Source organism: Kitasatospora aureofaciens, from assembly GCF_019192735.1.
Classification (GTDB): domain Bacteria; phylum Actinomycetota; class Actinomycetes; order Streptomycetales; family Streptomycetaceae; genus Kitasatospora; species Kitasatospora aureofaciens_A.
This window is the reverse complement of sequence record NZ_JAHTKP010000005.1, coordinates 1-55228: the sequence shown is the minus strand read 5'-3', so window position 1 is coordinate 55228 and position 55228 is coordinate 1. Positions and strand designations below refer to the sequence as shown.

The 55228-nt window shown below is 71.4% G+C and carries 55 protein-coding genes, 2 tRNA genes, 1 other RNA gene and 5 pseudogenes (1 of these 63 cut by a window edge); 34 read left to right on the top strand and 29 right to left on the bottom strand.

Going from position 1 to position 55228, the window contains the following annotated elements; all coding sequences use genetic code 11:
* The 5 genes from KV557_RS07380 to KV557_RS07360 form a co-directional block, all read right to left on the bottom strand.
* Positions 1-895 carry the 5' portion of a MarP family serine protease gene (locus KV557_RS07380; protein ID WP_218198943.1) on the bottom strand. 290 nt of this gene lie to the left of the window's left edge, so only the first 895 of its 1185 coding nucleotides appear in the window; the start codon lies at positions 893-895; the stop codon falls past the left edge of the window.
* Between the two features lie 46 nt (positions 896-941).
* On the bottom strand, positions 942-1673 hold the full coding sequence (locus tag KV557_RS07375) for an NUDIX hydrolase (RefSeq protein WP_218198942.1): 732 nt from the start codon (positions 1671-1673) through the stop codon (positions 942-944).
* Positions 1673-2533 carry an endonuclease III gene (gene nth, locus KV557_RS07370; protein WP_218198941.1) on the bottom strand — a complete coding sequence of 287 codons (861 nt, stop codon included), beginning with the start codon at positions 2531-2533 and terminating at the stop codon, positions 1673-1675. The genes KV557_RS07375 and nth overlap by 1 nt, the downstream gene beginning before the upstream one ends.
* Before the next feature lie 80 nt (positions 2534-2613).
* Positions 2614-3042, bottom strand: coding sequence for a cell wall-active antibiotics response protein (locus tag KV557_RS07365; RefSeq protein WP_218198940.1), 429 nt, complete (start codon positions 3040-3042; stop codon positions 2614-2616).
* A gap of 132 nt (positions 3043-3174) precedes the next feature.
* The gene (locus tag KV557_RS07360; protein ID WP_218198939.1) at positions 3175-3753 is read right to left on the bottom strand and encodes a TetR/AcrR family transcriptional regulator; all 579 of its coding nucleotides are present in this window, start codon (positions 3751-3753) and stop codon (positions 3175-3177) included.
* A gap of 106 nt (positions 3754-3859) precedes the next feature.
* Between KV557_RS07360 and KV557_RS07355 the strand changes: the two genes are divergently transcribed.
* The 4 genes and pseudogenes from KV557_RS07355 (at position 3860) to KV557_RS42330 (ending at position 5579) form a co-directional block, all read left to right on the top strand.
* A complete protein-coding gene (locus tag KV557_RS07355) occupies positions 3860-4306 on the top strand; it encodes a DUF1772 domain-containing protein (RefSeq protein WP_218198938.1) in 447 nt (148 codons plus the stop codon).
* Between the two features lie 135 nt (positions 4307-4441).
* On the top strand, positions 4442-5242 hold the full coding sequence (locus KV557_RS07350; protein WP_218198937.1) for an alpha/beta fold hydrolase: 801 nt from the start codon (positions 4442-4444) through the stop codon (positions 5240-5242).
* A 71-nt stretch (positions 5243-5313) separates the two neighbouring features.
* A pseudogene (locus KV557_RS42335) lies at positions 5314-5502 on the top strand (RraA family protein); the annotation flags it as partial.
* On the top strand, positions 5448-5579 hold the full coding sequence (locus KV557_RS42330) for a hypothetical protein (protein ID WP_256177131.1): 132 nt from the start codon (positions 5448-5450) through the stop codon (positions 5577-5579). The pseudogene KV557_RS42335 and the gene KV557_RS42330, both read left to right, overlap by 55 nt.
* Positions 5580-5654: 75 nt before the next feature.
* Here KV557_RS42330 and KV557_RS07345 read toward each other — a convergent pair whose 3' ends face one another.
* Positions 5655-6239, bottom strand: coding sequence for a CGNR zinc finger domain-containing protein (locus KV557_RS07345; protein WP_218198936.1), 585 nt, complete (start codon positions 6237-6239; stop codon positions 5655-5657).
* Positions 6240-6344: 105 nt separating this feature from the next.
* Here KV557_RS07345 and KV557_RS07340 point away from each other — a divergent pair, with 105 nt between their 5' ends.
* Positions 6345-7640: an MFS transporter gene (locus KV557_RS07340; protein ID WP_218198935.1), complete on the top strand. Its 1296-nt coding sequence runs from the start codon at positions 6345-6347 to the stop codon at positions 7638-7640.
* A gap of 106 nt (positions 7641-7746) precedes the next feature.
* Here the strand turns inward: KV557_RS07340 and KV557_RS07335 are convergent, their stop codons facing one another.
* Positions 7747-8595, bottom strand: a complete 849-nt coding sequence (locus KV557_RS07335; RefSeq protein ID WP_218198934.1) for an isocitrate lyase/PEP mutase family protein — start codon at positions 8593-8595, stop codon at positions 7747-7749.
* 134 nt (positions 8596-8729) lie between these two features.
* Between KV557_RS07335 and KV557_RS07330 the strand changes: the two genes are divergently transcribed.
* Together KV557_RS07330 and KV557_RS07325 are read left to right on the top strand one after the other, a co-directional pair.
* The gene (locus tag KV557_RS07330; protein ID WP_218198933.1) at positions 8730-9782 is read left to right on the top strand and encodes a helix-turn-helix domain-containing protein; all 1053 of its coding nucleotides are present in this window, start codon (positions 8730-8732) and stop codon (positions 9780-9782) included.
* Positions 9783-9934: 152 nt separating this feature from the next.
* The gene (locus KV557_RS07325; protein ID WP_030240972.1) at positions 9935-10609 is read left to right on the top strand and encodes a Crp/Fnr family transcriptional regulator; all 675 of its coding nucleotides are present in this window, start codon (positions 9935-9937) and stop codon (positions 10607-10609) included.
* Positions 10610-10742: 133 nt separating this feature from the next.
* Here KV557_RS07325 and KV557_RS07320 read toward each other — a convergent pair whose 3' ends face one another.
* The 5 genes from KV557_RS07320 to KV557_RS07300 all read right to left on the bottom strand — a co-directional run bounded on the left by KV557_RS07320 (position 10743) and on the right by KV557_RS07300 (position 13503).
* Positions 10743-11576 (bottom strand): MBL fold metallo-hydrolase, encoded by an 834-nt coding sequence (locus KV557_RS07320; RefSeq protein ID WP_308129797.1) that lies wholly within the window; start codon positions 11574-11576, stop codon positions 10743-10745.
* On the bottom strand, positions 11573-11746 hold the full coding sequence (locus KV557_RS07315) for a hypothetical protein (RefSeq protein ID WP_218198932.1): 174 nt from the start codon (positions 11744-11746) through the stop codon (positions 11573-11575). Before KV557_RS07315 ends, KV557_RS07320 begins: the two co-directional genes overlap by 4 nt.
* 131 nt (positions 11747-11877) lie before the next feature.
* Positions 11878-12741 carry an NUDIX hydrolase gene (locus tag KV557_RS07310; RefSeq protein ID WP_218198931.1) on the bottom strand — a complete coding sequence of 288 codons (864 nt, stop codon included), beginning with the start codon at positions 12739-12741 and terminating at the stop codon, positions 11878-11880.
* Between the two features lie 62 nt (positions 12742-12803).
* Entirely contained in the window at positions 12804-13271 is a 468-nt protein-coding gene (locus KV557_RS07305; protein WP_218198930.1) for a RidA family protein, read from the bottom strand.
* Positions 13272-13344: 73 nt separating this feature from the next.
* Positions 13345-13503, bottom strand: a complete 159-nt coding sequence (locus KV557_RS07300; protein ID WP_218198929.1) for a DUF4177 domain-containing protein — start codon at positions 13501-13503, stop codon at positions 13345-13347.
* A gap of 211 nt (positions 13504-13714) precedes the next feature.
* Between KV557_RS07300 and KV557_RS07295 the strand changes: the two genes are divergently transcribed.
* Together KV557_RS07295 and KV557_RS07290 are read left to right on the top strand one after the other, a co-directional pair.
* A complete protein-coding gene (locus KV557_RS07295) occupies positions 13715-14788 on the top strand; it encodes an ArsA-related P-loop ATPase (protein ID WP_218198928.1) in 1074 nt (357 codons plus the stop codon).
* Positions 14789-14861: 73 nt separating this feature from the next.
* On the top strand, positions 14862-16046 hold the full coding sequence (locus tag KV557_RS07290) for an ArsA family ATPase (protein WP_218198927.1): 1185 nt from the start codon (positions 14862-14864) through the stop codon (positions 16044-16046).
* A 101-nt stretch (positions 16047-16147) separates the two neighbouring features.
* Here KV557_RS07290 and KV557_RS07285 read toward each other — a convergent pair whose 3' ends face one another.
* Positions 16148-16471 carry a WhiB family transcriptional regulator gene (locus KV557_RS07285; protein WP_195911063.1) on the bottom strand — a complete coding sequence of 108 codons (324 nt, stop codon included), beginning with the start codon at positions 16469-16471 and terminating at the stop codon, positions 16148-16150.
* 423 nt (positions 16472-16894) lie between these two features.
* Between KV557_RS07285 and KV557_RS07280 the strand changes: the two genes are divergently transcribed.
* Positions 16895-19264: a transglycosylase domain-containing protein gene (locus tag KV557_RS07280; protein ID WP_218198926.1), complete on the top strand. Its 2370-nt coding sequence runs from the start codon at positions 16895-16897 to the stop codon at positions 19262-19264.
* Between the two features lie 86 nt (positions 19265-19350).
* Here KV557_RS07280 and KV557_RS07275 read toward each other — a convergent pair whose 3' ends face one another.
* Positions 19351-19806 (bottom strand): GatB/YqeY domain-containing protein, encoded by a 456-nt coding sequence (locus tag KV557_RS07275; protein ID WP_218198925.1) that lies wholly within the window; start codon positions 19804-19806, stop codon positions 19351-19353.
* Positions 19807-19991: 185 nt separating this feature from the next.
* Between KV557_RS07275 and KV557_RS07270 the strand changes: the two genes are divergently transcribed.
* The 3 genes from KV557_RS07270 to KV557_RS07260 all read left to right on the top strand — a co-directional run bounded on the left by KV557_RS07270 (position 19992) and on the right by KV557_RS07260 (position 22435).
* Entirely contained in the window at positions 19992-20936 is a 945-nt protein-coding gene (locus KV557_RS07270) for a metallophosphoesterase (RefSeq protein ID WP_218198924.1), read from the top strand.
* A 100-nt stretch (positions 20937-21036) separates the two neighbouring features.
* Positions 21037-21110, top strand: a tRNA-Pro gene (locus KV557_RS07265).
* Between the two features lie 374 nt (positions 21111-21484).
* On the top strand, positions 21485-22435 hold the full coding sequence (locus KV557_RS07260; protein WP_218198923.1) for a YDG/SRA domain-containing protein: 951 nt from the start codon (positions 21485-21487) through the stop codon (positions 22433-22435).
* A gap of 52 nt (positions 22436-22487) precedes the next feature.
* Here KV557_RS07260 and KV557_RS07255 read toward each other — a convergent pair whose 3' ends face one another.
* The gene (locus tag KV557_RS07255; RefSeq protein WP_218198922.1) at positions 22488-25202 is read right to left on the bottom strand and encodes an ATP-binding protein; all 2715 of its coding nucleotides are present in this window, start codon (positions 25200-25202) and stop codon (positions 22488-22490) included.
* Positions 25203-25357: 155 nt separating this feature from the next.
* Between KV557_RS07255 and KV557_RS07250 the strand changes: the two genes are divergently transcribed.
* The 3 genes from KV557_RS07250 (at position 25358) to KV557_RS07240 (ending at position 28358) form a co-directional block, all read left to right on the top strand.
* Complete coding sequence (locus tag KV557_RS07250) at positions 25358-25735, top strand: nuclear transport factor 2 family protein (RefSeq protein ID WP_218198921.1); 378 nt, start codon at positions 25358-25360, stop codon at positions 25733-25735.
* 134 nt (positions 25736-25869) lie between these two features.
* A complete protein-coding gene (locus tag KV557_RS07245; protein WP_218198920.1) occupies positions 25870-27813 on the top strand; it encodes a S9 family peptidase in 1944 nt (647 codons plus the stop codon).
* Positions 27810-28358 carry a hypothetical protein gene (locus KV557_RS07240; RefSeq protein WP_218198919.1) on the top strand — a complete coding sequence of 183 codons (549 nt, stop codon included), beginning with the start codon at positions 27810-27812 and terminating at the stop codon, positions 28356-28358. The genes KV557_RS07245 and KV557_RS07240 overlap by 4 nt, the downstream gene beginning before the upstream one ends.
* A 74-nt stretch (positions 28359-28432) precedes the next feature.
* Here the strand turns inward: KV557_RS07240 and KV557_RS07235 are convergent, their stop codons facing one another.
* The 10 genes from KV557_RS07235 to ffs all read right to left on the bottom strand — a co-directional run bounded on the left by KV557_RS07235 (position 28433) and on the right by ffs (position 38536).
* Positions 28433-29224 (bottom strand): SURF1 family protein, encoded by a 792-nt coding sequence (locus tag KV557_RS07235; protein WP_218198918.1) that lies wholly within the window; start codon positions 29222-29224, stop codon positions 28433-28435.
* 132 nt (positions 29225-29356) lie between these two features.
* A complete protein-coding gene (locus KV557_RS07230; protein WP_218198917.1) occupies positions 29357-30694 on the bottom strand; it encodes a hypothetical protein in 1338 nt (445 codons plus the stop codon).
* Entirely contained in the window at positions 30687-31232 is a 546-nt protein-coding gene (locus tag KV557_RS07225; RefSeq protein ID WP_218198916.1) for a SigE family RNA polymerase sigma factor, read from the bottom strand. The genes KV557_RS07230 and KV557_RS07225 overlap by 8 nt, the downstream gene beginning before the upstream one ends.
* Positions 31233-31537: 305 nt before the next feature.
* Complete coding sequence (locus KV557_RS07220) at positions 31538-32593, bottom strand: aspartate-semialdehyde dehydrogenase (RefSeq protein WP_218198915.1); 1056 nt, start codon at positions 32591-32593, stop codon at positions 31538-31540.
* Positions 32590-33870, bottom strand: coding sequence for an aspartate kinase (locus KV557_RS07215; protein WP_045698202.1), 1281 nt, complete (start codon positions 33868-33870; stop codon positions 32590-32592). Before KV557_RS07215 ends, KV557_RS07220 begins: the two co-directional genes overlap by 4 nt.
* Before the next feature lie 338 nt (positions 33871-34208).
* Positions 34209-34964: a DUF5063 domain-containing protein gene (locus KV557_RS07210; RefSeq protein WP_256177068.1), complete on the bottom strand. Its 756-nt coding sequence runs from the start codon at positions 34962-34964 to the stop codon at positions 34209-34211.
* Entirely contained in the window at positions 34957-35556 is a 600-nt protein-coding gene (gene recR, locus KV557_RS07205) for a recombination mediator RecR (RefSeq protein WP_218198914.1), read from the bottom strand. The genes KV557_RS07210 and recR overlap by 8 nt, the downstream gene beginning before the upstream one ends.
* Before the next feature lie 211 nt (positions 35557-35767).
* On the bottom strand, positions 35768-36106 hold the full coding sequence (locus tag KV557_RS07200; protein ID WP_218198913.1) for a YbaB/EbfC family nucleoid-associated protein: 339 nt from the start codon (positions 36104-36106) through the stop codon (positions 35768-35770).
* A 67-nt stretch (positions 36107-36173) separates the two neighbouring features.
* Positions 36174-38372: a DNA polymerase III subunit gamma and tau gene (locus KV557_RS07195; RefSeq protein WP_218198912.1), complete on the bottom strand. Its 2199-nt coding sequence runs from the start codon at positions 38370-38372 to the stop codon at positions 36174-36176.
* 67 nt (positions 38373-38439) lie between these two features.
* An RNA gene (gene ffs / locus KV557_RS07190) (signal recognition particle sRNA small type) lies at positions 38440-38536 on the bottom strand.
* Between the two features lie 108 nt (positions 38537-38644).
* Between ffs and KV557_RS07185 the strand changes: the two genes are divergently transcribed.
* A tRNA-Ser gene (locus tag KV557_RS07185) sits at positions 38645-38729 on the top strand.
* A gap of 107 nt (positions 38730-38836) precedes the next feature.
* Here KV557_RS07185 and KV557_RS07180 read toward each other — a convergent pair.
* A complete protein-coding gene (locus KV557_RS07180; RefSeq protein WP_218198911.1) occupies positions 38837-39835 on the bottom strand; it encodes a hypothetical protein in 999 nt (332 codons plus the stop codon).
* Positions 39836-40052: 217 nt separating this feature from the next.
* Between KV557_RS07180 and KV557_RS07175 the strand changes: the two genes are divergently transcribed.
* From KV557_RS07175 to KV557_RS07165, 3 genes are all read left to right on the top strand, one after another.
* Positions 40053-41030 carry an IS4 family transposase gene (locus KV557_RS07175; protein WP_218198910.1) on the top strand — a complete coding sequence of 326 codons (978 nt, stop codon included), beginning with the start codon at positions 40053-40055 and terminating at the stop codon, positions 41028-41030.
* A gap of 562 nt (positions 41031-41592) precedes the next feature.
* On the top strand, positions 41593-42609 hold the full coding sequence (locus KV557_RS07170; protein WP_218198909.1) for a reverse transcriptase domain-containing protein: 1017 nt from the start codon (positions 41593-41595) through the stop codon (positions 42607-42609).
* On the top strand, positions 42594-43208 hold the full coding sequence (locus KV557_RS07165) for a hypothetical protein (RefSeq protein ID WP_218198908.1): 615 nt from the start codon (positions 42594-42596) through the stop codon (positions 43206-43208). Before KV557_RS07170 ends, KV557_RS07165 begins: the two co-directional genes overlap by 16 nt.
* 138 nt (positions 43209-43346) lie before the next feature.
* On the opposite strand, the pseudogene KV557_RS42325 reads toward KV557_RS07165, so the two are convergent.
* Positions 43347-43463 (bottom strand): annotated as a pseudogene (locus tag KV557_RS42325) (LLM class flavin-dependent oxidoreductase); the annotation flags it as partial.
* Between the two features lie 64 nt (positions 43464-43527).
* Between KV557_RS42325 and KV557_RS42320 the strand changes: the two are divergent.
* From KV557_RS42320 to KV557_RS44810, 8 genes and pseudogenes are all read left to right on the top strand, one after another.
* Positions 43528-43679: pseudogene (locus KV557_RS42320) on the top strand (cupin domain-containing protein); the annotation flags it as partial.
* Positions 43680-43764: 85 nt separating this feature from the next.
* Complete coding sequence (locus tag KV557_RS07160; RefSeq protein WP_218198907.1) at positions 43765-44145, top strand: helix-turn-helix domain-containing protein; 381 nt, start codon at positions 43765-43767, stop codon at positions 44143-44145.
* 48 nt (positions 44146-44193) lie between these two features.
* Positions 44194-45081 carry a LysR family transcriptional regulator gene (locus KV557_RS07155; RefSeq protein ID WP_218198906.1) on the top strand — a complete coding sequence of 296 codons (888 nt, stop codon included), beginning with the start codon at positions 44194-44196 and terminating at the stop codon, positions 45079-45081.
* Between the two features lie 190 nt (positions 45082-45271).
* Positions 45272-45652, top strand: a complete 381-nt coding sequence (locus KV557_RS07150; RefSeq protein ID WP_218198905.1) for a VOC family protein — start codon at positions 45272-45274, stop codon at positions 45650-45652.
* A 130-nt stretch (positions 45653-45782) separates the two neighbouring features.
* Entirely contained in the window at positions 45783-46367 is a 585-nt protein-coding gene (locus tag KV557_RS07145; RefSeq protein WP_218198904.1) for a dihydrofolate reductase family protein, read from the top strand.
* A gap of 377 nt (positions 46368-46744) precedes the next feature.
* Positions 46745-47413, top strand: coding sequence for a DUF4097 family beta strand repeat-containing protein (locus KV557_RS07140; protein WP_218198903.1), 669 nt, complete (start codon positions 46745-46747; stop codon positions 47411-47413).
* A gap of 32 nt (positions 47414-47445) precedes the next feature.
* A pseudogene (locus KV557_RS44815) lies at positions 47446-48418 on the top strand (ATP-binding cassette domain-containing protein).
* The gene (locus KV557_RS44810; protein WP_218198902.1) at positions 48415-49200 is read left to right on the top strand and encodes an ABC transporter permease; all 786 of its coding nucleotides are present in this window, start codon (positions 48415-48417) and stop codon (positions 49198-49200) included. The pseudogene KV557_RS44815 and the gene KV557_RS44810 overlap by 4 nt, the downstream one beginning before the upstream one ends.
* 57 nt (positions 49201-49257) lie before the next feature.
* Here the strand turns inward: KV557_RS44810 and KV557_RS07125 are convergent, their stop codons facing one another.
* Both KV557_RS07125 and KV557_RS07120 read right to left on the bottom strand, forming a co-directional pair.
* Complete coding sequence (locus KV557_RS07125; protein WP_218198901.1) at positions 49258-50148, bottom strand: LysR family transcriptional regulator; 891 nt, start codon at positions 50146-50148, stop codon at positions 49258-49260.
* A 174-nt stretch (positions 50149-50322) separates the two neighbouring features.
* A complete protein-coding gene (locus tag KV557_RS07120) occupies positions 50323-51078 on the bottom strand; it encodes a GbsR/MarR family transcriptional regulator (protein WP_218199135.1) in 756 nt (251 codons plus the stop codon).
* Positions 51079-51308: 230 nt separating this feature from the next.
* On the opposite strand from KV557_RS07120, the gene KV557_RS07115 reads away from it, so the two are divergent.
* From KV557_RS07115 to KV557_RS07090, 6 genes and pseudogenes are all read left to right on the top strand, one after another.
* Entirely contained in the window at positions 51309-51974 is a 666-nt protein-coding gene (locus KV557_RS07115) for a DUF4097 family beta strand repeat-containing protein (RefSeq protein ID WP_218198900.1), read from the top strand.
* A gap of 117 nt (positions 51975-52091) precedes the next feature.
* Positions 52092-52895 (top strand): alpha/beta fold hydrolase, encoded by an 804-nt coding sequence (locus KV557_RS07110; protein ID WP_218198899.1) that lies wholly within the window; start codon positions 52092-52094, stop codon positions 52893-52895.
* 86 nt (positions 52896-52981) lie between these two features.
* Entirely contained in the window at positions 52982-53281 is a 300-nt protein-coding gene (locus tag KV557_RS07105) for a hypothetical protein (protein ID WP_218198898.1), read from the top strand.
* Positions 53282-53379: 98 nt separating this feature from the next.
* Entirely contained in the window at positions 53380-53892 is a 513-nt protein-coding gene (locus tag KV557_RS07100) for a cupin domain-containing protein (RefSeq protein ID WP_256177065.1), read from the top strand.
* The gene (locus KV557_RS07095; RefSeq protein ID WP_218198897.1) at positions 53889-54290 is read left to right on the top strand and encodes a VOC family protein; all 402 of its coding nucleotides are present in this window, start codon (positions 53889-53891) and stop codon (positions 54288-54290) included. The genes KV557_RS07100 and KV557_RS07095 overlap by 4 nt, the downstream gene beginning before the upstream one ends.
* A 726-nt stretch (positions 54291-55016) precedes the next feature.
* A pseudogene (locus KV557_RS07090) lies at positions 55017-55228 on the top strand (serine/threonine-protein phosphatase); the annotation flags it as partial.

Sequence of the window (55228 nt, the reverse complement as noted above, 5' to 3'; positions counted from 1 at the left end):
AGGCGCCGTTCTCCGGGAAGCCGGCCACGATCGCGCTGTCGTTGGTCTTCGCCTCCCCGGCGAAGGACAGCGGAGGCGCGTTCAGCTTGGGCACGTCCAGGATCGCGATATCGCGCTGCCAGTCGTAGCGGACCACCGTCGCGTCGTAGAGCTGGCCGACGCCGCCGATCTGCACGGTCGGCTCGTCGACCCCGCCGACGACGTGGGCGTTGGTCATCACCCGGTGCGGGGCGAAGACGAAGCCGCTGCCCTCCAGGGTCTTGCCGCAGGAGGTGGCGGTGCCGACCACCTTGACCAGGCTCTGCTTCGCCTTCGCCACCGCCGGGCTGGCGGCCAGCGCGGGGTCGGGGGTGTCGACCTGGGTGATCGGCTCGTGCTCGAAGGGATTGAAGACCTGCGGGAAGCCGTTGCGGGCAAGCACCTTGGAGAAGTCCGAGAACCAGTTCGGCGCGTCGTCGGGCAGCGCGTTCTGGACGCCGCCGAGGATCGCCGAGGAGCGGACCTGCTTGGAGACCGTCGGCAGTGACGTTCCGGCGAGCGCGGAGCCGATCAGCCAGGCCACCAGCAGCATCGAGATCACGTTGACGACCGCCCCGCCGGCCGCGTCCAGCACCCGAGCCGGACGGCGGTCGATGTGGCCGCGCAGCTTCCAGCCGAAGTGCGTGGTGATCGCCTGGCCGATCGCGGCGAACACGATCACCACCACCACGGCCACCACCGAGGCCATGGTGCCCGGGCTCAGGTGGTCGAGCAGCAGCGGCAGCAGCTGGACGGCCAGCAGGCCGCCGCCGAGAAAGCCGACCACCGACAGGACGCCCACCACGAAGCCCTGCCGGTAGCCCGACACGGCGAATCCGACGGCAGCGAGGATCAGCAGCACATCCAGGACGTTCACCCGGACACCCTCCCACGACCGGCGGCGCCGCCGCGCGGACGGGCCCTCACGAGGGACCGGCGTCGCCGCCCAGCAGCGCGCGGGACCGGTCGGTGTCGCCCTGCACCAGGGCCAGCGCCTCGTCCGACAGATCGACGATCCGGGACGGGTCCCAGGGCCGCTCCAGGCCGCTGTGGTGCAGCACCCGGTCGATCACCCCCGCTGTGAAGCCCCAGACCAGCCGCCCGGCCACCGCGAAGGCCGGGCCCAGATGACCGGACGGATGCCGCAGCCGGACCCGGTTCGCCGGATCGGCCAGGTCCGCGATCGTCACCCGGAACACCGCGCCGGTCTCGCCCTGGTCCACCGGCCGGACCGGCGACTCCTCACGCCACCAGCCGAGCACCGGGGTCACCACGAACCGGCTCACCGGGATGTAGAGGGCCGGCAGTTCGGCGAACACCTGCACCCCGGCCGGATCCAGGCCGGTCTCCTCCCAGGCCTCGCGCAGCGCCGCGGCGATCGGGCCCGGCCCGGCCGGGTCGCCGTCCTCCGGGTCCAGCGCGCCGCCGGGGAATGAGGACTGCCCGGCGTGCGAGCGCAGCGAGCGGGCCCGCTCGGTCAGCAGCAGGTCCGGGCCGTCCGGGCCCTCGCCGAAGAGCATCAGCACGGCGGCGGCCCGGCTGTCCTCGACCGGCGGGAGGAAACGGCTCAGCTGCTCCGGCAGCACCCGCTCGGCGGCATCCCGGACGGGCTCCAGCCACTCCGGCAGGCCGTCCCGCTCGATCGCCCTGGGCATCACTCGCCCACCGCCAGGTCCGCGACCCGCCCCTGGTGGGCGGCGGCGTCGGCGCGGGCGGCGGCCTCGCCGGGGAAGTCCCCCGGGGGCTTCAGCCGCTGGCCGGGCTGACCGCCCAGCTCGTACTTGAGCAGCTTCTTCGCCTTCTCCGGATCGGTCTCGCCCTCGCCGTACGACGGGCAGAGCGGCGCGATCGGGCAGGCCCCGCAAGCGGGCTTCTGGGAGTGGCAGATCCGGCGGCCGTGGAAGACCACCCGGTGCGACAGCATCGTCCACTCGGACTTCGGGAAGATCTCGGCGACGGCCGCCTCGACCTTCACCGGGTCCTCCTCGGCGGTCCAGCCGAAGCGCCGGGCCAGCCGCCCGAAGTGGGTGTCCACGGTGATCCCGGGGACGCCGAAGGCGTTGCCGAGGACGACGTTCGCGGTCTTGCGGCCGACGCCGGGCAGGGTCACCAGGTCGTCGAGGCGGCCCGGGACCTCGCCGCCGAACTCGTCGCGCAGCGCGATCGACAGGCCGATCAGCGACTTCGCCTTGTTCCGGAAGAACCCGGTCGGGCGGATGATCTCCTCCAGCTCCTCCGGGTTCGCCGCCGCCATGTCCTCCGGCGTCGGGTACGTCGCGAACAGCGCCGGCGTCGTCTGGTTCACCCGCAGGTCCGTCGTCTGCGCCGACAGCACCGTCGCCACCAGCAGCTGGAACGGGTTCTCGAAGTCCAGCTCCGGATGCGCGTACGGATACAGCTCCGCCAGCTCCCGGTTGATCCTCCGCGCCCGCCGCACCATCGCCAGCCGCGACTCCGGCTTCCTCGGTTTCACCGCCGGCTTGGCCGCGGTCTTCCGGACCTTGCTCTCTGCCATGGACGAAGGCTACGCCGGACAGCCGAACCCGTGCGCCGCATTGGCCACGTCCGCAGCGCCCGGCGGGGGCGCGGCAGGGGTTACCGGCCCTGGCGGACCTTGACGCCGCCGACGAGCGAGTAGGAGCGGACCTTGACCACCGGGCCGCCGGGCTCGCCGGCGATGCCCTTGCTGCGGCCGCCGAGCAGGGAGAACCCGCTGACCTCGACCGTGGTGCCGGCCGGGACCGTCAGGTCGACACCGCCGAACACCGAGAACGCGTCCACCTCGGCCGAAGCGCCCTCGGGGTAGGCCAGCTCCGCGCCGCCCACCAGGGCCGCCTTGACCAGGTGCGTCGGACCGGCCGGGAGCTCGGCGTCGGTGTGGTCGAGCTTGGCCCCGCCGACCGCGGCGACGTGCACCGTGCGCTCGCGGGCCTCGAACTCGCCCTGGTGCTTGAGGCCGCCCAGCAGGGCCAGGCTCCACTCGGTGCGGCGGGCCGGGGTCGAGGTGCTCTTCGTGATCTCCATGGCCACAACATTACGAGCGGGCGCTGAGGCCTCGTCAGTGTCCTTGCGCACCTGTCCGACATGACATCCGTCATGGTCAGCGGGGGTGCCGGGGGAACACGGTCGCCGAGGCGGGGACCCGGGAGTCGGGCGTCAGCCCCCGGCGAAGCGGTCCACCAGGACGGTGAGCCGCTGCGCCGCCGCCTCGCGGGGCAGGCGGCCGGAGCGGGTGAGCGAGACCAGCCCGTGCAGGGCCGACCAGAACACTTCCACGAAGACGGCCGGATCGGCGTCCCCCGCGACTTCCCCGAGCGTCTCGACCAGCGTCCCGAAGGCCTCGCGCAGCGGCGCCGGGGTCGCCTCGACGGCGAACGGCAGGCCGGTGTCGAGGAGGAACATCGCGTCGTACAGCGCGGGGTTGCGCCCGGCGAAGTCGACGTACGCCCCGGCGAGCGCCGCCACCGCCGCCCGGCCAGCCGGACCGTCGGCCACCGCTCGCCGGATCGCCGCCGTCAGCTCGGCGAAGCCCTCCAGTGCGACGGCCCCGACGATCTCGCGCTTGCCCTCGCGGAAGTGCCCGTAGATCACGGGCTGGCTGTACTCGATGCGCTCGGCGAGCCGGCGTGTGGTGACGGCGTCCCAGCCCTGGGACTCGGCGAGTTCGCGGGCTGTCGCGACGATCAGCTGGTGGCGGTGGGCCCGTTCGCGTTCCTTGCGTTCCTGTACCGACATGACTGGATTCTAGCACTGCTAGACATTCGAGCAGAGGCCGGTCTAGCATCACACCAGAATCTAGCGGCGCTAGAACTGCGATGCGCCGGAAGCCTCGGGAGGGAACATGCAGAACGCACTCGCCGTCGTCACCGTCGTGGTCGTCGGCCTGCTGGTGGGCGTGGAGTTCGCGGTGGCGGCCTTCGTCAACCCGATCGTCGACGGGCTGCCGCACAACGGCGGCCTCGCGGCCCGCACCGCGGGGGCCCGGCTCCTCGGCCGGGTCATGCCGTTCTGGTACATCGGCTCGGTCGTGCTCGGAGTGGTCTGGTCGGCGGTGGCGTGGGGCGGCGCGGGGGCGGGGCTGGTCGCCACGGCCGCCGGGCTGCTCGTTCTCAGCGTGGTGATGTCGGTCGCCCTGCTCGTCCCGATCAACTCCCGGGTGGCCCGGTGGACCACCGAGAGCGTCCCGGCGGACTGGCGGCAGCAGCTGGGCCGCTGGGACCGGTTCCACTACGTGCGCGTCGCGGTCATCGTCACGGCGTTCGTCCTGCTGGTCGTCGCCCTGGTGTGACGGCCCGGGAAGCCCCGCGCAGAAAACCCGAAAAGATTTCTGCCCGAGAGCGATGAGTTCTGCGGCGGTGCCCGGTCTACCCCTGCGAAAGCACGCGAGAAACGCGCAAGAAGCAGACCCCCGAAGGGAACCCCCATGAACACCGTTGTCTCCGCCGACGGCACCGCGATCGCCTACTCCGTCACCGGCTCCGGCCCGGCCGTCGTCTTCGTCGACGGCGCGCTCTGCCACCGGGCGTTCGGGCCCGGCACGGCGGTGGCCGAGCAGCTGGCGGCGCACCACACCGCCTACACCTACGACCGCCGCGGGCGCGGGGCGAGCGGGGACACCGCGCCGTTCGCCGTCGAGCGCGAGATCGAGGACCTGGCGGCCGTCATCGAGGCCGCCGGTGGCTCGGCCCGCGTGATCGGGGTCTCCTCCGGCGCGGCGCTCGCGCTGCGGGCCGCCGCGAGCGGGGTCGGGATCAGCCACATCGCCGTCTACGAGCCGCCGTTCAGCACCGAGGACGGGCAGCGCGAGCGGTTCACCGCGTACCTGGAGGACCTGGATGCGGCGCTCGCCGAGGGTCGGCGCAGCGACGCCGCCGCCCGGTTCATGACCTTCGTCGGCATGCCGGCCGGGATGGTGGACCAGATGCGCGGCGCGCCGGTGTGGCCGGCCTTCGAGGCCGTGGCGCCGACGCTCGCCTACGACGCCGCCGCCCTGGGGGCGAAGACGGGCGGGTCCGTCCCGGTCGAGGTCCTCGCCGAGGTGGCCGTGCCCGCGCTCGTGCTCGACGGCGGCGCCAGCCCGGAGCTGCTGCGCGCGCCGGCCCGCGAGGTCGCCGCGGCCGTCCCGGGCGCCGAGTACCGGACGCTGGCGGACCAGACGCACGAGGTGGCCGCCGACGTCCTGGCGCCGGTGCTGGCCGAGTTCTTCGCCCGGCCGACCGTCTGAAGCTCACCACGCGGGCCGGTCCGATATTGCGCCGACAGCACCGACCGACCAGTCGAACAACGCGGCAGACCATGGACCACGACTTCACGGACATTCCCACCACCACCCTGGCCGACCTCCTCGGCCGCGCCCAGGTGATGGACATCGGCATCCGTCCGCTGTGGGCGGGCCCGCCCCGGGTGGCCGGTCCGGCCTTCACCATGCAGTGCCCGCCCGGCGACAACCTGATGCTGCACCGAAGCCGGCCAAGGAGGCCGCCGAGACGCTCGACGAGTGGGAGGCGGCGCACCGCGCCAAGATCGAGAAGGCTCTGGGCGAGCTGGGCTCCACCGGCTGACCGACGCTCAATGGCCATGCGCCCCGGATGGATTGATCCTCCGGGGCGCACTGTCATTTCTGCGTGGCGTCGCTTCTACGCCGACTGCTCGCGCTGCCGGTGGTAGTGGCGGGCGGCCCGGGCGCGGTTGCCGCAGCCGGGACCGCACCACTCGCGGCGCGGGTGGTCCTTGACGAAGAACTGGACGCAGCCCGGCCCGTGACAGGCCCGCAGGTCGGCGGCGAGCGGACCGCCGAGCAGGTCGGCGGTGCCGTGGGCGAGGGCGGCGAGCGCGGCCGGGAGGGGATCGCGGTCGGTCCGCTGGGTGACGGCGTACCCGGCCCCGGCGGGCGTCAGGACCGGCCAGCGCGGGGCGGCGGCGGACGCCTCGTTGATCCGCTCGACCTCGGCGGCGGGGGCCGGCTCGCCGTCGACGTACGCGCGCAGGACGGCCCGGACCGCGTCGCGCAGAGCCCGGAACGCCGTCAGGTCGGGTGCGCCGACGGCCACCTCCGGGGCACCAGTGTTGGCCGCCAGCCAGGCGGCGAGTTCGTCCGGGGTCCCGAGCGTCTCCCGGACCTTTCCCCGGACGGCGACGAGCGTGTTCGCGAACGCAACGGCGAGCGGCAGGGCGGACCCGGACGAGCCCGCCGCAGCCCTCTGAGCGGTGACGGTAACCATGACCTAATGGTAGCCACCCCTTGCAACCATCAAGTCCAGCTGCCATGATTCTAGCGGTTGATCACGCGACAACCATTAGAAACGACTCGGGGGGAGCACCACCGGATGACTGCGACACTGATCGGGCCCGACCCGCAGACCCGCTCGGCCGAGCAGCCGACGGCCCCGCTGCGGCACAACCGGGACTTCCTCAAGTTCTGGTCCGGCGAAACGCTCTCGCTGCTCGGCACCCAGGTCACCACCCTGGCCCTGCCCCTCACCGCCGTCATCGCCTTCAACGCCACCCCGGAGCAGGTCGGGCTGCTGCGCTTCCTGCAGCTCGTCCCGTACCTCGGCCTCGCCCTGCTCTTCGGCGTCCTGGTCGACCGGATGCGGCGCAAGCGCGTCATGCTGCTGGCCAACGGCGCCCGGATGGTGCTCATCGGCCTGATCCCGCTGCTCGCCGCGACCCACCACCTGACGCTGCCGGTGCTGCTGACGCTCGCCTGCGCGATCGGCGTCTTCTCGGTCCTGTTCGACGTCAGCTGGATGTCCTTCGTCCCCACCCTGGTGAAGGACCCGAAGCACTACGTCGAGGCCAACCAGAAGCTCGGCGTCACCTCGTCCACGGCGGACGTCGCCGGCCCCGGCCTGGCGGGCGTGCTGGTCGGCGCCCTGAGCGCGCCGGTCACGCTGGTGGTGGACGCCTTCTCTTACCTGGTCTCGCTGGTGACGCTGCTGTGGATCCGCACGCCGGAGCCGCGCCCCGAGCCGCCCGCGCAAGGGCGCCACCTGGGGCGGGAGCTGGCCGAGGGGCTGCGCTGGGTCTTCGGCGACCGCATCCTGCGCCCGCTCGCCCTGGTCGGGCCGTTCTGCAACTTCTCCATGATCTCGGTGTGGACGATGTTCGTCCTGTACGCGGTGCGCGACCAGGGGCTGACGCCCACCGAGATCGGCGTCGTGTTCTCCGCCTCCTCGGTCGGCGGCCTGGTCGGCGCGGCGCTCTCCGGACGGGTCGTCAAGCGGTTCCGGCTCGGCGCGGTCTACGCGGTGTCGATGGCGGCGATCTTCGCGGGCCCGCTGCTGATCCCGTTCGCGGACGGCCCCAAGGCAGTGCGGATGGCTCTGTTCGTCGGCTCGTTCTTCGTCAGCTACCTGGGCCTCGGCGTGGCCGGCGTGGTGATGGTCAGCCTGCGGCAGACGCTGACGCCGCCGGCGCTGATGGGCCGGATGAACGCGGCGTTCCGGACCCTGCTGTTCGGCGGCGGCTCGCTGGGCGGCCTGCTCGGCGGCGTCATCGGCGGGGCGATGGGGCTGCGCCAGGGGCTCGCCGCGATCGCCGTCGGCTCGGCCCTGATGCTCGTCCCGCTGGCCCTCTCCCCGGTCAGCCGGCTGCGCGAACTGCCGCCGCCGGCTGCCTGATCCCCGGACCACCGGGGTTGATCGGCCCGCTCGGGGGAGGGGCCGATCAACCCCGGTCCAGCACGTTCAGGCCCGGTCCAGCGCGCTCAGTCGCGGCACGACGCATTCAGCCCCGGTACAGCGCGTTCAGCTCGCCGAACCCGAGCGAGCCGTCCAGCTCCGCCAGCGTCCCGGCGCCCAGCAGCTCGGCGGCGGCCCGACGGGCGGCGGTGTACGCGAGCTGGGCGAGGCCGGTGCCGACGCTGACCCGCCGCACCCCCGTAGCGGCGAGTTCGGCGACGGTCGGACCGCCCGCGACGGCCATCGCATTCACCGGCAGCGGGGAGCGCTCGCACAGCTCGGCCAGCGCGCCGAGGTCCAGCAGCCCGGGGACGAACAGGCCGTCGGCGCCCGCCTCCGCGTAGGCCTCGGCCCGGACCAGCACGTCGTCGAGGCCGCCCAGCCCGAACAGGAAGACGTCCGTCCGGGCGTTGACCACCAGCTCCGGCAGACCGGCCCCGACCGCCGCCGTCCGGGCCGCCCGCAGCCGCGCGGCCTGCTCGGCCACCGGGAACAGCGGGCCGCCGACGGCCGTCGAGTCCTCCAGGTTCACGCCGACCGCACCCGCCCCGACCAGCGCCGTGACGGTCGCGGCGACATCGGCGGGCAGCGGGCCGTAGCCGCCCTCGGCGTCGACGGTGACCGGCACGTCCACCGCCGCGACGATCCGGCGGGCCGCCTCGGCCATCTCCGCACGGCCCAGCCGCTGGCCGTCGCCGTGCCCGAGCGACCAGGAGACGCCGCCGCTGGTGGTGGCGATCGCCGGGGCGCCGGCCGAGGCGATCACGGCGGCGCTGCCCGCGTCCCAGGCGTTGGGCAGGACGAGCACGCCCTCCGCGCCGAGCTCCCGCAGCTTCAGCGCCCGCTCGCGCAACGCGGGGGTGGCAGTGTGGGTGGACGCAGTGTTAGTGGACATGCGGGGGTCACCGGCTTTCGTACGGATCGGTTGCGGCGCTTCCTCGGGTGCGGCGCGTCCCGGGCATCGTGCGGCCCGGCCCTGACGGCCCGCCAGTGATTAAGCTGAGGCCGAATCTTCCGGGAGGGGCCCGCATGCAGACGGCACTGACGTTCTCCGCCAACGACATCGCACAGACCCGATTCGCCGTCTCCCCCATGCAGGAGGTGGTGACCAGCCTCCGCGCCCTCGCCCACTCCCCCGTCCCCGCGCTGCACCGCCGCTGGGACGGGCAGGTCCGCGCCCGGCTCGCCGCCGCCGGGCTGGACCGCGGCCGGCTGGCCGCGATGGTCCCGCCCACCGGCCACCTGCCCGACTTCCTCAACCCCACCCCGGCGGGCGCCGCCCCCACCCTCGCCGAGGAACTGGCCGCGATCACCGCCGCCGGCACCACCCAGGTCCGGGCCGACCTCGACATCGTGGCCGCCGAGGCCGGCGGCCGGCTGCCCGCCGCCCTGGAGCCGCTCCACCGCGACCCGCCCGGCCGTCTCCCGCAGCTCGCCGCCGAGATCGAGGCGTACTGGGAGATCGCGCTCGCCCCCTACTGGGCCCGGATCCGCGCGCTGCTGGAGGCGGACGTGTTCCACCGCTCCCGGCAGGCCGCCGAGCACGGCACCGCCCGGGTGCTGGACGACCTGCACGAGACGGTCCGCTGGGACGGCACGGCGCTGCTCCTGGAACGGCGGCACTGCGCCGTCACCCGGCTGCACGCCGGGGCGGGGCTGCTGCTCATGCCGTCCGCCTTCGCCTGGCCCCGGGTACTGACCCGTGTGCTGCCGCCCGACCCGCCGCAGCTGATCTACCCGGCGCGCGGCGTGGCCACCCTGTGGGAGCCCCGCCGCCCCAGGACCTGCTCGGACGCGCTGTCCGCCGTCCTCGGCAAGTCCCGGGCCCGGCTGCTGGCCGAGTTGGAGGCGCCGGCCTCGACCACCGAGCTGGCCCGCCGCACCGGCCTGTCCGTCGCAGGTGTCTCGCAGCACCTCACCGCGCTGCGCGCCGCGGGCCTGACCAGCGCCCACCGGGCTGGACACACCGTCCTCTACGCCCGGACAGCTGTGGCCGAATCCCTGCTCGACCCAACCGAATCCGCGTTCGACCCTGCGGGCCCCGCGACGCGACCCGGCGGACGCCCCTTCGATACGGCATAGCCCGTCGGTACGAATGGCCCCGCGCGGCACACCTCGGCCTACCCCCTCCTCATATGATCGGAGCGACATGCGCCATGCTTGGTGATGCAGGACACTGAACGGAACTTGCGCCGGACGGCCCACCCGCCGAACGGCCGAGAAGGAGGAAGCACGTGGACGACGTTCTGCGGCGCGCCGCACTCTTCGCGGCACTCGACGACGAACAGGCCGGCGAGCTGCGCGCTTCCATGACCGAGGTCACCCTCGCCCGTGGTGAGTCGCTGTTCCACGAGGGCGACCCGGGCGACCGGCTGTACGTCGTCGCCGAGGGCAAGGTCAAGCTGCACCGCGCCTCGCCGGACGGACGCGAGAACATGCTCGCCGTCCTCGGCCCCAGCGAGATGATCGGCGAACTGTCGCTGTTCGACCCGGGCCCGCGCACCGCGACCGCCAGCGCGCTGACCGAGGTCAAGCTGCTCGGCCTCGGCCACGGCGACCTCCAGCCCTGGCTGCACGCCCGCCCCGAGGTCTCCATCGCGCTGCTGCGGGCCATCGCCCGCCGCCTGCGCCGCACCAACGACGTGATGTCCGACCTGGTCTTCTCCGACGTGCCCGGGCGCGTCGCCAAGGCCCTGCTGGACCTCTCGCGCCGCTTCGGCGTGCAGTCCGAGGAGGGCATCCACGTCGCCCACGACCTCACCCAGGAAGAGCTGGCCCAGCTGGTCGGCGCCTCCCGCGAGACGGTCAACAAGGCGCTCGCCGACTTCGCCGGCCGCGGCTGGCTGAAGCTGGAGGCGCGTGCGGTGGTCCTGATGGACGTCGAGCGGCTGTCGCGCCGCTCGCGCTGACGCCCGAAGGCTGCGAAGGGCCCGTCCGCTCGGACGGGCCCTTCGGCGTTCTGGCGGGCCCTTCGACGCTTTCCCGGGCCGCTCGGCCTCCCGGGCGGCTCAGCCTCCCCGGCAGCCCAGCCTCCCGGGCGGCTCAGCCGAGATCGGGGATCAGCCCGTGCTCCTCCAGGTACTCCAGCTGGGCCCGGACGGACAGCTCAGCGGCCGGCCAGAGCGAGCGGTCGACGTCCGCGTAGACCCGGGCCACCACCTCGGGCGCGGTCCGGCAGCCCGCCTCGACCGCCGTCTCCACCTGGGCGAGCCGGGTGGCCCGGTGGGCGAGGTAGTAGTCGACGGCGCCCAGTGCGTCCGCGAGCACCGGCCCGTGGCCGGGCAGCACGGTCCGCACGCCGCGCTCGGAGGCCATGGTGTGCAGGCGGCGCAGCGAGTCCAGGTAGTCGCCGAGCCGTCCGTCGGGGTGGGCGACCATCGTGGTGCCGCGGCCGAGGACGGTGTCACCGGTCAGGATCGCACCGTCGGCGGGCAGGTGGAAGGTCAGCGAGTCCGAGGTGTGGCCGGGGGTGCCGACCACCCGCAGGTCCAGGCCGCCGACGTCCAGGCGCTGGCCGTTGACCAGGCCCTCGGAGCCGAGCCGCTGCGCCGGGTCCAGGGCGCGGACCTCGGTGCCGGTGAGCTCGGCGAAGCGGGCCGCGCCCTCGGAGTGGTCGGCGTGGCCGTGGGTGAGCAGGGTGAGCGCGACGCGCTTGCCCTGCTGCTCCGCGAGGTCGATCACCCGGCGCAGGTGGCCCTCGTGCAGCGGGCCCGGGTCGATCACCACCGCGAGGTCCGAGCCGGGCTCGGAGAGCAGCCAGGTGTTGGTCCCGTCCAGCGTCATCGGCGACGGGTTCGGCGCCAGCACGCAGAGTGCCCGGGCGGTGGCCTCGCCGCCGACGGCGACGGCGGGGTCACCCGGGAGGAGTCCGCTCACCGGCCGCCCTCGCCGTCGCGGTGCAGGGCGCGCAGCGGGAGGGCCCGGACGAGGGCCCGCTGGGCCAGCTCGACGAACGGGACCGGGCTGTCGCAGGCAGCGGTGCGGGGGATGAGGCGGCGGGCGGGCATCTCGGGTGCCGTCCGGCGAGCCACGTCATTGTGGGTCATCGGGCGTCGGTCCTTTCTCGTCGGTTGCGCTGGTCTCGTCGGTTGCGCTGGTCTCGTCGGTTGCGCTGGTCTCGTCGGTTGCGCTGGTCTCGTCGGTTGCGCTGGTCTCGTCGGTTGCGCCGGGATTCGGGTCAGTCTTCGGGGAAGTCCCCGTCGATGGTCAGCTCGTCATACCCGGGCCATCGAACGGTCATGCGGTCTCCGCGGACCTCGGCCCGGCCCAGGACCGGGTCCAGCGAGCGCCGGCCGGCGGCGGCCACGGCCTCGGCGGCGGTCCGCACCGGCGACAGCTCGCGCAGCACCGTGACGGTCGGCGGCAGCATGCCGAACCGGCCCTCGTCGTAGCCGCGGACCGCCTCGGCGGGCGTCATCCAGGCCACCCGGTCCGCCTCGCCGACCTCCAGGGCGGCGCGCTGGCCGGACGGCAGGGCGGCGACGAAGAACCAGGTGTCGTACCGGCGCTCCTCGAACTCCGGGGTGATCCAGCGGGCCCAGCCGCCCAGCAGGTCGCTGCGCAGCACCAGGCCGTGCGCGCGGAGGAAGTCGGCGAGGGACAGCTCGTGCGCCTCCAGGGCGGCACGCTCGGCGCTCCAGTCGCGCGGCTCGGCGACGCTGTGCGCGTCCGGGCCGGCCAGCAGCACGCCGGCCTCCTCGAAGGTCTCGCGGACGGCCGCGCAGACCACCGCCTGCGCAGTCCGGGCGTCCACGCCGAGCCGCCGCGCCCACTCCTCCGGGCCCGGTCCGGCCCAGGCCAGCTCGGCCTCGGCGTCCCGCGGGTCCACCCCGCCGCCCGGGTAGGCGTACATGCCGGCGGCGAAGGCCATCGAGGTGCGCCGGCGCAGCAGGTAGGCCTCCGGCCCGGCGGCGGCGTCGCGCAGCAGCACGACCGTCGCGGCGCGCTTGGGCACCGGCGGGGTCAGCACGCCGGAGTCGACCGCCCGGATCCGGGCAGGCCAGCCGGGCGGCATCGGGAGCGTCGTTGCTCGATGGTCCATGCCCGGATGCTAAGCGCACGAAGGCGGGGTTGGACAGGCCCAACCCCGCCTCGTGATCACGGTCAGGCGGTCTTGACCCGCACCTGCAGCTCGACCTCGACCGGGGCGTCCAGCGGCAGCACCGCGACGCCGACCGCGCTGCGGGCGTGCACACCGGCCTCGCCCAGCACCTGGCCGAGCAGCTCGCTGGCGCCGTTGATCACGCCCGGCTGGCCGGTGAAGTCGGGGGCGGAGGCGACGAAGCCGACGACCTTCACGACCCGCTCGATCAGGTCGAGGTCGCCGATCACCGACTTGATCGCGGCCAGCGCGTTCAGCGCGCAGGTCTGCGCGAGGACCTTGGCCTCCTCCGGGGACACCTCGGCGCCGACCTTGCCGGTGCTCGGCAGCTTGCCGCCGACGACCGGGAGCTGGCCGGAGGTGAACACGAACTCGCCCGAGCGCAGGGCCGGCACGTACGCGGCGACCGGGGCGGCCACCGGCGGCAGGCTCAGGCCCAGGTCGGCAAGCTTCGACTCAACCTTGCTCATGCCGACGCCTCGCTTCGCTCGGCGCGTGCTTCGCAAGACGCGCTGTACATGATGGTTCGCTCACTACGCTCGTTCACGCGTTCTTCTCCCGCTTGAAGTAGGCCACCAGCTGCTCCGGGTTCGGACCCGGCACGACCTGGATGAGCTCCCAGCCGTCCTCGCCGAAGTTGTCCAGGATCTGCTTGGTGGCGTGCACGAGCAGGGGCGCCGTCATGTATTCCCACTTGGTCATGGCCAGACTCTAGACGAGCCGCCCCGGCGATCGGCGCCGCCGGCGGACCGGCGTGTGAGGTGGCCCACAAAGGGGGCATGATTCAGGCCCGGTCCCCCCGGTGCTCCGGGCATCCGGCCCGCTCCCTGGTTACTCTCGCGAGAGGGCAACCGGAGAACGGGGCCGGCCGACGGAGCGGCCCCCGGCCCTCGGAGACGGACGGAGACGGAGCGTGGCACGCACCCCCGGCCAGGCGGCCCGGCGCGACCCCGACTGGGAGGGCGTCCGGCTGCACGTGGTCAGCGGCAAGGGCGGCACCGGGAAGACCACGCTGGCCGCCGCGCTGGCGCTGGCCCTCGCCGCCGAGGGCGGGCGGGTGCTGCTGATCGAGGTGGAGGGCCGGCAGAGCATCGCCGAACTGTTCGGGATCGCCGCGCTGCCGTACGAGGAGCGCCGGATCGCCTCGGTCTCCCGGACCCAGCTGGGCCTGCCGGCCGGCTCGACGGGCGGTGGCGAGGTCTTCGCCCTGGCCATCGACACCGAGCTGGCGCTGCTTGAGTACCTGGAGATGTTCTACAAACTCGGCCGGGCCGGGAAGGCGCTCCAGAAGGTCGGCTTCGTCGACTTCGCCACCACGATTGCGCCCGGCGTCCGGGACGTCCTGCTCACCGGCAAGGCCTGCGAGGCCTCCCGGCGCAAGGGCCCGGACGGCCGCCGCAGCTACGACGCGGTGGTGATGGACGCACCGCCGACCGGCCGGATCACCCGCTTCCTCAACGTCAACTCCGAGGTGGCCGGACTGGCCCGGATCGGGCCGATACATACCCAGGCGCAGGCCGTGATGCGGGTGCTGAAGTCGCCGGAGACCGCGGTGCACCTGGTCACCCTGCTGGAGGAGATGCCGGTGCAGGAGACGGTCGACGGCTTCGCCGAGCTGCGCGAGGCCGGGCTCCCGGTCGGCGGAGTGATGATCAACATGGTCCGGCCGCCGCTGCTGGACGCCGCCGCGGTCGCCGCAGTGGACGGGAACCACCGCGAGGACGTCGCCCTGGCCCTCGGCGAGGCCGGGCTCGGGGGGCGCTCGCGCAAGCCGGAGACCGTCCGGGCCGCGGTGGACCCGCTGCTCGACCCGCTGCTGGAACAGGCCAGGGAGCACGCCGAGCGGGTCGAGCTGGAGCGCGAGCAGCGGGCCGACCTCCAGCAGCTGAAGCTCCCCACCTACGAACTCCCGCTGCTGGGCGAGGGCGTGGACCTCGGGGGGCTGTACCGGCTGGCGGGCGAACTCAAGCGGCAGGGGGCATCGTGAACGAGCGAAGCGAGCGAACCATCAAGAGGTGCGCATTGTGCGAAGCGGCTGCCGAGCGCCGCGAGGTGGGCGCATGAGCACGGGTGGAACGAACCGCAACGGCGTACGGAGCACGGGCAGCAGACTCGCCGTCGACGCGCTGATCGACGACCCGAAGACCAGGATCATCGTCTGCTGCGGCTCGGGCGGGGTCGGCAAGACCACCACCGCCGCGGCGATCGGGCTGCGCGCCGCCGAACGCGGGCGCAAGGTCGTCGTGCTGACCATCGACCCGGCCCGCCGGCTCGCCCAGTCCATGGGCCTGACCGAGCTCGACAACACCCCGCGGGTGGTCAAGGGGGTCACCGGCGACGGCGAACTCCAGGCCATGATGCTCGACATGAAGCGGACCTTCGACGAGGTCGTGCTCGCCCACGCCGAACCCGAACGGGCCAAGGCGATCATGGAGAACCCGTTCTACCAGTCCCTGTCGGCCGGCTTCGCGGGCACGCAGGAGTACATGGCGATGGAGAAGCTCGGCCAGCTGCGCGCGGCCGAGGAGTGGGACCTGATCGTCGTCGACACCCCGCCGTCCCGCTCCGCACTGGACTTCCTGGACGCGCCCAACCGCCTCGGGTCCTTCCTCGACGGCAAGGTGATCCGGATCCTGACCGCCCCGGCCAAGGTCGGCGGGCGCAGCGCGATGAAGTTCCTCAACGTCGGCATGGGCCTGCTCACCGGCACCCTCGGCAAGATCTTCGGCACCCAGCTGCTCACCGACGTGCAGACCTTCGTCAGCGCGATGGACTCGATGTTCGGCGGCTTCCGCGAGCGCGCCGACCGCACGTACCAGCTGCTCAAGGCGCCGGGCACGGCGTTCCTGGTGGTGGCCGCGCCGGAGCGGGACGCGCTGCGCGAGGCGGCGTACTTCGTCGACCGGCTGGCCGCGGACCGGATGCCGTTGGCCGGGCTGGTGCTCAACCGGGTGCACGGCTCGGGGGCCCCGCAGCTCACCGCGGAGCGTGCTCTGGCGGCGGCCGAGGCGCTGGAGGAGAACGGCTCGGAGCGCTCCTCGCCCGAGGCCGAGCTGCTCGCGGCCGGGCTGCTGCGGCTGCACGCCGAGCGGATGCAGATCATGGGGAGGGAGCGCCGCACCCGCGACCGCTTCGTCTCCGTGTACCCGGACGTGCCGATCGTGGAGGTCGCCGCGCTGCCGGGCGACGTGCACGACCTGGACGGGCTGCGGGCCATCGGGGAACGGCTGAGCGGCGTCGCGTAGGCGCGGGCCCGGGCCGGTGGGGCGGCCCGGAGGTGGTGCTTGGTGCCTCTGGTACGTGGTGCCCGGTGCTGGTACCGACCTTCCGGTACCGACGTTCCGGGTCAGCCCGCCTGGGCGTAGTCCGTCAGTATCACGCCGGTCGCGAGGGACTCCTCGTACTCCGTCCGGGCGGTCTCCAGCAGCTTCCGCCAGGAGATCACCGTCGGCCGGCGGCGCAGCAGCGCCCGGCGCTCGCGCTCCGTCATCCCGCCCCAGACCCCGAACTCCACCCGGTTGTCCAGCGCGTCCGCCAGGCACTCCGTACGGACGGGGCAACCGCTGCACACCGCCTTGGCGCGGTTCTGCGCCGCCCCCTGGACGAACAGTTCGTCCGGATCACTCGTGCGGCAGGCGGCCTGCGCACTCCAGTCGTCAACCCAGCCCATCCCGGCGCCGTCCTCTCCCGTATCGAGGCTCCCCCACGGCGGCAACGGCATATTCACCGTTGCCAGTTGAGGACGTTACGGAAGAACGACAGCTTGCAACAGCCCCTTCGGGCTCAATCTCGAATGACCCGATTGGACTATGGGTATCGGTCAGCTCACTCGTTGGAGTGATCGCAGGTCGCAAGCCTTGCCAAACGCGCGACACCCACTCTCGCCACGCGCGCCATCACTGAGTGCTACCGTTCACACGGGTACAGCAGGCCACAGCTGCCTCAAAACCCGCTCAAGAGTGGGCAATTCGGGCAAGTCTCCGCACTCACAAGAGTGAGTGATGTTGACGCACCGAAGCTGTCGCAAGCTTGTGACAAGCCTAGGCGAACACCTGCCCCTATGTGCGGGATTCCGGGACGTAGGGTTCTCCTCATGGCACCGAAGCGCCCCCAGGCATCCCAGCCCCCAGGCAACACCGGAGCTCCGCGCGGCCGGCGCCGCGGGTCACCGCTGGACTTCGCGGGACACGGAGTGAAGTTCCTGGGCGTCAGCGTGCTCTCCGGAGTTCTGCTGGCAGGCCTCGCCCTGCCCGCCGTCGGCGCCATCGGGCTGACCGCCAAGGACACGGCGGAGAGCTTCCAGAACATCCCCGACGACTTCAAGACACCTCCGCTCACCCAGGCCACCCAGATCTTCGACGCCAAGGGCGGCCTGATCGCCAAGGTCTACGAGCGCGACCGCACCGTCCTCACCGCCGACCAGATGTCGCCCTTCATGCGACACGCCCAGGTCGACATCGAGGACGCCCGCTTCTACGAGCACGGCGCCGTCGACCTGAAGGGCGTCCTCCGCGCCGTCGGCAAGAACGCCGAGAGCGGCACCACCGCGCAGGGCGCGTCGACGCTGACCCAGCAGTACGTGAAGAACGTCAACGTCGAGAAGGCCGGTGACGACCAGGCCGCCGTCCTGGAGGCTCAGCGCAAGACCCTGGGACGCAAGATCCAGGAGCTCAAGGTCGCGATCAAGCTGGAGGAGGATCTGACGAAGGACCAGATCCTCACCAACTACCTCAACATCACCTTCTACGGCCACCAGGCCTACGGGGTCGAGGCCGCCTCCCAGCGCTACTTCAGCAAGAGCAACAAGGACCTGACCATCGCCGAGGCCGCCACCCTGGCCGGCATGGTGCAGAACCCGTCGCAGTACGACCCGGTGCGCTACCCCGACAACACGGTCAAACGCCGCAACGTCGTCATCGACAAGATGGTCGAGAACAAGCACATCACGGCGGACCAGGCGAAGGAGGCGAAGGCAGCCCCGCTGGGCCTGAAGTACAAGGACCCGCAGAACGGCTGCATCACCGCCCAGGCCGGCATGGGCTTCTTCTGCGACTACGTGCGCCACGTGATCAAGCAGGACCCGGTGTTCGGCAAGAACGCCGCGGACCGCAAGAAGCTGTGGGACACCGGCGGCCTGAACATCTACACCACGCTGGACCCGGACAAGCAGGCCGCCGCCCAGGCCGCCGTCACCAACCCCAAGAAGGTCCTGGTGACCGACCCGGTGTCGGCCGCCGCGACCATGATGCAGCCCGGCAGCGGCAAGATCCTGGCGATGGCCCAGACCCGCCCGTACGGCCTGGACCCGAACAAGAACCAGACCGTCGTCAACCTGAACGTCGACTCCGTGATGGGCGGCGGCAACGGCTTCCAGACCGGTTCGACCTTCAAGCCGATCCTGGCCGCGGCGGCCCTGGAGTCGGGCATGTCGCCGACCCAGGCGTTCCCGTCCGAAAACAAGATCGACTACCCGAACATGTCCACCTGCTCGGGCACCTGGAAGAACATCGCGTCGCCCGGTAACCCCAAGGCCACGGTGAAGAACGAGTCGACCAGCGAGGTCGGCCCGTACGAGCTCAAGCAGGCCATGGCCCTGTCCGTCAACACGTACTTCGTGGAGATGGAGCAGCAGGTCGGCCTCTGCGCGATCAAGCAGATGGCCAACAAGCTGGGCGTCACCCAGTCCGCCAAGGGCGACCCCTTCCAGGAGGTCCCCTCGATGGTCCTCGGCACCCTGGAGCTGAGCCCGCTCACCATGGCGAACGTCTACGCGACCTTCGCCGCCCGAGGCAAGTACTGCACCCCGATCGCGATCAACAAGATCACCACGGTCGACGGCAAGGACGTCAAGGTCCCGCAGTCCCAGTGCAGCCAGGCCTTCTCCGAGCAGACCGCGGACGCGCTCAACACCGTCCTGCTCAACGTGACCGAGAAGGGCACCGCAGCCGCCCTCAAGCTCGACGACGGCCGGCAGATCGCCGGTAAGACCGGTACCACCGACGAGAAGAAGGCCGCCTGGTTCAGCGGCTACACCCCGTCCCTCGCCACCTCGGTCTGGCTGGGCGGCCCGGCCGGCGGCGTGAAGATGAAGAACATCAAGATCGGCGACACGTACTACGACAACGACGGCGTCTTCGGCGCCACCGGCCCCGGCCCGATCTGGCAGATGGCGATGAACCAGGCGCTCAAGGGCGCCCCCCAGGAGCAGATCCAGACCATCAACATCCCGGACCCGCAGCCCAAGCCCGACCCGAACGCCACGACGCCCGCGAGCCCGCCGGCCGGCGACCCGAACACCCCGGCGGCCGGCAACCCGCCGCCGGCCGGGAACCCCGGCGGCACCCCGGGCGGGGGCAACCCCGGCGGCGGGATGATCGGCGGCGGGTTCACCTTCCCGCCGGGCGTCATCGGCGGCAACGGCGGCAAGCACGGCGGCGGTGGCAACGGCGGCAACAACGGCTGAGCCTGCTGCAACGGAGGGCGCCTCCCGAGATGATCTCGGGAGGCGCCCTTTTCTGTGCCCTGGGGCCTCGGTTTCAGTGAGGCCGATCAGCCCGCCAGGGCCGCCTTCACGACGGCGGCGACGCGGCCGCCCTCGGCCAGACCCTCCACCTTCGGCTTCACCAGCTTCATGACGGCACCCATGGCCTGCGGACCGGTCGCCCCGCTCTCCGCGACGGCGGCCGCCACGATCGCGGCCAGTTCCTCGTCCGAGAGCTGCTTGGGCAGGTACCCGGCCAGTACCTCGCCCTCCGCCCGCTCCCGCTCGGCCTGGTCGGCCCGACCCCCGCGGTCGAACGCCTCGGCGGCCTCCCGGCGCTTCTTCGCCTCGCGGCCGAGGACCTTGAGCACCTCGTCGTCGGAGAGCTCGCGCTTCTCCTTGCCCGCCACCTCCTCGCTGGTGACGGCGGCGAGTGTGAGCCGGATGGTGGACGAGCGCAGCTCGTCCCGGTTCCTGATGGCAGCCGTGAGGTCCTCCTGCAGCTGCTCCTTGAGCGTCGTCATGGCCCGAGTCTCCCACCTGCGGCGTTCGGGTGCCCGGCATTAACGGGCGCGGGGCTTCCGGCGCCGCCGTGGGGTTCCGGCGCCGCCGTGAGGTTCCGGCGCCGCCGTGAGGTTCCGGCGCGGCCGTGTCCGCGACCGGCCGCCGGACGTTCACCAGCTGATCCGCCGTCTGAGAGCATGGAACGATGCGACCGCTGTACTCCGTCCCCCTCGGAATCGCCGCCACCGGCGCCGCCTGCCTCGCCTACTCCGCCGGGTACGAGGTCCGTTCCTTCCGGCTCCGCCGGGTCGAGGTCCCCGTCCTGCCCCGGGGCGCCCGGCCCATCCGGGTACTGCAGGTCTCCGACATCCACATGGTGAGCGGCCAGGGCAAGAAGCAGCGCTGGCTGAAGAGCCTCGCGGGCCTGCGCCCCGACCTCGTCGTCAACACCGGCGACAACCTCTCCGACCCGCTCGGCGTCCCCGCCACCCTGGACGCCCTCGGGCCGCTGATGGAGTTCCCCGGCGTCTACGTCTTCGGGTCCAACGACTACTACGGCCCCGCCCCTAAGAACCCGGCCCGCTACCTCCAGGCCATGCGCAGCGGCGTCCACGGCATGAACAACCCCGACGGCACCGCCCGCCGCGGCATCACCGGCGCCGTCCACAACCCCTGGGAGAAGCTCCGCGACGGCTTCGACGCGGCCGGCTGGCTCGACCTCACCAACACCCGCGGCCGGCTCACCGTCGCCGGCCTCGACCTCGAGTTCACCGGCCTCGACGACCCGCACATCCGCCGCGACCGCTACACCGCCGTCGCCGGCGGCCCCTCCGCCGACGCCGACCTCTCCCTCGCCGTCGTCCACGCGCCCTACCTGCGCGTCCTCGACGCCTTCACCGCCGACCGCTACCCGCTGATCCTCGCCGGCCACACCCATGGCGGCCAGCTCTGCGTCCCCTTCTACGGCGCCCTGGTCACCAACTGCGACCTCGACGCCAAGCGGGTCAAGGGCCTCTCCACCCACACCGCCGGCGGCCGCCGCGCCTACCTCCACGTCTCCGCCGGCTGCGGCACCAACCGCTACACCCCCGTCCGCTTCGCCTGCCCCCCCGAAGCCACCCTCCTCACCCTCGCCCCCACCCCCCGCTGACCTGCACCGGACGCCCGCCGGGAATCGGATTTCGTGTCTCGGCGAGCGTCCGGTAGAGTTCTACTCGTTGCGACGGAGACAGAGCAACAAACCGCAAGACCGGGGTGTGGCGCAGCTTGGTAGCGCGCTTCGTTCGGGACGAAGAGGCCGTGGGTTCAAATCCCGCCACCCCGACCCAGTAACACCAGCTCAGGGCCGGTGTCCCGCAAGGGACACCGGCCCTGACTGGTTTCTCCCGGCTCCCCTGGAGAGCTCTGAGAGAAACCTTGCGCGGCAGTGGTCCTCGAACCTCTGCTGACCGGCCTTCAGATGGTGGAACCCTGTCCTGCCGGTGCGCGTTTCGCGATACAAGGATCGCCGAGCAGATCAGTTAGGGCCCGTGGCAGAGCCGACTCGGGTGGATGCCATCTGTGGCTCAACGACCGCGACCCGTGGGGGCAGACAGGAGCGCGGCTTCTACGCGCTCGCGGCGGCTGCCCCTGCGGCTCGGAACCGTGTGATCAACGTACTGGTGAGCCGTTTTCTTTGACACTGAGAGGCCAGTAGCTTTGCTGAACGATACTGACCGGGCTACTCCTGCCTTTGATGGCTTTGGAGCTGTCCCTGGGATCGAGGTCGGCCGCGTCTTTGCGAGTCGACGGGCTCTGTACGACGCAGTGGTGCACCGGCAGCTCCAGGCAGGGATCTGCGGCACCGAGAAGCTCGGAGCTCAATCCATCGTCGTGTCCGGCGGCTATGAGGACGATAGGGACCTTGGTGACGAAATCATCTACACCGGGCAGGGCGGTCGTTCTGAGTCAGGCCAACAGGTAAGGGACCAGGCACTTACTCTTGGTAACGCCGCCCTGGCTACCAGCCTGACCACTGGCACTCCCGTGCGAGTGATCCGCGGGTCCAAGGGAGACTCCCAGTACTCGCCGACGGCTGGGTTCCGTTACGACGGGCTCTTCCGCGTTGAAGATTGCTGGCACGACCACGGCCAGTCTGGGTATCTGGTCTGGCGGTACCGGCTCGCGAAGCTTTCCACCGACGAGCTACCTAATAACAAGCCGCAACCTCGGCAGCTCGCTGGGCAAGAGGTCCCGACGCGCCTGGAACAAACGGTCCAGCGGATCGTCCGGAGCACCAAGGTTGCGAACTACGTCAAGCAGGCCCACGACTTCACCTGCCAGGTATGTGGAACCCGGCTCACCACCCCGACGGGTGCCTACGCAGAAGCGGCTCACATCCGTGCGCTGGGAAGGCCGCATAACGGCCCTGATCTCGCGGTCAACGTCCTTTGCCTCTGCCCCAACCATCACACGCTGTTCGACTTCGGCATGCTGACCATCGCGGACGACCTGACGATCACCGACCGCGCCACAGGTGCCAATCTCGGGCGTTTGCGCGAGGCTCGCGGTCATCAGATCGACGAAGCACATCTGGCCTATCACCGGGAGCACCATTCCCAGGGCTGGAAGCACGCTCTAGGCGATGGAGCCAGCGACGCCGAGGACTAAACAGAACGGGCCCTGTCGGAGAGATCCGGCGGGGCCCTTGGCGTGGTGGGGGTCAGAGGAGGGTGGGGAGGTCGGTGCGGGAGGTGATGTGGAGTTTGGGGTAGGCCTTGTAGAGGTGGTGGGCGACGGTGCGGGGGCTCAGGAAGAGCTGGGCGGCGATGTCGCGGTTGGTGAGGCCTTGGGCGGCGAGGCGGGCGATTTGGAGTTCTTGGGGGGTGAGGGTGGCGAAGGGGGAGTCGGAGGGGGACGGGGTGGGGGCGGTGGTGCCGGTGGCGGTGAGTTCGGTGCGGGCGCGGGTGGCCCAGGGGTGAGCGGCGAGGCGTTCGAAGGTTTCGAGGGCGGCGCGCAGGTGGGGGCGGGCGTCGGTGCGGCGGCGGGCGCGGCGGAGCCACTCGCCGTAGAGGAGGGCGGTGCGGGCCTGTTCGAAGGGGCGGTGGGTGCCCTCGTGCAGGTCGAGGGCGGCGCGATAGGCGGATTCGGCGAGTTCGTCGGGGCCGAGGAGGGCCTGGCAGCGGAGGCGGAGGGCGTGGGCCCAGGGGCGGTCGGCGGCGGCGGTCCAGCGGGCGAAGCGTTCGTAGGGGGCGGCGGCTCGGTCGGGGGTGCCGAGGCGGACGGCGGCCTCGACGAGGTCGGGGACGGCCCGGGTGGCGCTGACGTGGTGCCGGTAGCGGCCGGTGGTGAGGGTGTGCAGGCGGTCGGCGGCGTCGGCGGCGCGGCCGTGGCCGAGGTCGAGCAGGGCGAGCGCCCAGTGGGCCCAGGGTTCGCCGGAGGCGGGGGCAGCGGTCTGCGGGCCGGTGGTGGTGAGGGCGGCGGTGGCGAGTTCGGTGCAGGTGTCGGTGGTGCCGGCGAGGGCGGCCAAATAAGCAAGTAGGGCGGTGAGTTGGCTGACCCACTGGTGCTGGCCGGTGTCCCGGGCGAGGGCGAGGGCCTCGGTGGCGGTGATCTCGGCGTCGCGGTGCCGGCCGTGGAAGAGCTCGGCTTCGGCGAGGAAGAACTGCAGGGTGGGCAGCACGCCGACGGCGCCCTTGGCGCGGGCCTCGGCGACAAGTTCGCCGCCGAGTTCGGCGGTCTCGTCGTCCCGGCCGAGGACGAGGGCGGCGCCGCACAGCTGGACGAGGTCGGCGGGGGTCTCGGCGCCGGCCTTGCGGGCGGCGTCGGCGGTGGCGCGGGCCGTGGGCAGCGGCGGCGCGGGCCGGCCGAGGGCCGGGAAGACGGCGGCCGGCAGGTGGCGGGCGAGCGGGGTGAGCGGGTCGTCCTCGGCGAGCGGGAGGGCGGCGAGGCGGTCGAGGACGGCGATCGTCGGCTCTTCGCCCACGTACCAGGCGGCGTGGAAGGCCTGGAACAGCATGCGGGCGGCGTGCGGCGGTTCGATGGCGCTGCCGACGGCGTCGAGCAGCAGGCGGTAGGCGGTCGGGTAGGAGCCGCGCCAGAAGTGCGCGATGGCCCGGACGTGGTCGAGCAGGGCGTGCGCGAGGGCGCTGTCGGTGCGGGCGGCGGCCTGGTCGGCGAGTGCCTCGGCGTGCGCCAACTTGCCTTCTTCGGTGGCGGCTTCGGCGGCGAGGACGAGGCGGCGGGTGGCGCCGTCGCGGTCGGGGGTGAGCCGGGCGGCCCGCTCGTAGGCCGCGGCGGCGCCGCCGTGGGCGCCGCGGGATTCGGCGCGGACGGCGGTGCGTTCCAGCGCGTCGGCGAGGTCGGCGTCGGGGGTGGTGGCGGCGAGGGCGAGGTGCCAGGTGCGGCGGTCTCCGTCGGTCAGCGCCTCGCCGACGGCCCGGTGGGCGGTCAGGCGCTGGAGGTGTGGTGCGCGCTGGAGAATGGCGGCGCGGAGGAGCGGGTGGCGGAAGGCGAGCCGGCGGTCGGGGGCGACCGTCACCAGGCCCGACTCCTCGGCGGGGGCGAGGTGTTCGGCGGTGACGCCGAGGGCCAGGGCGGCGGGGAGGATGACGTCCAGCTCGCCGTTCTCCTCGGTGGCGGCGAGCAGCAGCAGCGTCTGGGTGGCGGCGGGCAGGCCGGTGACCTGGCCGTGGAAGGCGATCAGGAGGCGGCTGGTGAGCGGGAGGCTGCCCGGTGACTGCGTCTCCAGCCCGACGGTGACGGGGAGTTCGGTGAGGGCGAGCGGGTTACCGGCCGCTTCGGTGAGCAGCCGGTCCCGGACGGAGGCGGGCAGGTCGGGGCCTGCGCGGTGGGTCAGCAGGCGGTCGGCGTCGGCTTCGGCCAGGCCGGTCAAATGCAGTTCGGGGAGGCCGAGTTGCTGGTCCGGTGAGGTGCCGCCGGTGCGGGCGGCGAGCAGCAGGGCGACCCCTTCGGCCTGGAGCCGGCGGGCGGCGAGCAGCAGCGCGTCCAGCGAGGCGTGGTCCAGCCACTGCACGTCGTCGACGATGCACAACAGCGGTTGATCTGCGGCCAGTTCGGCAAGGAGCCCGAGGGTGGCAAGCCCGACGAGCAGCCGACCGGTGGGCGCAGGCGTCGAGGCGAGGCCGAACGCCGCCTCCAGCGACCGCCGTTGCGGGTCCGGCAGGGCGGACATTCGGTCCAGACCTGGCGCGAGCAGCAAACTCAGCCCGGCGAAGGGGAGTTCGGCCTCGTACTCGACGCCGGCCGCCCGGATCACCCGGAACCCCTCCCCCGCCGCCGCGACCGCGTGGTCGAGCAGCGCGGTTTTGCCGATCCCGGGCTCGCCCCGGAGCAGCAGCACCCCGCTGCGGCCGTTCCGCGCCCCGTCCAACAGCCCGTCCACGACGGCCTGCTCGCGTTCCCTCCCGTACAGCATGCCTCGACCCTACCTACACAGCCCCCGGCGCGACCGGCGAACCGTACGTACCCCCCTACCGATACGTGACGGATTCGCCCGCGCCCGCCCGTCCCTACGGTTGTGAGCAACGGGAACGACCCGCCCAACCACCCGCCAGCACACGGGAGAAGACGATGATCGAGATCACCACCGCCACCCTTCAGCAGCTCGCCGAGCGCTACCTCGCGGTCTGGAACGAGACCGACCCGGCCGCCCGCCGCAAGCTGGTCGACGAGGCGTGGGCCGAGGACGGCCGCTACACCGACCCGCTGGCCGCGGTCACCGGCCGGGACGCGATCGACGCGCTGATCGGCGCCGCCCAGGCGCAGTTCCCGGGGATGGAGTTCACCCTCGGCCCGGTGGACGCGCACCACGACATCGCCCGCTTCACCTGGAACCTCGGTCCGGCCGGCGCCGAGCCGATCGTCATCGGCTTCGACGTGCTGGTGGCGGGCCCGGACGGCCGGATCGCCTCGGTGCACGGCTTCCTGGACCTCGTCCCGGGCGCCTGAGCCCAGCCCGGGCGCCTGAGCCCACCGCGGACGAGGGTCCCGGACCCCCGACGAGGGGCGGAACGGAACGGACGGGCGGGCCTGCGCCCACCCGCCCGTTCCGTTCCGTCCCCCCGATCGGGTTGGATGGTCGGATGAGCGAGGAGAAGAGCGCCGTACCGGCGTGGGAGCAGCGGTTCCGGGCAGCGCGGGTGTCTCTGCCCGACTGGGCCGAGGACGCCCCCGACCGGGCGCTGTACGTGTCCAACGCAACCGGCACCTACGAGGTCTACGCCTGGGACCGCGCCACCGGCACCCACCGGCAGGTCACCGACCGGCCGAACGGCACCACCGACGCCGAACTGTCCCCCGGCGGCGACTCGGTGTGGTGGTTCGACGACCACGACGGCGACGAGTTCGGCGTCTGGCGCCGCCAGCCGTTCGCCGGAGGGCCCGACGAGGCGGCCGTGCCCGGCCTCGCCCCCTCCTACTCGGCCGGCCTGGCCCTCGGCCGCGACGGCACCGTGGTCGTCGGCCGCTCCACCGACGAGGACGGCACCACCCTGCACCTGCGCCGCCCCGGCGCCGCCGAGGCCGTCGAGATCTACCGGCACGACGAGTACGGCGGCGTCGGCGACCTCAGCTACGACAGCACCCTGCTCGCCATCGACCACACCGAGCACGGCGACGCGATGCACTCCGCGATCCGGGTCGTCCGCCTCTCCGGTGGTGCGACCGGCGAGAACGGCGCGGACGGGGTGACCGGCGCGGCCGTCGAGACCGTCGAGATCGTCGCCGAGCTCGACGAGGTGACCGGCCGGGACGAGCCGCGCGGCGTCGCCTGCCTCGGCTTCGCCCCGGTCGAGGGCGACCCCCGCCTGCTCGTCGCCCACCAGCGCACCGGTCGCTGGGAGCCGATGATCTGGGACGTGGCCACCGGCGCCGAGACCGCCCTCCCGCTGCGCGACGAGCAGGGCCGCGAACTGCCCGGCGACGTCTCCGCGCAGTGGCGCCCCGGCGCCAAGGCGCTGCTGGTCGAGCACGAGTACGAGGCCCGCAGCGAGCTGTTCTCGTACTCCCTCGCCGACGGCCGGCTGACTCGCCTCGACACTCCGCGCGGCACCGTCGGCGGCGCCACGGCCCGCCCGGACGGCACCGTCGAGTACCTCTGGTCCTCGGCCGCCGAGCCGTCCGCCGTCCGCTCCACCGCCGGAACGGTCGTCCTGCGGGCGCCCGGCGCGGTGCCGCCCGGCTCCGTCCCCGTCGAGGACGTCTGGGTGGACGGGCCCGGCGGGCGCGTCCACGCCCTCGTGCAGCGGCCCGCCGGGGCCGGCGAAGGCCCCTTCCCCACCGTGTTCGAGATCCACGGCGGCCCCACCCACCACGACAGCGACTCCTTCGCCGCCGGCCCGGCCGCCTGGCTCGACCACGGCTTCGCGGTGGTCCGGGTCAACTACCGCGGCTCCACCGGCTACGGCCAGGTCTGGACGGACGCCCTGCGCGAGCGCGTCGGCCTGATCGAGCTGGAGGACATCGCCGCCGTCCGGGAATGGGCGGTCGCGAGCGGCCTCGCCGACCCGCGGCGACTGGTGCTCACCGGCGGCAGCTGGGGCGGCTACCTCACCCTCCTCGGCCTCGGCGTGCAGCCCGAGAGCTGGGCGCTGGGCGTCGCCGCCGTGCCCGTCGCGGACTATCACACCGCGTACGCGGACGAGATGGAGGCGCTCAAGTCGCTCGACCGGACGCTCTTCGGCGGCACCCCGGAGGAGGTCCCGGAGCGCTTCACCGCCTCCTCGCCGCTCACGTACGTCGAGCGGGTACGGGTGCCGGTCTACATCAGCGCCGGGGTCAACGACCCGCGCTGCCCGATCCGGCAGATCGAGAACTACGTCGAGCGGCTGGAGCAGCTCGGCAAGCCGCATGAGGTCTACCGGTACGACGCCGGGCACGGGTCGCTGGTCGTGGAGGAGCGGATCAGGCAGCTGCGGCTGGAGATCGACTTCGTCCGGCGGCACCTGAGCGCGCAGCTGGACGCGCGCCTGGACGTGCAGTCGGACGCGCGGCCGGACGGCCTCGGCGGGGACGGGGAGTCGGCGTGAGGCGTCGGGTGACGCTGGCGGGGGTGGGGGTGGCCGGGGCGCTGGTGCTCACCGGCTGCTCCGGCGGGCACCGCAACGAGGCGGAGTGCCCGCCCCCGGCGGGGCCGCGGGTGTCGAGCCCCTCGACCCCGGCCACAGCCCCGGCCACGGCCATAGCCACAGCCACAGCCACTGCTGCCGCTACGGCCACGCGCGCGAGTGCGGGCTTCGGGCCGGTGGCGGTCGTACAGGCGGTCTACCAGCCGCAGGGCGGGGGCGACGTGGTCCACCTCGCGAAGGGCGGGTCCGGCGGGTCGAAGGGCGGCGGCGGGTCCAAAGGGTCCGGCAGCGGGTCGAAGGGGTCCAAGAGGACGAAGACCGGGCGGACCTTGCACCACCACATCGACCACCAGGACTCGGAGGACGAGATCGGCGGCCACGGCCGGTGCCACGACGGTCCAACTCCGGAGCCGTCCCCGACACCGACCTGGACGTCGACGCAGACGACCCCGGCCGTGCCGTCCAAGCCGGCCGTGCCGGGCGCGCCCGCGAAGCCGACCCGCTGACGGCGGTCGGAGGTCAGGCGGTCAGACGTCAGAAGGTCAGAAGGTCAGAAGGTCAGACGTCAGGCCGTCGGACGTCAGTCGAGGACCGGGTCCAGTCCGAGGGCCCGGTCCTGCTCGGCCTCCGACTCGCGGCTGACCAGGCGGAACCACATGAAGACGACGAAGCCCGCGAAGACGAACCACTCCAGGGTGTAGCCCAGGTTCTGGAACGCGCGCAGGGTGAGCCCGTCACCGCCCTGCGGCTGGACCGTCGGCACCGGGGTGAGCCCGGCCGGCACCGCGTCGGCGGCGACCCAGCCGTCGTACCAGCCGTCGTACGACAGCACGTTGAGCAGCGCCGCCCGGTTGATCGTGCCGAGCTGGCCGGCCGGGAGACCGCCCGCCACGGCGCCGTTGCTGCCGCTCGTCTCCCCGGCCTGCAGCCGGCCGGTGACGGTCACCTCACCGCCGGGCGGCACGGCCGCGGTGGAGGCGCCCTCGGCGGGCACGCCGGGCGCCCAGCCGCGCACCACGGCGACGGCGTGGCCGTCGGCGGTGCGGAGCGGGGTGAGCACGTAGTAGCCCTGCTTGCCGTCCAACGTGCGGTTGGGGACAAGTAGTTGGTGCGCCTGGTCGTAACTTCCGGTCACCGTGACGGGCTTGCCGACGGTGTCGGTGGTCACCTGCGGGCCGGCCGGGGTGAGCAGGGCGTCGATCGGCCTCGGCTCACTCGTATCGGTGACCGACCGGCCGGTCTCCCGGTGCGAGGAGACCCGGTCCTCGAACCGGCCGAGCTGCCAGGAGCCCAGCCAGAGACACACCGCGATGGCCACGACGGCCAGCGCGGTGCCGCTCAGCCAGCGCGGAGTGAGGAGGAACCGGTACACACCCCCCACGGTAACCACTCTTCACACGGCCCCTGACCACAGGGGGGCTGGCACCGCCGTCGAGGACAGTCCGGGCAGGCAGCGGCGGGGCGGCCGGGGCGCCGGTATCCCTGCCCGAGCCCTCTCCCCCGCCTAACCTGCCGAAGGCGTCCCCGACGGCTGCTGCGTCGGCGCGTTCACCGCCTGCAGGCCTCCCCGGTACACCGTCCCCGCGCAGGCGCCCGGAAGGACCGCCATGGCGGCCGACGGGCTGCCGGGGGCCGGGGTGTAGGCGATGGTGGCGCTGGGCGGGTTGGGGGCAGTGGGGTTCGGGGTCGGGGTGGCGGTGGGGCTGGGGGCCGAAGTGGGGCCGGCGGTCGGCGAGGCCGAGGTCTGCGGGTTGGAGGTGGGCGCCGCCGAGGCGCCGGACCCGGGGGCGCCGGTGGCGGCGGGTGCCTGGGTGGTGAGCGCGGCCTGGTTGGCGCCGCTCTGCCCGGTGGGTGCGGCGGTGGCGGTGCCGGGGCCGGCGGTCGGGCAGACAGCGTCGGGGATCCAGGCGAACGGGACCCGGTAGCCGGCCTGCGGGGCGAGGACGGGCGGGTCGGTGTCGGCGAGGGGCAGCCCGGTGGCCGGGTCGCCGGCGGTGTGGTCGGTGACCCGGATCCGGCTGCGGTCCGTCCCGCTGACCGCCGTGACGAAGACCGCGCCGGGCCCGCCGAGCCGGCAGCTGCGCCCGGAAACGTTGGTCACGGCGAACCACCCGTAGATCCTGCCGCCGGCGTCGGCCGACCCGACCTGGGGGCCGTCCTGCCCGAGGTCGAGGCGGGTGCAGAGCGGTACGACCGGGCCGTCGCCGCTGCTGGAGGCGGTGGCGGGCGCGGTGGTCCCGCCGTCGGCGCGGACGCTGCTGGCGCCGGGGGTGGGCGAGGCGCCGGCCGTGCCGGAGGGCTGTCCGGCGCCGGGGCCGCCCGGGTCCGGGTGCGGGGAGGCACCGGGGACGGTGGTGCCGTCGGGCGTGGTGCCGCTCGGGGCGGTGGCGGCGGGGCCGTTGGCGTGGGGCGAGCCTGGGCCGCCGGAGAGGCCGAGGTGGTCGCCGGTGTGCAGGGTGGGCAGCGCGATGGCGACGGCGACGGCCAGCGCGGCGGCCCCGGTCCAGGCGCCGCGGCGGGCGGCCCGGCGGCGGGGTACAGCGGTCCGGATGCGGGGCAGGCCGCCGGGGGCGGGCTGGATGTCGGAGACCACACGATGCATCAGGTCACGGACGATCAGCTCGTCGGTGGTGAGGTCCGCGTCGAGGTCCGCGTCGAGGCCGGAGTCGAGGCCCGCGTGGAGGCCTGCGTGGAGGCCTGCGTTGAGTTCCGGGCCGACGCCTGAGCCGGCGCCTGAGCCGGCGCCCGAGCCGAGGCCCGAGCCGAGGCCCGCATCGCGCCCCGAGGAGCGCCCGTCCCCCGCTCCCCCGCCCGCGTTGCACTTGCCGGCGCCGTCAGCCATGTCCGGCCTCCATCTGGACGCGCAGTGCGGCGAGTCCGCGCGAGCCGTACGCCTTCACCGATCCGAGCGAGATGCCCAGGGTCTCGGCGACCTGCGCCTCCGTCATGTCCACGAAGTAGCGCAGCACCAGAACCTCCCGCTGACGGCGTTGCAGACCACGGAGCGCAGCCTTCAACTGGTCGCGCTCCAGCGCATCGTAAGCGCCTTCTTCTGCACTGGCCATGTCAGGCATCGGCTTCTGCAGCAGCCGCAGGCCGAGGATCCGGCGGCGCAGCGTGGAGCGGGACAGGTTGACGACCGTCTGCCGCAGATAGGCCAGGGTCTTCTCGGGTTCGCGGACCCGCCGCCGGGCCGCGTGGACCCGGATGAACGCCTCCTGGACGACATCCTCGCAAGTCGAGAGGTCGTCCAGGAGCAGCGCGGCGAGCCGCAGCAGTGAGCGGTAGTGGGCCTGGTAGGTCTCGGTGAGCAGGTCCTCGCTGGTACCCGCGTCGGTACCGGCCCCGGAGTCCGCCGCACCGGGTGCGACCGCGGTCATCTGGCTTTCTTCCGGCCTACTCGCAGGCCGCTGGGCGCGCGGCGGGAACGTCACCGCGGCCGCCGCCGAGATGCCCGCCCCTGCCCCCACCATCACGTTCGCCACGCCCGTTGGACACTCGATCCCCTGTCATGGTTGCCCAGCCCGAGGGACATTCTTCCGCATCGGCGGAAGCGGCCTCCAGGAAATTCGACAGGGTTTCCGGACAGATTGTGGGGAGGTAGCGCCCGCACCGGACAAACCGGAGCCCGCCACGACGCAGGCCGAAGGCCGAAGGCCGCCAGTACGCAAGCCGAAGCCCGCCGCTACGCAGGCCGGAGCTCGCCCGCGACCAGTTCGGCGATCTGGAGCAGGTTGAGCGCCGCGCCCTTGCGCAGGTTGTCGCCGCAGAGGAAGAGGTCGAGCGCGGCCGGTTCGTCGAGCGCCCGGCGGACCCGCCCGACCCACACCGGGTCCGTCCCGACCACGTCGTTCGGGGTCGGGAACTCGCCCGCTTCCGGGTCGTCGTAGAGGACGACGCCGGGCGCGCCGCGGAGGATCTCCTGCGCGTGCTCCTGGGTGACCTCGCGTTCGAACAGCGCGTGCACGGCCAGCGCGTGGGTGCGGACGACCGGGATGCGGACGCAGGTCGCGGAGACCTTCAGGGCGGGCAGACTGAGGATCTTGCGCGACTCGTCGCGGATCCCGATCTCCTCGGAGGACCAGCCGCCGTCCCGCAGGGTGCCGGTCCAGGGCACGGCGTTGAGCGCGAGCGGGGCGGCGAACGGACCGTGGTCGGCGATCACCGCGCGCAGGTCGCCGGTCTGCCGGCCGATCTCGATACCGCCGACGAGCGCGGTCTGCTCGCGCAGGGCGGCCTCGCCGCGCCGGCCCTCGCCGGAGGCGGCCTGGTAGGAGGCGACGACGAGCTCGACGAGCCCGTACTCGGCGTGCAGCGCGCCGACGGCCGCGATCATCGCGAGGGTGGTGCTGGCGGGGCTGGCGACGATGCCGCGCGGACGGATCCGCAGCGCGGCCGCGTTGACCTCGGGGACGACCAGCGGGACGTCCTCGACGGTGCGGAACGCGGCCGAGTCGTCGACCACGACGACGCCCTTGGCCGCCGCGATCGGCGCCCACCGCGCGGAGATCTCGTCGGGCACGGCGAACACCGCGACGTCGATCCCGTCGAAGGCCTCCTCCGCCAGCGCGACGACCTCGACGGACTCCCCGCGCACGACCGGCTTGCGGCCGGCCGAGCGCGGGGAGGCGACGAGACGGATCTCGCCCCAGACGTCCTGGCGGAGGGAGAGCAGACCGAGCAGCACCTCGCCGACCGCGCCGGTGGCGCCGACGACGGCGAGGTTCGGCCGCCGGGTCATCGCCCGGTGCCTCCGTAGACGACCGCCTCGTCCGACTCGCTGTCCAGACCGAAGGCGCTGTGCACGGCGCGGACGGCCTCCGGCACGTCCTCGGCGCGGGTGACGACCGAGATGCGGATCTCCGAGGTGGAGATCAGCTCGATGTTGACGCCCGCGGCGGACAGCGCCTCGAAGAAGGTGGCGGTGACGCCCGGGTTGGAGCGCATGCCGGCGCCGACCAGGGAGATCTTGCCGATCGCGTCGTCGTAGCGCAGCGACTCGTAGCCGATGCCCTCCTTGACCCGGCCGAGCGCGTCGATGGCCTTCTGGCCCTCGGTCTTGGGCAGGGTGAAGGAGATGTCGGTCAGCCCGGTGGACGCGGCGGAGACGTTCTGCACCACCATGTCGATGTTGACCTCGGCGTCGGCGATGGCGCGGAAGATGCGCGCCGCCTCGCCCGGCTTGTCGGGCACGCCGACGACCGTGACCTTGGCCTCGGAAGTGTCGTGGGCGACTCCGGAGATGATGGCCTGCTCCATCTCGCCCCCTTCGGGCTTGTTCGGGTTGTCGTTGCTGACGATCGTCCCGGGGAGACCCGAGAAGGACGAGCGTACGTGAATCGGGATGTTGTAGCGGCGGGCGTACTCCACGCAGCGGTCGAGCAGCACCTTGGAGCCGGACGACGCCAGCTCCAGCATGTCCTCGTACGCGATCCAGTCGATCTTGCGGGCCTTCTTCACCACGCGCGGGTCAGCGGTGAACACGCCGTCCACGTCGGTGTAGATCTCGCAGACCTCGGCCTTGAGGGCGGCGGCGAGGGCGACGGCCGTGGTGTCCGAGCCGCCCCGGCCCAGCGTGGTGATGTCCTTGCTGCTCTGCGAGACGCCCTGGAAGCCGGCCACGATCGCGATGTTGCCCTCGTCGAGGGCGGTGCGGATGCGACCCGGCGTCACGTCGATGATGCGCGCCTTGTTGTGCACGGAGTCGGTGATGACACCGGCCTGGCTGCCCGTGAAGGACTGGGCCTCGTGCCCCAGGGATTTGATCGCCATGGCCAGCAGGGCCATGGAGATGCGCTCTCCAGCGGTCAGCAGCATGTCGAACTCGCGGCCGGCGGGGAGAGGTGACACCTGCTCCGCGAGTTCGATGAGCTCGTCCGTCGTGTCGCCCATCGCGGACACCACGACGACGACCTCATGGCCGGCCTTCTTGGCGTCAACGATTCGGCGGGCTACGCGCTTGATGCCCTCGGCATCCGCAACGGATGAGCCGCCGTACTTCTGCACGACAAGGCCCACGTGCGCTCCTCGACTTGTGTCGTTTTCGGGGGCGGATGGGCCCCCGCACCCCCCGGGGAGGGGGGTCTGCGGTCCGCGCCAGTCTACCGAGCAGGGGTGCCGCGACCGGTGGTTTCCATATGATGAGACGGCTGTTTCAGCAGGTGGTCGGCGGTGCGGGTGGTGGCACCGGCAGGTCTGCGGGGCATCCGGGACGGCCCCGAAGATTCGCCGGACGAAGGGACGGCGATCCGGCCGGATTTCTTTTCCGGGCGGACTGCTGAGGTGTTCGTCACAATCCGGCAGCGAGCCATCCGGCGGCGAGCCCCGGGACAGCGAGCCCTGGTGGGAAAGCCGCGCTACCGCCCGAGGCCCAGCTCGGCCGCCATCAGGTCCCCGGCCTGCTGCTCCAGCTGCTCGTCGGTGAGCCCGTCATCGTCCGTGTCGGCGCCGTCCGGCACCGCGCCGATCGGGCTGTCCAGCCGGACGTGCGCGATCAGCGACTGCAGCGCCCGCAGCACCGCCGAGCACGTCGTGCCCCAGTTGGAGAGGTACGAGAACTGCCACCACCACAGCGCCTCGCTGACCCGGCCCTCGCGGTAGTGGGTCAGACCGTGCTGGAGCTCGCCGACGACACCGGCCAGGTCGTCCGAGATCCGGAAGGCGTTCGGCTTCTCCGGCGGTCCGTACGGGTCGAAGACCTCGTGGTAGACGTCGATCGGCGCCAGCAGCGCGGCCAGGCGCTCGCGCAGCAGCTCGCCGTCCGGCTCCGGCCCGGCATCGGGCTCGAAACGGTCGTCCGGGACGACGTCCTCGATCGCGCCGAGCCGGCCACCGGCCAGCAGCAGCTGCGAGACCTCCAGGAGGAGCAGGGAGACGGCGCTGCCCGGCTCGTCGCCCTTGGCGACCTCGGTGACGGCGAGCACGAAACTCTCCACCGAATCCGCGATCTGCACGGCGAAGTCGTCCGGCTCCGAGCCGTGCGCGTGGGTGTGCGGGGTGTGCCCGGTGTGCGGGGTGGGCTGGGTCTGTTCCCCGTGGGCCTGCCCGTGCGGCTGTCCGTGGGACGGCTGGTGGGGCGCGTGGGGCTGCTGGTTGATCGTCCGGTCAGACATCGAGCAGTCGTCTCCCTTCGAAGGCGCGGCCGAGGGTGACCTCGTCCGCGTACTCCAGATCCCCGCCGACGGGCAGACCGCTCGCCAGGCGGGTCACCTTCAGGCCCATCGGCTTGCACAGCCGGGCCAGATAGGTGGCGGTCGCCTCCCCCTCCAGGTTGGGGTCGGTGGCCAGGATCAGCTCGGTGACCGTGCCGTCCGCGAGGCGCGACAGCAGCTCGCGGATCCGCAGGTCGTCCGGGCCGACGCCCTCGATGGGGCTGATCGCGCCGCCCAGCACGTGGTAGCGGCCGCGGAACTCACGGGTGCGCTCGATGGCGACGACGTCCTTGGGCTCCTCCACCACGCAGATCACGGCGAGGTCGCGGCGCGGGTCCAGGCAGACCCGGCACTGCTCGGCCTCCGCGACGTTGCCGCAGACCGCACAGAAGCGGACCTTGTCCTTGACCTCCAGCAGCGCGTGCGCGAGGCGGCGGACGTCGGTCGGGTCGGCCTGCAGGACGTGGAAGGCGATCCGCTGCGCGCTCTTGGGCCCGACGCCGGGCAGCCTGCCCAGTTCGTCGATCAGGTCCTGAACCACGCCCTCGTACAACGTCGCGCCTTCCTTCGGATGGTCGGTGGTGCGTCGGCTGGTGTGCCGGCTGGTGCTCCGGTGCCATCATCCAACGAATCGGGCGCCGGACACACCGCCCGACGCCCGACTCCCACAGAAATCACATGGGTCTGTCGTCTGAACTTCAGACCTGTTCGTGCCTGTGCGTTCGTGTCTGTTCGTTCGTGCCTGTTCGTTCGTGTTCCGCTGGTCAGAACGGCAGGCCGGGGATGCCGCCGCCCAGGCCCTGGGTCAGCGGGCCCATGCGCTCGGCCTGCATCTTCTGCGCGGTCTGGTTCGCGTCCCGGACCGCCGCCAGGATCAGGTCGGCCAGGGTCTCGGTGTCCTCCGGGTCGACGGCGGCCGGGGCGATGGTCAGCGCCACCAGCTCGCCGGCGCCGGTCACCGTCGCCTCGACCAGGCCGCCGCCCGCCGTACCGTTCACCTTCGCCTCGGCCAGCTCCTGCTGCGCCTTGGCGAGGTCCTGCTGCATCTTCTGCGCCTGCTTCAGCAGCTGCTGCATGTTGGGCTGGCCACCACCGGGGAACACGGCTCACTCCTTGCTGTTGTGCGGTCGTCGCTGTTGTGCGGTCGTCACCGCCGAGCCTACGTGCTGCTCAGTTGCCGCGGTGGTGGATCTCCTCCAGGACCGTTGCGCCCAGTTCGCGGATGATCAGCTCCTGGCCCGAGAAGGCCTCCTCGTTGAGGTCCGGGTCGTCCTCCTCCGGGATGTCGTCCTCCGGCGCGACGTGCTGTGCGGGCGGCGCGGGGCGAGTGGCCACCGGTGGCGGGGTCCGGACGGGCGCGGGGGCGGGCATGGCCTGCGGCGCCTGGGCCTGGGCCTGGGGCTGCGGCTGGACGGGCGCGGGCGCAGAAACCGGCGCGGGGGCCTGCGCCGGGGGCGCGGCGGCGGCCGGACGTGCTGGGGCACCCCAGCCGCCGGTGGCTGGGGTGCTGCTGGGGGCGCCTGCGCCTCCGCCGGACGGGTCGACGATGCACTCGATCCGCCAGTCCACGCCCAGCGCGTCGGACAGCGCCTGGCGCAGCACGTCGTCGCTGTTGCTGCCGACGAAGCTGTCGCGGGCGCCCGCGTTGATGAACGACACCTGGAGCACGCTGCCGTCGAACCCGGCCACCTGGCCGTTCTGGCTGAGCAGGATCCAGGTGAAGCGGCGGCGGTTCTTCACCGCCTCCAGGATCTGCGGCCACAGCTGCCGGACCTGCGCGGCGCCCTGCTGCGCGGCACCTGACGGTTGGGCGGCGGGGGTGGGCGCGGGTGCGGGGGCCGGGGTGGGCACGGGAGCCGGGGCAGGGGCCTGGGCGGCCTGCGGCTGCGGGGTCGGGGGTGCGGCCGGGGCCGGCGCAGCCGGGGCCCCGCCTGCGGGCGGGAAGCTGCGCGGGATCGGCCATGCACCCGGCGCGGGCCCGGCGGGCGCCGGGGGGGCCGCGGGTGCGGGGGCCTGTACAGGGGCCGCCTGCACGGGGGCCGCCTGCACGGTGGCGGCTTGTACGGGGGCGGCTTGTACGGGGGCGGGAGCCTCCATGGGCACGGGTGCGGGCACCGGGGCCTGGGCCGGAGCCGCTGCCGGCATCGGGGCGGGCGCGACCATCGGCGGCATGCCCACCGGCATGCCCACCGGCGCGGCGAACCCGCCGGCCGCCGCCCGTCGCTCCAGCTTGTCCAGCCGCGCCTGCAGCGACAGCTCGTCGCTGTACGCGCCCGGCAGCATCACCCGGGCACAGATCAGCTCCAGCTGCAGCCGCGGCGCCGCGTTCCCGCGCATCTCGGTCAGCCCGGTGTTGACGATGTCCGCGGCCCGGCTCAGCTCGGCCGCCCCGAAGGCGTCCGCCTGCGCCTGCATCACCGCGACCCGGTCCGCCGGGGCGTCGATCAGCCCCTTCTCGCCTGCCTCCGGCACGGTGGCCAGGATCACCAGGTCGCGCAGCCGCTCCAGCAGGTCCGTGACGAACCGGCGCGGGTCGTGCCCGCCCTCGACCACCCGGTCGATCACCTGGAACACCGTCGCCCCGTCCTGCGCGGCGAAGGCGTCCACCACCTCGTCCAGCAGCGCCGAGTCCGTGTACCCGAGCAGCGCGGTCGCCATCTGGTACGTGACGCCGCCCTCGCCGGCGCCGGCCAGCAGCTGGTCCATCACCGACATCGAGTCACGCACGGACCCGGCCCCGGCCCGGACCACCAGCGGGAACACCGTGTCCTCGACCTGGATGCCCTCCCGGCCGCACACCTCCGCCAGGTAGTCGCGCAGCGTGCCCGGCGGCACCAGCCGGAACGGATAGTGGTGCGTCCGGGACCGGATCGTCCCGATGACCTTCTCCGGCTCGGTGGTCGCGAAGATGAACTTGAGGTGCTCCGGCGGCTCCTCCACCACCTTGAGCAGCGCGTTGAACCCGGCCGAGGTCACCATGTGCGCCTCGTCCAGGATGAAGATCTTGTACCGGCTGTGCACCGGCGCGAAGAACGCCCGCTCGCGCAGTTCACGCGCGTCGTCCACACCACCGTGGGACGCCGCGTCGATCTCGATCACATCGATCGAGCCGGGCCCGCCCGTCGCGAGGTCCCGACAGGACTGGCACTCCCCGCAGGGCGTCGGCGTCGGCCCCTGCTCACAGTTCAGACAGCGGGCCAGGATGCGCGCACTCGTCGTCTTTCCACAGCCGCGCGGGCCGCTGAACAGGTACGCGTGGTTGACCCTGTTGTTACGCAGGGCCTGCTGGAGCGGAGCGGTCACGTGCTCCTGCCCGATGACCTCCGCGAAGGTCTCGGGGCGGTAGCGGCGGTACAGGGCTAGGGACACACCCCCGACGATATCGGGACGGACCGACAAACGCGTCGCCCCTCGTCCCCCACCACTCGCCCGGGAACGCAAAGACCCCCCGTGCACCCGCCAGAGCCCTCCTACCCTTGCTGCCTTCCGGCCCTGGGGGGGTTCAGAGAGATAACGCCACACGAGGGGCTGACCCCCACACTACCGGATCCCGGCCCCGACGATCCACAGGCCACCCCCGCCTCCCCACCTACGGGATAGCTGGTCGCGACCACCCCAAAACATGTACTAAGCTCTCCCACGGAGGATTCGCCTAGAGGCCTAGGGCGCACGCTTGGAAAGCGTGTTGGGATAAAACCCTCACGAGTTCGAATCTCGTATCCTCCGCCTCGCCCGCCAGGGCAAACGAGGGCCCCGACCGCTCAGCGGTCGGGGCCCTCGTCGTTGTGTGGTTGCAGTTCTGGTTGCAGTTGACCCGTTGACGGAGCGCGGCGTCAGGCCGCCGCCGATGGCTCATCGTCCGTCGCCGCCGGCTCAGCCTCTGCTTTCCCGGAAGCAGCTTCAACAGACCTGCGGACGCTCAGAGCAACGCTGATGATCCGACGGGCCTCCACCAGGCCGTGAGCGGCCGCGAGCTGCGCATAGGTGAGCATGACCAGCACCGGGACCGAGAGGATGAGCGAGGGTGTCATCGGGAAGCCGTTGAACATGTGAAACGCGCCGTAGAACAACGCCACCGCCGCCAGAGAGCGCAAAAGTGCCCAGGCGAAGCTACGGCCCTCAAGGTGGTCCGCCGATAGAGGCCGCTTCTGCTTCGGTCGGTCCTTGAGCTTCGTGAAGTTCCCGGATATGAAGGGCTCGGCCTGGAGAAGATCGTCCCACTTGCCAACCACTACCGAGCTGACGATCACCGCCGTGGCCTGACCGATCTCCTTCGCGGCACCGGTCGGGTCACCCGCCAACCGGTCGGTGATGGCCCCGAGGTGATCGGCCACCCGAGCAGCTCGCTTTCGCACCTCGCGGTCAGGCGGAGTGTTGGCCGTGAGGTCGGAGGCGGCCTGGGCCGCCGACCTGATCAGCGACTCGCGCAGCACTCGGACTTGGGCCACGAGCTTCGCGCTATCCGTGTACGCGGGGTGCTCCGCACCCGCCACCCGAGAACACAGCTCAAGGGTGCGTATGGCCTTGAGTAGCACAGAGGCGCTCCTGTTGACCCGCTGCCCGCGAAAGTTGTCGACGATCGTCATACAGAGCATTGCCACGGCCACGAGGACAAGGAAGGCGCCCCTCACCCAGCTGACCTGGCTGCCCGTGAGGCAGTTATAGGGATCGGCAGGATGCTGGGCACAGGTGACGCGGTTGTTGAAGGTGACGAAGAAGCAGGCCAGCGCCCCGATCACGACCAAACCGATCCAGTCATGCCGCCAATGTGGGCGCTTCACGAGCGCCTTCCGAAGTCCCTGGTCGTCGATCTTCGCTTCGATGGTCTCCACAGCACTCTGAGCCGTGGAGACGTACCGCTCGACGGCGTTGCTGTGGAGGCGACTGAGGAACCTCCAAGGCCGGGTAGTTAACGTTTCTGCAGGTCATGCAAATCCGTTGAAGGTGGGCCCGGCGTAGAGCAACGGAGCTCGTTGGTACAGGCAGTCGACCAAGACAGCTTGTACTCGAGGAGCTCCGTTGCCGTCTCATCATGTCCTGCCCGTCCCGGTGACGGCCATCACCCGTACGGTTACCGTGGCCGCCGGGAGGTTCGCTGCCGGGCATCTGGGTGGTCTGACCCCATTTCTGCCCTTCGAATTGGTGGATGCCATTCTGGAGGAGACCCGCGCGGTCCAGCATCGGCTACGGGACCTGCCGTCCCGGGTCGGGGTGTACTTCCTGGTGGCGATGTGCCTGTTTCCGGAGGTCGGATACCGGCTGGTGTGGGACAAGTTGACCTCCGGGACCGGCGGCGTCCTGCCTGCCCCCAGTGCGAAGGGTCTGCGCGATCTGCGCCGCCGAGTGGGTTGCGCCCCGATGAAAGCCCTCTTCGAGGTGGTGGCTGGGGCGCTGGCTCAACCACGGACGCCAGGAGTGCGCTTCGGTCCTTACCGCACGGTCTCCTTCGACGGCTGCAGCTCGATCAAGACACCCGACAGCGAGCGCAACCGGGGCTGGTTGGGGCGGTGCCCGCACGGCGGCTGTCCCCAGATCGAGTTGATGACGCTGATCGAGACCGGGACGCGCGCGGTGATCGGTGCAGTGTTCGGCCCCACTCGAGAAGGCGAAACCTCCTACGCCACCCGACTGTTGCATCACCTGAGCCCCGAGATGCTGGTGCTGTGGGACCGGGGCTTCGACGGCAACGACTTCCTCGCCGCCGTGCACGCCACCGGCGCACGCGTCGTTGGCCGCATCAGCCGGCGCCGCCGCCCGCCGGTCCTGGAACCTCTCGCGGACTCCTCGTATCTCTCGGTCATCGGCGGTGTCGCCGTGCGCATCATCGAGGCCCAGGTGCGCGTCGTCTGCACGGACGGCAGCGGCTTCGACGGCTCCTACCGGCTGGTGACCACCCTGCTGGACGCCCAGCGCTACCCCGCCGACAGTCTTGTGCGCCTCTATCACGAACGCTGGGGTGCGACACGAAGTCGCACGAGATTGAGTGAATTACCTGACAGGAGGATCGACTTGATGTCGACAGCGTAGTTCCGGGCCAGTGCTCAAGGCCCGTCCCCACTTCGACATGCGTCGCCGGTAACGGCGGGGTGTGAAGCTCGGAGGAGAAGCCCAAGAGCCCTCGTTCCATCCGGGGGTCACAGGCAAGGGGAAGACCGGACGGGTGAACGTGAGTGAACCCCTGACGATGCTTCGTGATCGTGGGCCCCGCCGATGGGTTGTTCCAGCGGGGTGCAGGACTGGCCGTTGAGAAGCGGCAGGCGCCGGCTGAGGACCCAACATCAGCCGGGAGAGCATCGCCGTCCCGGAGTTTAGGGGGCACCCACCCCGGTCGTATCTCACTCGTGTGGAACGTGGAAACCCCGTTGGGGTCCGGACGTGAAGGCGTCCGGTCAGCCGACCGCAAGGAAGGCTCAACTCCCCAGCGGGCACAGGATGGCCCAAGAAGCGAACGCCGGTCGCCGAAAGGCAGCGGGAAACCGGGGCAGATGGCCGGCACCTCCGCTGGTCGCCCCGCATAACCGGCCGGATACGGGCTCTGCCCGGACCCGAAAGGGTGCTGACGTGGGTCAGGTGGGCCTGTGAGGACTCGATGGCATCAGCACTGGAACCGAAGGGCAAGTTGGACACCGTGGCGACACCATCATCCGTGGCGGACACCGCCCAGGACGACGCCGTCGCCAGGGTGAACGGACCGGAGGGCGACTTCACCGACTGGCAGTCGATCGACTGGCAGGGCGCGGAGAAGGAAGTACGGCGGCTGAGGCAGCGGATCTTCACGGCAACGCAGGCAGGGGACCTCAAAAGGGTCCGTAATCTCCAGAAACTGATGCTCCGTTCCCGCTCCAACACGCTGGTGAGCGTGCGGCGGGTGACGGAGGTCAACGCCGGCCGCAAGACAGCGGGGATCGACGGTCGGGTCGTGCTGCTGCCCCGGGGGAAGGCCGAGTTGGCTGACTGGATGCAGCATCGGGCGGCCCCGTGGAAGCCCTTGCCCGTCAGGCGGGTGTATATCCCCAAGGCCAATGGCCGTCAGCGCGGCCTCGGAATTCCCGTGATCATCGACCGGTGTCTTCAAGCCGTGGCGTTGAACGCGTTGGAGCCCGAGTGGGAGGCGCGGTTCGAGCCGAGGTCCTACGGATTTCGTCCCGGCCGTGGCTGTCACGACGCGATCGGAGCGATCTTCCTGGCCGCCAAGGGCAAGAGCCCGAAGCGGCAGTGGATCCTCGACGCGGACCTGGCGGCGGCGTTCGACCGCATCGACCATGATCACCTTCTCGCCTCCATCGGACAGTTCCCCGCCCGGGGACTGGTCGAGCAGTGGCTGAAGGCGGGAATGATCGACCGCGGTTCCTTCGCCCCGACCGAGGAGGGGGTTCCGCAAGGCGGGATCATCTCTCCCGTGCTGATGAACGTGGCCATGCATGGAATGGAAGAGGCCGCCGGAGTCCGCTACCGCACCTCCGGCCCTCGTGCCGGTGAACTGGCAGTGGGCTCACCGACCTTGATCAGGTACGCCGACGATCTGGTGGCGCTCTGTCACAGCCGTGACGAGGCCTGCGTTCGTGCGACCCGGTCGGTGTCGAGCAGGAGATGTGGTCCCTGCTGACCCTCTACCAGTTGTTGCGTCGGGCCATGGTCGAGGCTGCGGAGTCCCGGCCGGGGACCGACCCCGACCGCTGTGGCTTCACGATCGCTCTCCAAACAGCCCGCGATCTGCTGGTACGTGCGGAAGGAATCGTCGAGCAGGGGATCGGGTCGATCGGACGGCGAGTTCTGTCGGCGCTGTCGCCGGAGCGTCGGCCTCGCGTCAGTACCAGGAAGGTGAAGTCGCCCATCTCGCGCTATGCGGAAAGCAAGATGGACGGCCGCCCCGACGGGAGCCGGACCGTGGCCTCCGTGACGATTGCCCTCCTACAACCTCCGCCCTCTCCGCCCGCGCTGCCGACCACCATGGTCCGGGAGTACGTCGGCGCCGGCCAGGCCGGCAACCGCATGACACGCGTCCTCGCCGTGCTGCAGGCAGAGCCCGAGCGGCAGTGGCGAGCCAGAGAAATCGCCGAGCTCCTCGGCGACGTCACCCTCGTCACCACCTATCGCCAACTCGCCCGCTGGACCGAGAGAGGAATGATCAAGAGAGTCCGCACGGGCCGCTACGCGGCAATCACACAGGTGCTGAACCCCTTGCGTGACCAGCGGAAACGTTAACTACCCGGCCTTGGAAGTTCCACCCTGAGGTTGGACACTCCAGGTCTCGCGTCGGCGCGGCTGACCCCGCGGCCCTCCTCGCCGCAGGGCACGGCGGGGCCGAGGCCGAGGGGGTCGGTCACGTCGAGGGGACTGGCGACGTAGGCGTGGTGGTCGGGCGCCGGTGCGCGCCGTGGTCAGCCAGGCATCCTCGCACCACGGGCCGGTCGGGGCCAACGCTCCGTCAAAGCCCAGCTGTTCGGCCGCCCGGACGATCTACCCGAGGCAACCGAGGGAGGGACGGCCGGTCGGAACCGGCCGACCCCGGGTCGAGAGGTCGGGCGACTACATCTTCGTGCCGCCGTTCGTCCCGCACCACGAGGAGAACCCCGGCCCGAGCACGAGGCCGTGGTGGTGATCGCCCCCAGCACCCGGGAGGCGATCGCCGTCAACCTGCCCAGCCTGCACGCCGAACCGCCCACCGACCCCTGACGCCCGCCGGTACGGTGCCGGGCCCGATCCTCGAAGATCACAACGCCTACGATCGGTGCGTGGATCTGGATAGGGGTTGGCAGGCATGAGCGAGGAGTTGGCGGAGCAGCTGCGGCAGCTGCGTGATCTGACCGGGCGGAGTCTGCGCGAGCTGGCCCGTGAAGTCCGTGGCAGCAGTTCCTCGTTGTCGCGGTACTTCGCCGGGCAGACCGTTCCGCCCTGGCCGACTGTGGTCGCGCTGTGCAGGACAGCCGGTCGTGACCCGAGGCCGATGCGTGAGGTGTGGGAGCGGGCCAGGAGCGGTGCGGCGCCGAGTGCGGCCGCGGCTCCACCGGTGCGCAACGAGCTGCCGCACGACGTCGCGCCGCCGGGGAGTGTCTCCCCGCTCCTACCGCCGCTCCTTCACACGCACGCCGTAGCCAGTACGATCATCGATTCGAAGTTGGCCCGTGCGAGCCCGGTCTGATAGATCATGGCGGTCCGCTGCGTGGCGGTATGGGGGAAGCGGGGACGTGTGGAACTGCGTGACATCGAGATATTCCTGACCCTGGCCGAGGAACTGCACTTCGGCCGGGCTGCGGAGCGGCTGCATGTCTCCGTGGCGCGGGTCAGCCAGGCGATCAAGAAGCAGGAGCGCGCCATCGGTGCGGAGCTGTTCGCTCGGGACAGCCGCAACGTCCGGCTGACGCCGCTGGGTGAGCAGCTTCGGGACGATCTGCGGCTGCTGCACCAGGGTTTGACGCAGGCTCTGGAGCGAGCCCGGCTGGCCGCCCGGGGCAAGACGGGCACGCTACGGGTGAGCCTGTTCCCCGCCAACATCCAGGAGCTGCGCCGGTACTTCGAGACCTTTCGCGCCCGCCACCCGCAGTGGGAGCTGCGGGTGCGGATGTCGGACTTCATCGATCCCTTCGCGCAACTGCGCAACGGGGAGGCCGACATCCTGGTCACCTGGCCCGCCGTCGACGAACCCGACCTGACCGTGGGTCCCACACTCTTCTCCGAGCCGAGAGTGCTGGCCGTGGACCACGAGCATCCACTCACGCGGTGGTCCTCGGTCACCCTGGAGGAGATGAGCGACTTCCCGCACGTGGACGTCAGCTCGGCAGCCGACTACTGGCTCGACCACTACGTCCCGCGGCTCTCACCCCACAGCCGGGTCATTGACCGGGGCGCCGAGGTGAACAACATCGGGGAGATCTTCCTGCTGGTGGGCATGCGGGAGGCGGTGTCCCTCTTCCCGATGCATGTGCCCCGCTACTTCCCTCGCCCGGACATCACCTACCTGCCGGTCAAGGGGCTGGAGCCACTGGCGTACTCGCTGGTGTGGCGGACCGAGTCGGAGAGCGAGATGATCCGCGCCTTCGTCCGCGTCGCGCGCGACCTGGGGCCCCTGCCCGACTGAGGGCGTGGTGTGAACGGATGGCCGGTGCGGGGCCACCAGCTGACGGTTGGTCTGCTCCCCCGTGCTGCGTGAGAGTGGAGATCGTCAACCCAGGGGTTAACGACCGTTGCGACAATCGCCGTTGTTCCCCGCACCGCCGCGCCCGAAGCTTGATCCATCCCAACGATCGAGCACGAAAGAGGTCTGCGCGATGAACGTCGTGTCCTCCACGGTGTTCCTGACGGTCAACGATCCCGCCGCCTCAAGCCGGTTCTTCACCACCCACCTGGGATTTCGCGAAGTCCTGGTACACGAGGACTTCGTAGAGCTCGGCCGTGACGACGCGGCCGTCGACCTCGTGCTGGTGCGGCGCGACCTCGAACGGCACGGGCTCGGCCTGGGGCCGACCGAGGTGATCGTTTCGTTCGCGGTCACCGGCATCGCGGCCGAATACGAGCGGCTGCGAAACGAAGGAGCCGCCATAGCCGTGCCCCTTCGACAGGAGCCCTGGGGCGAGTTGGTGGTGCGGCTGGTCGACCCCAACGGGGTGGCCGTCCAGCTCACCGAATGGGTCCCGCCGACAGGAGCCTGACTCTCACCGTCCAAGGGAAGCGAGAAAGCAACCAGGGGCGGACCCACGCGGGCCGTGGATGCGCCTTGTGCCGGATCACCCCGCCAACCGGCCACCGTTGCGGCGGACCGTCGAACCAGAACGGATCACCTTGCGCAAGCTCACCTATTTCATCGCCACCACCATCGACGGGTTCATCGCCGCTCCCGATGGCAGTTTCGACTTCTTCTTCCAGCACGTCGGCCAGGGCTTCCTCCCACACCTCGTCTGCGAGTACGCCGACACCCTCAGCACTCCGGGCCGTAAGGCTCTCGGCGTCGACGACGTCCCCAACACCCGCTTCGACACCGTGCTCATGGGCCGCGGCACCTACATTCCGGGTCTGGAGGTCGGCCTCACCAGCCCCTACGCGCACCTGCGGCAGATCGTCTTCTCGCGCTCGCGCACCGAAAGCCCCGACGCGGCGGTGGAGGTCACGTCCGAGGACCCGCTCACTCTGGTCCGCAAGCTCAAGCAGGAGGACGGACTGGGGATCTGGCTCTGCGGCGGTGCCGACCTCGCCGGCCAGCTTCTCCCGGAGGTGGACGAGCTGATCGTCAAGCAGTACCCGATCGTCGCCGGCTCCGGCATCCCGATGTTCGGTGCGGACTTCGCCCACCGAATCCTCACCCTCACCGACAGTCAGGTGTTCGACGGCGGGAACCTCGTCCTCACGTACACCAAGCCGGCCGGGTAGACGAGCAGCTCCGAAGTCGAATGCGCGATCCGCAGGACGTCGCCCGGGTGGCCATCGAGGCGATCCGCGTGCAGGGCCGGCGCGCGGTCGTCTCGGGGCGATGGTGGCCGTGAAGTTGCTGCTCGACGCGGCCGGCCGGGTAGAGACCGCCGGTCGCAATCTCCCTTCACGCTTCCCTGATGCCCCGGGCATAGCGTTCACGCTCAATCCAATGCAACGAGCGAGGTGGCGATCGTTGCGTTAAGATCAAGGCCATTGCAACGATACTTTGCCCCTCGCCTGCACTAATGAGAATTTTGAGCAACGGATGTGTTGCGCCATGCTCGAATGCAACGTAGCTTTTGCGAAGTCAGAAAAACGAACCACTGGAGAGCACGATGCAGAAGTTCGACACCCCCGCCCCGGTCTCGGCCGTCCTGGACATCCCCGCCGGGCGCATCCGGTTCATCGCCGCCGACCGGGCCGACACCACGGTTGAGGTCCTGCCCGCGGACGCCTCGAAGGCCCGCGACGTGAAGGCGGCGGAGCGGATCACGGTCGTCTACGGCGACGGCGTTCTGCGGATCGGGGCCCCGGCGGCAAACAACCGGATCCTCGGCAACTCCGGATCCGTCGAGGTGACGGTCCAGCTGCCCGCCGGTTCGCGCATCGAGGCGAAGACGGCCAGCGCCGAGTTCCAGGGCGTCGGACGGCTCGGCGACGTCACCTTCGAAGGCGCGCACGGCACGGTCAAGCTCGACGAGACCGAAAGCGCCAGCCTCACCCTCCTCGCCGGCGACGTCTCGGTCGGCCGCCTGGGCGGCCCCGCACAGATCAGCACCCAGAAGGGCGACATCCACATCACCGAGGCCATGCACGGCACCGTCACACTGCGCACCGAGCACGGCGAGATCTCGATCGACGCCGCCCGCGGAGTCTCCGCCTCCCTGGACGCCGGCACCGGCTACGGCCGCATCCACAACGCGCTCAGGAACACCGAAGGCACCGCCGCCCTGAACATCCACGCGACCACCGCCTACGGCGACATCACCGCCCGCAGCCTCTGAAACGCCCGCAACCCCTAAAAGGAGCACCCATCGTGACGAACCTGGCCATCGCGGCGAACGGGCTGCGCAAGTCCTACGGCGACAAGGTCGTACTCGACGGCGTCGACCTCGCCGTCCCCGAAGGAACGATCTTCTCCCTGCTCGGCCCCAACGGCGCCGGCAAGACCACCGCCGTCAAGATCCTCTCCACCCTCATCTCCGCCGACCCCGGCACCGGCGACATCCACATCGGCGGCCACAACCTCGCCACCCACCCGCAGGCCGTGCGCGCCGCGATCGGCGTCACCGGACAGTTCTCCGCCGTCGACGGCCTGATCACCGGCGAGGAGAACATGCTCCTCATGGCCGACCTGCACCACCTGCCCAAGCGCGAGGGACGGCGGGTCGCCGCCGAACTGCTGGAGCGCTTCGACCTGGTGGAGGCCGCCAAGAAGCCCGCCTCCACCTACTCCGGCGGCATGAAGCGCCGCCTGGACATCGCCATGACCCTGGTCGGCGACCCGCGGATCATCTTCCTCGACGAGCCGACCACCGGTCTCGACCCCCGCTCCCGGCACAACATGTGGCAGATCATCCGCGGGCTGGTCACGGGCGGCGTCACCGTCTTCCTCACCACCCAGTACCTGGAGGAGGCCGACGAACTCGCCAACCGCATCGCGGTGCTCAACGACGGCAAGATCGCCGCCCAGGGCACCGCCGAGGAACTCAAGCGGCTCATCCCCGGCGGCCACGTCCGGCTGCGCTTCGCCGACCCGGCCGCCTACCGGTCCGCCGCCCTCGCGCTCGGCGAGGTCACCCGGGACGACGAGGCACTGGCGCTGCAGATCCCCAGCGACGGCAGCCAGCGCGACTTGCGCTCCGTCCTCGACCGGCTGGACTCCTCCGGCATCGAGGCGGATGAGCTGACCGTGCACACCCCCCGACCTCGACGACGTGTTCTTCGCCCTCACCGGCGGCACCACCATCCCCAACCAGCCCAGCCAGTCCAAGGAGACCGTCCGATGAGTTCCTTCTCCCTCGCCGTGCGCGATTCGAACACGATGCTGCGCCGCAACCTCCTGCACGCGCGCCGCTACCCGTCCCTCACGCTCAACCTGCTGCTCACCCCGATCATGCTGCTGCTGCTCTTCGTCTACATCTTCGGCAACACCATGAGCGCCGGCATCGGCGGCGGCGGCCGCTCCGCCTACATCGCCTACATCGTCCCGGGCCTGCTGCTGATGACCATCGGCAGCACCACGATCGGCACCGCCGTCTCCGTCTCCAACGACATGACCGAGGGCATCATCGCCCGCTTCCGCACCATGGCGATCCACCGCCCCTCCGTGCTCGTCGGACACGTCGTCGGCAGCGTGCTGCAGTCGGTCGCCAGCGTGGTCCTCGTCGGCGCCGTCGCCGTGGCCATCGGCTTCCGGTCCACCCACGCAACCGCCCTCGACTGGCTGGCCGCGCTCGGACTGCTCGTGCTGTTTGCTCTGGCCTTCACCTGGATCGCGGTCGGCATGGGCCTGGTCAGCCCCAACGCCGAAGCCGCCAGCAACAACGCCATGCCGCTGATCCTGCTGCCGCTCCTCTCCAGCGCCTTCACCCCCGTCCACTCCATGCCCGGCTGGTTCCAGCCGATCGCCGAGTACCAGCCCTTCACCCCCGCCATCGAAACCCTGCGCGGGCTCCTCCTCGGCAGCCACATCGGCAACAACGGCTGGCTCGCCGTCGCCTGGTGCCTGGCCCTGACCGTGCTCGGCTACCTCTGGTCGACCTCGAAGTTCAACAACGACCCGAAGTAACCACCGTGCCCCCGAACCCGTTCCGCCCCAGGGCGGCGTGCAGCGAGACCAGGCCACTCAGAGACGGGCCGCGCCAAGGCTGCGCACGGTCTGTGCGAGGCCGCGGATGAGGTCGTTCTCTGTCTCGGTGCGCCACACCAGGCCCCACCGCAGGCACGGGTCCTGGTCGATGGGCAGATAGGCGATATCTGGACGGCTGTTGTAGCGGGTGGCATGTGCACCAGTGAGGGTGACCATTCCGCCGTCGGCCACGATGGCGATGTTCTCCTCCCAGTTCGCCGCCATCTCCCGGCGCGGGACGGCGCGGCCGGCCGGAGTGAAGAAGGGCTGGAACGCGTCCTCCCAGTACTCGGGCACGGGAGCGACCGGCGCCTGCACTCCGAAGTCGGCGAGGTGCTCCAGCGACGCGGAGCCCCGCTCGGCCAGCGGGTGGTGCACACCGACGCCGAGCACCTTGGGTTCGGTGAACAGCACCGGGCCCGTGGTGAGGTCGGCCTCCTCGATGGGCAGCCAGGCGACCAGAACATCGATCTCGTCCCGGCGCAGGGGGCCGAAGGGCTCCTGGGAAGCGTGGTGGCGGATCCGCAACTCGCACTGGGGGTGCCGGGATCGGAAGGCCTCCCAGAACGGGCGCAGGTCGTAGCCGTTGGTATTGATCATGCCGATGCGGAGTACGGCGGAGACGCCTCGGGCGGCCAGTCTGGCCCGCTCCAGGCTCGCGAGCAGGCCCGTGTAGACCGGCCGCATGTCATCGCACAGGAGCTGACCCAAGGGGGTCAGGCGCACGCTGCGGCTCGTGCGGTCGAACAGGGCGCCGCCGATGCGGCGTTCCTGCTGCTTGATCGCCTGGGAGACCCGCGCCGGGCTCACATGCAGCCGGGCGGCGGTGCGCCCGAAGTGGAGCTCCTCGGCCAGGGCCAGGAAGATCTCGATGTCCCGCAGCTCCACTCGCGTCCCCCGTCTGATAACGCCCCAGTTATCAATCCTCGCACGGAGTTCACGTTGATCATCGGGCGCTGTCGGTGGAGTGTCAGACCCGGATCGTGGTGCGCTGTGGCCACAGGCGATGGCGGCCCTGAAGGCCGGATAGGCGCATCAGTCGGGCGACCCGGCGACGGCTGTCTACCCGCGATCCGGGGCTGGCGCAGCAGCACCGCCCGTGTTCGCTTCGGGTTTCGTGAAGAGGATTTCGCGGACCTGCTCGGCGGCGCGGATGATGCTCTCGCTGATGAAGTCACTGAAGCGGGCGATGTTCTCCAGGCGGGCGGCGGCCGGGGTGCCGCGGCCGAGGATGGGGATGCCCTGCCGTGCGGTCTCGGCGAGCTGCGCGACGCCGCGGGCGCTGGCGAGCGTCGACTGGTACCAGATGTCGTTGTCGACGATGTAGCGCTCGCGGCGGCGTTCGTCACGTTCCCGCCGGACGAGGCCCAGGCTTTCGAGGGCCGCAATCGCTTTGGAGATGGAGGCCGGGCTGACCTCGAGGCGCTGGACGAGGTCGGCCGCGGTGAGGCTGCCCGCGTCGCTGGTGAACAGGCAGGTCAGCACCCGGGCGGTCATCTTGGGCAGACCCTGCTGCATGAACAGGGTGGTGAACGTCTCCTCGTACTCGCGCACGGCCTCCTCGTCGCGCCCGTGTCCCTGCCCCGGCGCCCCCGGCCCGCGGGGCGCGGTCTGCCTGCGCCGGTGGGTGCGGCGTTCGGTGGCGCGGTGGGCCAGGTCGGCGCGGTAGGCGGTGGGGCCGCCGTTGCGCATCACCTCACGCGTGACCGTCGAGGTGGGACGGTCCAGGCGCCGGGCGATCTCCGCGTAGGCGAGCCCGTCGGCCACGCCCAGCGCGATCTGCTGACGTTCCTGCTGGGTGAGTCTGCCTCCCGGCACCGTGATCTCCCTTCGTTCTTCCCTGAGGCCGCCAGCGTAGCGTTCGCCCGCCATCCAATGCAACGCCAGGCCATCTGTCATTGCGTTAGATTCACATCCGTTGCAACGAAATCCAGGCTGCCACCTGCATTGATAACGGTTCGTCGCACCGAATTGATTGCGTGATCCTCGAACGCAACGTAGCTTTGCGGAGTCAGAAACAACGAGTTCACGAGCTCCAGGAGAGCATCATGCAGAAGTTCGCCACCACCACCGCGATCACCACCGTCCTGGACATCCCCGCCGGACGCGTCCAGCTCATCGCCGCCGACCGCGCCGACACCACCGTCGAGGTCCTGCCCGCCAACCCCTCCAAGAGCCGCGACGTGAAGGCCGCCGAGCAGACCACCGTCACCTACGCCGACGGCGTCCTGCGGATCCACACCGCCGAGCCCAAGAACCAGCTCCTCGGCTCCTCCGGCTCCCTGGAAATCACCGTCCAGCTGCCCGCCGGCTCGAACATCGAGGCCAAGACCGCCTGCACCGAACTGCGCGCCGTCGGCCGCCTCGGCGACATCGCCTTCGAAGGCGCCTACCACCAGATCAAGATCGACGAGGCCGCGAGCCTGCGCCTCACCGCCGTCGACGGCGACGTCGAGATCGGCCGACTCGGCGGCCCCGCCGAGATCAGCACCGCACGCGGCAGCATCCGCATCACCGAAGCCGTGCGCGGCACGCTCCGGCTCAGCACCCAGATGGGCGACATCACCGTCGGCGCCGCCCCCGGCGTCTCGGCCGCCCTGGACGCCGGCACCGGCTACGGCCGCATCAGCAACGCCCTCAAGAACGACGGCACCGCCGAACTTGACATCCACGCCACCACCCCCCACGGCGACATCACCGCCCGCACCCTCTGAAACGCCAGCCGGCCCGAAGAGGCCGACGAGGCCGACGCGGTGCGCGGCCGCACCTCCGACGGCGACAGCACCGTCCACCCCTCCTGATCCACCTCGGACACTGGAAGAAGGCACACCATGACCATCAAGCAGTCCGCCTGGACCGGCATGGTGCCGATCGATGACACCGCACTGGCCGTGACCGACACCGGCGGCCCCGGCCGTCCCGTGGTCTACCTCAACGGCTCCTACGCCGACCAGAAGCACTGGCGACGCGTCATCGCCGAGCTCGGCAGCGGCTACCGCCACATCACCTACGACGAGCGCGCCCGCGGCAAATCGAAGCGCGCCACGGACTACTCCTTCGAGGCGTGCATCCGCGACCTCGACGCCGTCCTCACCGCCAGGGGCGTGGACCGGCCGATCCTGGTGGGCTGGTCCTACGGCGCCATGCTCGCCATGCACTGGGCCGCCCGGAACCCGGACCGCGCCCTGGGGGCGGTGTCCGTGGACGGCGCCCTGCCGCACGAGTGGCTCGACGACGCTGCCCGGGAACAGATCCGCAAGCTGTTCCGCCGACTGAGCCCGCTGTTCCCGATCGCCCGCCCGCTCGGCCTGGCCGCGCGAATGAGCGCCACGCAACACGCCGAGATCAACATCGAGATCAACGAGCTCTGCGCGCCCGCCGCCCTCAACCCGGTCTTCGACCGTCTGACCGTACCGGCCCGATACGTGCTCGCCACCGGAGGCAACCTGGGCGGCGACCCCAAGCTGATGGAACAGATCCGCGCCAACCTCGACCCGGTGCTCGCCCGTAACCCGAACATCCGGCTCAGCGCGAAGGTCGCGAGCAACCACTCCAAGATCCTGCGCAACGACTTCCGAGCCATCGCCGACGCGATACGCGAGCTCGCCACCACCCCCGCCCACAAGGTCGGCTGACCCGTGACGAACGGGTCGAGCACGCCCACACCACCGCCCACCGGGACACCGGCCTTCCCCGTCCACGGCCGGACATCGCCTCTGGGATGGCCTCCACCGCTCAGCAGACCGGCGGAGCGGTGGGCCTCGCGGTACTGGTCGCGATCACCGCCCCGGGCAAGGGCGATCCGGTTTCGACCGCAGTCGCTGTCGACGGCCTGCGCCCCGCGATGCTCGCCGCCTCGGCGGGCATCGCCATCACCAGCCTGGTCGCACTCAGGTTCCCCCGCCGAAGAAGTGCTCCGGTCGCCGCAGCAGCGGAGTCGGAGCATCCCGCTCTCGTCTGCCCCAGGGAACACCGTTCGCCGGAAACGGCCAGGTCTGTTCCTGCTTCCACGGTCGGTTGAACCTTCACGGGACAGCCCGCCCACCGCCTACCGGATGCGAACATGCGAGACCGGTGCGCGGCCCACCCATGCCACAGTCGAAAAGTAAGGTCGTGATCATGAAAATAGCTGACGACGCCACAATGCCCGCCGCCGCGGCAGTGCTGGTCAGGAGCTGCGAGGCGGAGACCTGCGCCGATCCGAGTGCCGTGATGAGCCTGTTCGCCGACTCGGCGCAGACCGCCGGCGCGTTCACGAGCTACCGCTCCACGTTCGCCCGGGGAGCGGCCGGAGCGCCCGCTCACTTCCACACGCGGGCCTGGGAGATCTTCTTCGTGCTCGGCGGATCCCTACAGGTCCTTCTCGACCAGGAGGTGACCGTCCTGCACACGGGCGACTTCCTGGCCGTGCCGCCCCGCACCCCGCATGCTTTCAGGGCAGCCCCGGGAGCCGAGGCCGACGTCCTGTGCGTGTTCACCCACGGGATGGACCGCTTCGACTACCTGCGACTCCTGGGCCGAGTGACCCGCGGCGAGGCCGATCCGAGCGAACTGGCCGCGACCTCGGAGCGCTTCGACAACCACTACGTCGACAGCCCTGTCTGGCGCGCTGCCCTGGAGCGTTCGGCGTGATCGCCCCTTCCACCCATGTGAGGGTGGCCCGCCCGTCCCGGGATCTCGCCGCCGCCGAGCGGTTCTACGTGACCGGGCTCGGGCTCGACGTCCTGTGGCGGACCACCGAGCACGTTCCCGGCGAGCACGACCTGCTCATGGTCGGCCCGCCCGCCGGAGCCTGGCACTTCGAGCTCACCCACGACCCGGCCCGCCCGCTGGAGCCCACCCCCACCGTGGACGACCTCTTCGTCATCTACCTCGGCACCCCGATCGACGAGGCGGTGATCGACCAGCTCGTGGCCGCAGGCGGAACCCGGGTCGCCGCGCACAATTCGTACTGGGACCAGTACGGTGTGACCATCGCCGATCCGGACGGCTACCGCCTGGTCCTCTGCTCGCGCTCTTGGAGCACGTAGCTCAGCGCGAGAGGCTGGGGCAGCAACAACGCGGCGGGCGTGCGCCTCGTCCTGGTCGTCGCTCTGCGCGCGCCTGCTCCGCCTGGGCGGTGACGGCCCGTGAGGCACCACCTCCTGGCCGCGCGGGGCATGCCTCGCTGTGGTTGCAGTTCTGGTTGCATTCACCGTCGTCCGGGCGCGTTCGACGACCGGCAGCCGCATCGCTCCACCGCAGGTCAGGACGCCTGCGCTCGCCTCTGAACAGCCGGACGAACAGTTGGAAAGCGTGTTGGGGGCAACCCCTCACGAGTTCGAATCTCGTATCCTCCGCCTTTGCCTAGCAAGGCAGTTGAAGGCCCCGACCGGGTTTCCGGTCGGGGTCTTCTTCGTGTCGTGGTCTCAGCTTTGGTCTCGGTTGCGCTTCTGGGCCTCGCTGCTGATCGGCGTTGACATCGTCCGGGCCCCGGACGAACCTTCCTCGGAGCAAGTCGCCGACTTCGCCAGCCACGCCGCGGAAGAACATGCCCCTGCTCGGCGCCAGTAACCCGGAGTAGCCCCAGCTGGCCCACCACCGTGTTCTCTGCCAGGCGCGAGGCGCCGCCGACGACGACGGAGGAGTGGACCAGCTAGGCCTCGAGCCCCTGCAGGCGACCACGAGCGTGTCCGAAAGATCGTGTAAGTCCGTGATGTGACAGGCTGGCCCGGGCCTGCGCTCTGGCCTTGATCGGCCGGGACGGGAGATGCACTGTGAAAGTCCTTCGACCCACGCTGGCGAAGGTGCCGTGGATGCTCGCGGCGCTGGTCCTCGTGGCCGGCGTCCTGCTGGACCGTCTCGCGCCTCAGCCGTACACGGGACTCCCGCTGCTGGCAGCCGCACCGCTCATCGCGGGTGCCACACTCTCCTTCCGCTCCGCGCTCGCCGTCGTGTGTGTTACGTCCGTGGTCTCGGTGTTGGTGGA

Excerpts from the sequence above, each read along its gene's own strand:
- KV557_RS07375 (WP_218198942.1), bottom strand. The coding sequence starts at position 1,673 with ATGCCCAGGGCGATCGAGCGGGACGGCCTGCCGGAGTGGCTGGAGCCC.
- nth (WP_218198941.1), bottom strand. The coding sequence starts at position 2,533 with ATGGCAGAGAGCAAGGTCCGGAAGACCGCGGCCAAGCCGGCGGTGAAA.
- KV557_RS07365 (WP_218198940.1), bottom strand. The coding sequence starts at position 3,042 with ATGGAGATCACGAAGAGCACCTCGACCCCGGCCCGCCGCACCGAGTGG.
- KV557_RS07360 (WP_218198939.1), bottom strand. The coding sequence starts at position 3,753 with ATGTCGGTACAGGAACGCAAGGAACGCGAACGGGCCCACCGCCACCAG.
- KV557_RS07355 (WP_218198938.1), top strand. The coding sequence starts at position 3,860 with ATGCAGAACGCACTCGCCGTCGTCACCGTCGTGGTCGTCGGCCTGCTG.
- KV557_RS07350 (WP_218198937.1), top strand. The coding sequence starts at position 4,442 with ATGAACACCGTTGTCTCCGCCGACGGCACCGCGATCGCCTACTCCGTC.
- KV557_RS07345 (WP_218198936.1), bottom strand. The coding sequence starts at position 6,239 with ATGGTTACCGTCACCGCTCAGAGGGCTGCGGCGGGCTCGTCCGGGTCC.
- KV557_RS07340 (WP_218198935.1), top strand. The coding sequence starts at position 6,345 with ATGACTGCGACACTGATCGGGCCCGACCCGCAGACCCGCTCGGCCGAG.
- KV557_RS07335 (WP_218198934.1), bottom strand. The coding sequence starts at position 8,595 with ATGTCCACTAACACTGCGTCCACCCACACTGCCACCCCCGCGTTGCGC.
- KV557_RS07330 (WP_218198933.1), top strand. The coding sequence starts at position 8,730 with ATGCAGACGGCACTGACGTTCTCCGCCAACGACATCGCACAGACCCGA.
- KV557_RS07315 (WP_218198932.1), bottom strand. The coding sequence starts at position 11,746 with ATGACCCACAATGACGTGGCTCGCCGGACGGCACCCGAGATGCCCGCC.
- KV557_RS07310 (WP_218198931.1), bottom strand. The coding sequence starts at position 12,741 with ATGGACCATCGAGCAACGACGCTCCCGATGCCGCCCGGCTGGCCTGCC.
- KV557_RS07305 (WP_218198930.1), bottom strand. The coding sequence starts at position 13,271 with ATGAGCAAGGTTGAGTCGAAGCTTGCCGACCTGGGCCTGAGCCTGCCG.
- KV557_RS07300 (WP_218198929.1), bottom strand. The coding sequence starts at position 13,503 with ATGACCAAGTGGGAATACATGACGGCGCCCCTGCTCGTGCACGCCACC.
- KV557_RS07290 (WP_218198927.1), top strand. The coding sequence starts at position 14,862 with ATGAGCACGGGTGGAACGAACCGCAACGGCGTACGGAGCACGGGCAGC.
- KV557_RS07285 (WP_195911063.1), bottom strand. The coding sequence starts at position 16,471 with ATGGGCTGGGTTGACGACTGGAGTGCGCAGGCCGCCTGCCGCACGAGT.
- KV557_RS07280 (WP_218198926.1), top strand. The coding sequence starts at position 16,895 with ATGGCACCGAAGCGCCCCCAGGCATCCCAGCCCCCAGGCAACACCGGA.
- KV557_RS07275 (WP_218198925.1), bottom strand. The coding sequence starts at position 19,806 with ATGACGACGCTCAAGGAGCAGCTGCAGGAGGACCTCACGGCTGCCATC.
- KV557_RS07270 (WP_218198924.1), top strand. The coding sequence starts at position 19,992 with ATGCGACCGCTGTACTCCGTCCCCCTCGGAATCGCCGCCACCGGCGCC.
- KV557_RS07255 (WP_218198922.1), bottom strand. The coding sequence starts at position 25,202 with ATGCTGTACGGGAGGGAACGCGAGCAGGCCGTCGTGGACGGGCTGTTG.
- KV557_RS07250 (WP_218198921.1), top strand. The coding sequence starts at position 25,358 with ATGATCGAGATCACCACCGCCACCCTTCAGCAGCTCGCCGAGCGCTAC.
- KV557_RS07245 (WP_218198920.1), top strand. The coding sequence starts at position 25,870 with ATGAGCGAGGAGAAGAGCGCCGTACCGGCGTGGGAGCAGCGGTTCCGG.
- KV557_RS07230 (WP_218198917.1), bottom strand. The coding sequence starts at position 30,694 with ATGGCTGACGGCGCCGGCAAGTGCAACGCGGGCGGGGGAGCGGGGGAC.
- KV557_RS07225 (WP_218198916.1), bottom strand. The coding sequence starts at position 31,232 with ATGACCGCGGTCGCACCCGGTGCGGCGGACTCCGGGGCCGGTACCGAC.
- KV557_RS07220 (WP_218198915.1), bottom strand. The coding sequence starts at position 32,593 with ATGACCCGGCGGCCGAACCTCGCCGTCGTCGGCGCCACCGGCGCGGTC.
- KV557_RS07210 (WP_256177068.1), bottom strand. The coding sequence starts at position 34,964 with ATGTCTGACCGGACGATCAACCAGCAGCCCCACGCGCCCCACCAGCCG.
- KV557_RS07170 (WP_218198909.1), top strand. The coding sequence starts at position 41,593 with ATGGCATCAGCACTGGAACCGAAGGGCAAGTTGGACACCGTGGCGACA.
- KV557_RS07165 (WP_218198908.1), top strand. The coding sequence starts at position 42,594 with ATGTGGTCCCTGCTGACCCTCTACCAGTTGTTGCGTCGGGCCATGGTC.
- KV557_RS07160 (WP_218198907.1), top strand. The coding sequence starts at position 43,765 with ATGAGCGAGGAGTTGGCGGAGCAGCTGCGGCAGCTGCGTGATCTGACC.
- KV557_RS07150 (WP_218198905.1), top strand. The coding sequence starts at position 45,272 with ATGAACGTCGTGTCCTCCACGGTGTTCCTGACGGTCAACGATCCCGCC.
- KV557_RS07140 (WP_218198903.1), top strand. The coding sequence starts at position 46,745 with ATGCAGAAGTTCGACACCCCCGCCCCGGTCTCGGCCGTCCTGGACATC.
- KV557_RS44810 (WP_218198902.1), top strand. The coding sequence starts at position 48,415 with ATGAGTTCCTTCTCCCTCGCCGTGCGCGATTCGAACACGATGCTGCGC.
- KV557_RS07115 (WP_218198900.1), top strand. The coding sequence starts at position 51,309 with ATGCAGAAGTTCGCCACCACCACCGCGATCACCACCGTCCTGGACATC.
- KV557_RS07110 (WP_218198899.1), top strand. The coding sequence starts at position 52,092 with ATGACCATCAAGCAGTCCGCCTGGACCGGCATGGTGCCGATCGATGAC.
- KV557_RS07105 (WP_218198898.1), top strand. The coding sequence starts at position 52,982 with ATGGCCTCCACCGCTCAGCAGACCGGCGGAGCGGTGGGCCTCGCGGTA.
- KV557_RS07100 (WP_256177065.1), top strand. The coding sequence starts at position 53,380 with ATGAAAATAGCTGACGACGCCACAATGCCCGCCGCCGCGGCAGTGCTG.